Raw genomic sequence first — 55,479 nt, 5'->3', positions numbered from 1 at the left:
TTTCTTCAGCAGCAGGAGTTACATCACCAAGATCACTCAAAGAGTTGAGAGTTTCTTCAGCCATTGATTACTGGCTCCTCTTGTTCTTGATGTTTCTGGAAGCAATGTCCAGAACTTCAGGCTGCTGAGCTTCGTGGTTGTGGTCAGGACCAACAACAACACGGAGGTTGCGCAACTGCTGACGGCCGAGAGGTCCTTTAGGAACCATACGTTCGATAGCTTTTTGAACAACGCGCTCAGGGAAACGACCATCAAGGATCTGACCAGCTGTACGTTCTTTGATACCGCCCGGGTGGCCGGTATGCCAGTAGTACTTCTTGTCAGCGAGTTTGTTACCGGTAAGGGCAATTTTCTCAGCATTGATAATAATGACATTATCACCACAATCCATGTGTGGAGTGTAAGTCACTTTGTTTTTACCGCGTAAGATATTTGCGACTTCTACAGCCAAGCGACCGAGAACAACGCCTTCAGCGTCAATCACGAACCACTTTTTTTCAATATCTGCGGGTTTAGCAGAATAAGTTTTCATATAACAGAGCCACTGCATACTGTTGTAATAGGGAGCAAGACACACACTGTGCTCTTGCGTGGTTGGGTTCTATTACAGTGATTATGAGCTGTCAAACGGTTTTATTTTTTAGCTTTGCAAATAAATCAATAAAAACAATCACTTAAAAAATAGGTAATATATTACCCCAATTATTTTGAATTATTTTCGAATATCTGTGAACTTTTATAGCAATTAGGTTGATTGAGATAATAAATACGCTAAAGGTATTTTTGTATAAAATATGTAAACATGGAGTATTTATGTATCCTACATCAGATGTCGTGGTAATCGGTGGCGGAATTATAGGAAGCGCGGCAGCCTTCTTTATTGCAAACGATCCCGACTTTGACGGTAAAGTAACAGTAATTGAAAAAGATAACAGTTATCAAAGCTCTTCAACAACTCTATCTGCTGCATCAATAAGACAGCAATTCTCGACACCAGAGAATATTAAAATCTCCCAATACGGTATTGAATTTCTTCGAAACCTTCGAGAAAACCTTGCTTTAAGTGATGGAAGTCAATCTGACGTTGATCTTGACATCGGGTTACAAGAAAAAGGCTATCTATTACTGGCAAGTACAGCTGGTGAGGGTATTCTTAGAAACAATAATAAGGTCCAGAAAGAACTAGGAGCTGAAATCAGCTTGCTTTCTCCAACGCAGCTCGGTGATCGCTTTCCATGGATGAATTGCGATGATCTTTCCTTGGGATCTCTTGAAAATAAAGGGGAAGGATGGTTTGACGCCTATAATTTAATCCGGTAAACCCCCGGCTATGCCGGGGGACTCTCAATGGTTTGACCGTTCCCACGGTCTTACATTTCTTTGTTTATTGACCAAAATAACAAAGGAATTAGCCGATGAGAGATTACAAAAGCCTTGCACATACGAGATGGGATTGTAAATACCACGTGGTTTTCATCCCTAAACGCAGGCAAAAAGTTATCTATGGCAACCTACGTCAGTATCTTGGTGAAATTTTCCATGAACTGGCCGGGCATCGCGAAAGTAAGATTGAGGAGGGCCATTTGATGCCGGATCACATTCACATGTGTATCAGCATACCGCCCAAACATGCTGTTTCAAAAGTCGTTGGTGTTCAGCGACAATAACCTTGGCCGGTTGCGACAACCACCTTGGCCGGTGGATCTGATCATTAAAAAGGGCGTGCCCGTTTGATAATCAGATCCACCGGCCAAGGCTTAATTTGGTGTTAGTTACAAGCTGCTGTGAGTTGATAAATTAGGAACCTCTAGATGTAATTGGAGGAACCTGTTTGCCGTATAAATTTATCACAGATGAACAACTGAGACTTTACATGACAGATAGAAAAACTCATGGTCAACGAACCGCCGCTGCCCGCGCAGGGTTTAGCGAACGCACGGCCCGCCGATTTGACGTTGATGCGACTTTACCGTCACAACGCAATATAAAGCGAGGGCGAACAGTTTCTGATCCGCTTGAAGATATCTGGGATAAGGACATCCTTCCCATTTTGGATAAAGACAACTCGGTCAAACCCATTACTTTGTTGCGCCACATACAGAGCCTCTATCCGCTCCGTTTTCCCGATGACCGTGTCAAGCGCACGTTAGAGCGCCGAGTTCGGGGATGGCGGGCTCTGAATGGCCCTGAAAAGGATATCATTTTCAGGCAAACACCTGAGCCGGGTTACATGGGCCAATCAGATTTCACGGATGCAGCCGACTTAAGTATTACCATTGCAGGAGATCCTTTGGTGCATCGGCTCTATCATTTTGTTCTGGTATATAGCCGATGGGAACATGTTGGGGTCGTACTTGGCGGTGAGAGTTTTACAGCCCTTGCGGAGAACTTACAAAATGCGCTTTGGTCCTTGGGGGGCGCTCCTGAAAACCACCGGACCGACAGCCTGTCTGCGGCCTTTCGGAATTTGAGCGTTGAGGAAAAGGAGGACATTACCAAACGTTATTCTGCTTTTGTTGAGCACTACGGTATGGAGGCCAGTCGAAATAACAGAGGGGAATCACACGAGAACGGTGCCATTGAATCTCACCACGGTCACCTTAAGACTGCGATAAAGCAGGCCCTGATTTTGCGTGGCAGTAATGACTTTGACACTTTGGATGAGTATCGGCGATTTTTGGACGAGCTGATTGCTAGACGGAACAAACATCGTGACCAAGATATCCAAACAGAGTTGAAATCTCTCAAGGCGTTACCTCCTCGGCGAACAACAGATTACACTGAAGTCGTGTCGAGAGTTACCAAAACAAGTGGTTTTTTAGTTAAGCAGGTTTTTTATAGCGCCCCTTCTCGCCTAATTGGTCAACGCTTGCGTGTCCATATTTACGATAACCGGATAGAAGCCTATCTAGGCAGCACTCATGTCGTCAGCCATTCTCGTGAGCGGGGGCACGGCAAAGGCCCCCGCATTCATGTTATCAATTATCATCACGTCATTCATGCTCTCAAACGTAAACCTCAGGCACTCGCCAATTCTATTTATCGTGACAGTATTTTTCCAAGAACCGAGTACTCCCTGGCCTGGACATTGTTTCAGAAAAAGTTGTCCCGCAGAGATGCGTGTCGTCAGATGGTTGGGATACTTTTCCTTGCGCACGAAGAGGCTTGTGAGGCCGAAGTCGCGCACCTGATTTCGAGAGAAATCAATGCAGGAAGGCTACCTTGCGCAAAAAAACTTAAGCTGAATATCACAAAAAAGAACACGGATTTACCTCCTGATATTCCCGTGGTTCAACCTTCATTATCAGTCTTTGATACTCTGTTGGAGGATCGGGCATGACAAACATTGAAGTGGATCAGCACAAGCTGCCTCTTATGCTAACTGACTTACGATTACCCAGCTTTCACAAACACTGGCAAGATATCGCAATCCAATCCGACAAGGAGGGCTGGTCAGCAGCCAGGTTCCTTGCCGTTTTGGCCGAATATGAATTGGCCGAAAGGGACACGCGACGCATTCAACGCCATCTCAACGCATCAAACCTGCTGGGCGGAAAAACTCTGGCCACTTTTAACTTCAAGCGGCTGCCTAACGTGAAAAAGGCGCAGGTCGAAGCCTTGTCTGCCGGTGACTGGATTGACGCAAGAGCAAATCTGATTGCCATTGGAAATTCAGGGGGAGGAAAAACTCATCTCCTATGCGCCGTAGGTTATGCTCTTATAGAGGCTGGATACCGTGTGCTCTATACGCAAACCAGTGATCTGGTGCAAAAACTCCAGGCTGCCAGACGTGAACTTATGCTCGAAAACGCCCTCGCAAAACTCGATAAATTTGATCTCATCATTCTCGATGATATTACCTATGCACAAAGGGATATATCTGAAACATCCGTGCTCTTTGAATTGATCGCCAGACGATATGAGTACCGAAGTATTGCAATTGCTGCCAATCAACCTTTTAGCGGATGGGACAATATTTTTCAAGATAAGGCCATGACCGTTGCAGCAATCGATCGTCTTGTTCACCACTCAACCATTCTTGAGATGAATATCGACAGCTACAGACAATGGGAAGCCGCCCAAAATCTCAAAAAAATGTTGCGGAAAACCACAAACAAAAAGGTGAAAAATATGCCTGAAGCATCGTAAATAAACGTCAGATCACAGCCGCATCAAAAGCGGCCAAGGTGGTTGACGCAACCGGACAAAGTGGTTGACGCTCTACACGTTGGATACCTAAAAGGAAAAAGCGCGATTGCCATAGCTCGAAAATTCAAAAATAAAGCACGGAATTTCAAGGGTGAAAATTTTTGGGCCCGTGGATATTTCGTCTCAACTGTAGGGCTCGATGAACAGATGGTGAGGGAGTATATCAGAACGCAAGAAGAGCGTGATAAGTACTTTGACCAAATGGATATATTCAATCCATAACCGCTTTAGCGGTTCCCAATTTGCCCCTTTAAGGGGCTCACCCGCTTAAGCCCCCGGCTTTGCCGGGGGTCATTTAACTTACTGCAATTATTCAGGTCGAAAAACAAAGAATTGGGGGTCGATTATCTATATGACGAGGTTATGGGCCTTAAATATAAAGGCAATAAAATCCACTCCGCTCTTTTAAAGAATAACGATCTGATCCATGGCGAGGCCTTTATCAATGCTGCAGGGCCAAAGGCATCCCGCATAGCCTCAATGGCAGGGATCCAACTTCCCGTGGAAAGTAGAAAACGATGTGTCTTTGTTTTTCATTGTCGAGATGAAATACAAGGTTGTCCATTGGTTGTTGATAGCAGTGGAGTGTATTTTCGCCCCGAAGGTGAAAATTTCATATGCGGGGTTTCACCTGGCGAAGAAAATGATCCCCAGTGTTTTGACTATGAAGTTGATTACAATTTGTTTAATGAAACAATTTGGCCAATCCTTGCCCACAGAGTTCCTGCTTTCGAAAGTATTAAACAGGTAAATGCCTGGGCCGGACATTACGCATACAACCTATTGGATCAGAACGTTATCTTGGGGAGTCACCCCCAAATAGATAATTTATACTTCGCCAACGGGTTCAGTGGACATGGTTTACAGCAGGCACCAGCGGTTGGTCGAGCATTGTCAGAACAAATCGTTCATGGCAGGTACCGGAGTCTTGATTTATCTATCTTCGATTTTGATCGAATTTTAAAAAATGCGCCTATAAAAGAACTGAATGTGATCTAATTATTAAAATTAGTTAACCAACGCAAGGGTTTGAAAAATATGATGTATATTGATTCAACCCCTTGTATTGGCTTTAATGGATAAGCGTGTTCACATTCTTACCACTTTTTTGCCCCACCACCGCTCTAGTTTTTCTGCTTAAGATAGGTGCATGGGAAAATTTAATCATACATATCGCTTGGATACACAGGCAAACAAAACCAATTGTTCTTTCAGTGAACGGAACGATGATATCGATGTTGATCGTTTGGTCTGGGATGTAGAGTATCGAGAGTTGGTCAAAAGAATTCTTCAGCCAAAGGGTGTAATGCATATTCCTCTGGGAATATGATCAATCACTCCCCTCACCCAGATGAATAAAGCAATTCAATAGCCTCGTTCACTTTACCAAGCGCGATATTTAAAGTTAGTGATAATGATATAAACATTATCTACAAGTCCTTTGTTCTTGCTAACGAAGGTGCTAAAATCTTCCTGTTATGTCTCAAAAACTAAAACCAAACGCCAAGCAACTCTCATGGCTTAAACGCGGGCTTGATCAAGCAGGTGGAAAGTTGCCGCTTTTTGACGAGTTTGGCCAACACTATGATTCCAAGCTTATAAAAGCTTGTATCGATCATGGCTGGGCTGAGCTTTGGTTTAACAATGTTTTGAAACCAGATTGGCAAGTCTGTAAGCTCACTGAAAAAGGCAAGCAAGAATGTAGTAGCCAACCTCTTCTTGATTTTGATCTTTAAAACCAGATCCGGTTTAGGTTAACAACTATTTCTTTTTCATGACATTCTCGCGACCATGACATGAAACTTTATACAATCGTTGACTGTCCGGTCAAAGACGCATAGCCTTCAATGTATTGTGCAGTGCACAAATAAGATAAATCGATACGATCCTAAAACGAAAAGTCGAATATAACGGCCCGTTTAAGGTGTTTTGAATGCTATAATACTGAGACTGAAGCGTCGGGGGAAACACTGTGCTATATACGTTTTTTGATATGCAAAGCGCTGCATTGGGGCCAATGCGTGCCATGACAGAGCTTACAAAAACATATTTTAATAACCCGCTCTTCCCTATGTCTCAGACTCATATCGGTAAAATGATGGCGGCAAGTGCCGATGTCATCGAAGGTGTTATTCGCCATCGTGGTAAACCCGAATGGGGTTTTCAGGCTATCCAGAAAGATGATGGTATACATCCCATTGATCTGGCCAGGATTGACCATAAGCCATTTGCAGATTTAATCCGTTTTAAATGTGACCTCGCCAAAAATCCTAAAAAAGTACTTCTCGTGGCCCCAATGTCAGGTCACTTTGCGACACTTTTAAGGGGAACCGTGCAAACACTGGTTCAAGATCATGAGGTCTATATTACTGACTGGAAAGATGCGAGTAAGGTACCAGAATCTGATGGTTCTTTTGGTCTAGAAGATTATATTCAATATCTTATCGATTATATGCACCTCTTAGGTCCGGATCTTCATGTCATTGCTGTGTGCCAACCGGCGCCTCTTGTTCTGGCTGCCGTATCTATTTTAGCCGCAAATGACGATCCAGACCAGCCCAGTACAATGACCTTAATGGGTGGACCTGTAGATCCGGGAGCTGCCGAAACAGAAGTGACAAAACTTGCAGATAGTAAGTCGTTATCCTGGTTTAAGAATAATCTAACAGCTTCTGTTCCACTCCATCACGAAGGATCTGGGCGACGTGTTTATCCAGGATTTTTACAGCTTGCGGCCTTCATTTCGATGAATTCAGCCCGTCATGTCGATGCTCATATGCAGCACTATAATAATCTAATCGTAGGAGATGGGGATTCTACCGAAAGCCATAATAAATTTTACGATGAATATTTGTCAGTCATGGATGTTACGGCCGAATTTTATCTTGATACCATTGAGCATGTTTTCCAATCGCGAAGCTTGCCAAACGGAACAATGGATTGGAAGGGTCAAAAAGTAGATCCATCCAAGATAAAGAAAACGGCTCTTTTAACTGTTGAGGGCGAGCTCGATGACATATCAGCGCCAGGTCAAACAGAAGCTGCACACCACATGTGTTCCTCACTTGTTAAAAGCAAACACAAAAATCATGTTGAAAAAAATGTCGGGCATTATGGCATTTTTAATGGCCGTAAATGGCGCGAAAGCGTATCCAAGGTGATTAATGGATTTATTGAAAAACATCACCGCAAGCCACAGAATTAATTACCCTTTTAGGGAGTTCATTATCTTTTTATAAAGAAAATCGAATTAGGTTAGTTAGGAAATATTAACCTAATTTATTTGGTGCTCGCACATGCCAAACCTACGACTATCTTTTCTACCCCCCCTACTTCTAAGCTCTATAATACTCCTGAGTGGTTGCGCAGGTAGCAGCATTTACGAAGAAACCAAAGGGTGGGGCGTTGGTTTATGGGAAGGAGTTAAAGAAGGGACAAAACAGGCATCAGACGCAACAAAAGAAGCTATGGATTCCGTTACAAGCCCTTCTGAAGATACAAAATCTAATTCTCCTGAAATAGAAACCTCAGCTTTAGAACCCGTAAAAGCGCCTAACGGAAGTACAAGTACTCCTGCTCCTTTAAAGGCTTCAGAAAAGATGGCCCAGCCTCCAGAAATCACATCCGGGGGGAGCTATGCCCTTCATTTGTCATCGAATAAAAGTAAGAAAAGTGCAGAGCAAGAATGGGCTGAACTCAAAAATGCTTTTCCAAGAGAAATGAAAGGTCTAAAGCTCCAATTGAAAGCTGTGGATATCTCTGGGAAGGGTACTTTTTATCGAGTTCTTGGTTCTGCTTATGAAACGAAAACTTTAGCTGCTAAGGCTTGTGAGAAATTTAAACAGAAAAAACAGTACTGTGTGGCTGTGAAGTTATAACATAGTCAGCATCAGGTGAGTTATATTCCCACCTAATGCTCGTTTCATATAAAACTATGATCTTCCTAGTATTGATCTGAGTTCATCTACTTTTGCCCTTGCCCCTTTAACAACAAATCCGATGTCGCCACCATCAAGAACCAAGTCATAACCAGATTCATAAAGAGTAGTCGCTTGGCGTTGTGGTGTGGGGATGGCCCCGAGTAATTTTCCTGCCTTTTTAACTGCGAGTTCGATCTTTTGGATTGCTTCTAACACTACGGGATGATCTGTTTGTCCTGGGAATCCAAGATCCGCGGACAAATCAGAAAGTCCAATGAAAATCATGTCCACCCCGTCGGTAGATGCTATTTCAGCTGCATTTTCAACGCCTTCAGCATCCTCAATCTGGCAGATGATCATGACTTCATCGTTGAATGTTTCAAGGTATTCCATTGCCCGGACCCCATAATCAGCGCCGCGTACTATGGTAGAGGCAACGCCTCTTTTCCCTTTGGGAGCATAAAGACAAGCCTTTACGACATCTCTGGCTTCACAAGCTGAGGATATAGATGGCACCATTACACCATCAGCTCCAGCATCTAAAACGCGTTTAATTTCAGAATAAGAATTGTGGGACACACGAACAAATACTTTGGGCCCATAAGCTCTTGCAGCTTGCATTTGGACTATCGCGTCAAGAACTGATCCAGGACCATGTTCCAAATCAACCATCAAACAGTCATTACCAGCCTGGGCGATAATTTCAGTGGCCAATGGATTGAACATATCGATCCAGCATCCAAAGGCTGGATGATGTTTTCCAAGTTTTTGACATAATTGTTTTGTGGTCATGATTTATGGTTCCAATGGTTTTTGATTTGAATTTAGGAATTAGAAATACAACTAAACAGATGCTAACCGAAGAAAAGCATCGATAAAACCAGAACATGTAAATAGATGTTATTATAGGAAGTTAGCAAGCCAGCCGAGGATGTGCGCGAAGCACATCCTCCCAAAACTCTAAATGAATAGGTTTTGGATCGCGACTTACAAATTGCACGATAAGCGGCTCGCTTTGGGAAGTGCATCCAATCGCGCCGTGAGGCAGCGTAAAGATCCCTTTTCCCAAAGCTTATTGATCTGAATTTCTCAGATCGGGCAGTTCTTGTGTAGCAACTTAGTCAAAATAGCTCAAGCATTACCCATAAAATTACGAAATATCTTAAGTAATTTATTCGGAGTTCAGTTGACAGTAAGTAGGTTAGTCTAGCCCTTCAGCAAGATCTGTTAGCTCTTGCATGTCAGTTATTTCTAACTCACCGTTTGTAGGAATGGAGATTATACCGCTTTTTTTCAAATTAGTGAGTGTGCGGCTAACTGTTTCTGTGGTGAGCCCAAGATAATCACCTATATCAGAGCGTCCCATCGGGAGAGATATGTTTGTTGCCTGGCCATTTTTGGATTGGACTCTCTTCGAAAGAGAAAGCAAGAAGCTACAAACCTTTTCTTTAGCCGTTTTACGACCTAACAAAAGCATTTGGTCTTGGGCTAGCACGAGTTCGTTTGAAACCATATTTAATAAGCGATTTTCAAGGTGGGGTAGTTTTTTCAATAATTCTTCGAGTTTCGCCCGGGAGAAACGACACAATCTTGTGTCTTCCAGGGATTCAGCTGAATAGGCATAACAATCGTTCATCGCTATACCCAGGAAATCACCGGGAAACAGGAAGCCGGTCATCTGACGTCGACCATCTGGCAAAAGTTTGTAAAGTTTTACGGAGCCACCGGTAACATTAAACAGAAAATTTGCTGGGTCTTGTTCATTAATAATTGTAACCCCCTTGCCCACTTCAATACTTGAAGAGATAGAAGAGAGCTGCTGCAGATCGTCACACGACAGGGCATGGCAGAGGCTCATCTCGGCGATGTTACATTTTTCACAAGGGGAATGTCCGGATACATGAGAATCAATTTTAGGTGCAACTTGAGAACGACTTCTCATTTATTGTTCTTCCTGACTACATCTTTTTTATGTTTAATTAGAGTGATACTACCTCACTCGATAATGAGAAACAGATAACTCGTAAAATCTGTGCGTCAAATTGACCTACATCAAAGACCAATTCTTTGAAATGCACTTCAATCAAAATATAACCCCATATGCGAGTAATCTAAAGTGCAATTTGCAATTAATTCCCTTGATCAAAATAACTGCCTTCAACTTTTACCGTTAATTCAAACGTTGAAACAGGACATTACGACCGATGAGTGGCAAAGCTATGTAGATAGTTTTACCGGTCGGAATAGCCGTGAATGTGGAATTATCACGGTTAAAAATACGGCTGGTTATTATTTGGGAGTTCTCTGTTATAAAATAGTCGAAGATGTTTCACATCAAATGGTTATGGATGTTACAAACTATGTAACTGCAGACTTTCTTGGTCGGAATGACATATCAGACACTCTATTAGAGTGGCTTGAAGGACAAGCTATTTCCAGAACATGTCATGCCATACACCTAACTATGGATATTCAGCATACAATTATCCCTGAAAGTGGTTACACTAAATCCATTCCTAACCAACTTGCAGATAAGGGATACGTTTGTGACGCGATCCGATTATGTAAGCGTTTAAGTAATTAACCGTATAAATCAACTAGTTTCGCCTTCATAAGGGTGCGTCAACCCGTACTATTGACTTAGATCAATGCTCTTATGTACTTGAGGGGTAGGTTACAAGGGCTGTTGGGTTTTCTATCCAGCAGTTTTACCACGTTTTTTTTAAAAAAGGCGACTTCAGGAATGACTCGGGAAACTACTGCTAAAGGGAGGTTGTCCATCGACGGATGGGTAATCGCAGCGGCACTGGTAATTGGTACTTTCTATGCCACATTAACAGCCGCACGAACAGAAGACCCAGTAATGAGCATCCATGCGTATCTATTCGCTGGCGCATTTTTACTTGGTTTGTTTGTTCTTATTAAATCTTATTATGACAACTCAGAACGTATTGCCAGTCAGGCATCAGGCACACCAATAGAGTACGATCTAAAGGTTATTAAAGCTGGTGTCATTGCTTCAGTATTTTGGGGTATCGCAGGGTTTTTAGCTGGGGATACACTTGCTTTTCAATTGGCATACCCAGATTTGAACTTTGACACATCTTTCATAAATTTTGGTCGGCTACGTCCCCTACACACTTCGGCTGTGATCTTTGCCTTTGGCGGTAACGTTCTTATCGCAACATCCTTTTATGTTGTTCAACGAACATGTAAGGCACGTCTTCCTGGTGTCTTTTCATCATGGTTTGTCTTTTGGGGATATCAACTTTTTATTGTTGTTGCCGCAACAGGATACCTTATGGGGGCGACTCAAGGAAAAGAGTATGCTGAACCAGAATGGTATGCTGATTTATGGCTAACAATAGTTTGGGTAGTATATCTGTTTGTTTTCCTTGGTACTCTCTGGAAAAGACGTGAACCACACATTTATGTCGCGAACTGGTTCTACCTCGCCTTTATCGTAACCATAGCCATGTTACACATCATTAATAACCTGACGGTGCCTGTTTCCTGGACCAGCTCCAAGAGTTATATTGTATTCGCTGGTGTACAAGATGCTCTGGTTCAGTGGTGGTATGGGCACAATGCTGTTGGCTTCTTCCTGACGGCTGGGTTCCTAGGGATTATGTACTACTTTGTACCGAAACGCGCGGGCCGCCCAGTCTATTCCTATCGCCTTTCCATAGTACACTTCTGGTCACTTATTTTTATGTATATATGGGCCGGACCGCATCACCTACACTACACAGCCTTACCTGAATGGGCGCAAAATCTGGGCATGACATTCTCTATTATGCTTTGGATGCCTTCCTGGGGTGGCATGATCAACGGCTTGATGACGCTTTCGGGCGCTTGGGATAAACTTCGTACGGATCCTGTCATTCGAATGCTTGTCGTTTCCATTGCCTTCTATGGTATGAGTACTTTTGAGGGGCCTGTTATGGCGATCAAGGCTGTTAACTCGCTTTCTCACTATACAGACTGGACCGTAGGTCACGTTCACTCTGGTGCATTGGGCTGGGTAGCTTTTGTTAGTTTTGGTGCTCTATATTGTATGGTGCCATGGCTTTGGAACCGAACTCAACTCTATTCCCTAAAGCTGGTTAATTACCACTTCTGGATCTCCACTATTGGTATTCTCCTTTACATCACCTCCATGTGGGTCTCTGGAATTTTGCAAGGCTTGATGTGGCGTGCCTATGACGAGTATGGCTTCCTAGAGTATTCATTCGTCGAAACCGTTGAAGCAATGAATCCTTTCTATTGGATCCGTGCAATCGGTGGGGCTTGTTTCGTGATCGGTTCTCTGATCATGGCCTACAACCTCTGGCGTACGGCTCGCGGAGATGTAAGAGATGAACAACGTTCTCTTGCTCCTGAAGCTGTTCCTAGCCCTCTAGCAGCAGAATAAGGAGGCATTGATCATGATGAAACACGACATTTTCGAAAAAAATTCGATCGTAATGCTTATTGGTATTCTTATCGTCGTATCAATTGGCGGTTTGATTGAAATTGCGCCTCTGTTTTTTCTGGAAAGTACAATTGAGAAGGTGAAGGGCATGCGTCCCTATTCTCCTCTCGAACTTGCCGGGCGAAATATCTACATCCGTGAAGGTTGTTATAACTGTCACTCACAGATGATTAGATCTTTACGTGACGAGGTTGAGCGTTATGGCCCCTACTCACTTGCTGCTGAATCGATGTATGACCACCCACATCAATGGGGATCTAAACGTACCGGTCCAGATATCGCACGTGTTGGTGGGAAATATTCTGATGAATGGCATAAAGAACACCTGGTAAATCCACGTGGGATTGTTCCTGAATCTGTAATGCCAGGCTACCCGTTCTTACTTGATACGCCGCTTCGTTTCAATGACATCAAAGAGCATTTGGAAGCAAACCGTATGGTTGGTGTACCTTATAGTGATGAGATGATTGAACTGGCGGAAGAAGATCTTAGAGCACAAGTTGATCCCGATGGTGATACTGATGGGCTGTTGGCACGTTATCCAAAAGCTCAGGTCCGAAACTTTGATGACAACGCCAAGGTTATCACTGAAATGGATGCTTTGATCGCCTACCTGCAAATGCTTGGCACCCTCGTGGATTTCTCAGCCTACAAGGCTGAAGGTCCGGAACTGCGATAGGAAAAAAGTTATGGAATACAACGACATTTCTACTTTTTCGCAAACCTGGGGGCTCGTGTATCTGGTTGTGATGTTTCTGGCTGGAGTGGTTTATGCTCTCTGGCCAAGAAACAAGAACAAATTTGATCACGCCGCCCATATTCCATTAGAGGATGACTAGTCATGGCAGGAAATCGCAGAACAGATGAGATCTCCGGTGTCGATACCACAGGTCATGAGTGGGATGGCATCGAAGAACTAGACAACCCCATGCCACGGTGGTGGCTATGGGTCTTATACGCCACAATTTTATGGTCTATTGCTTATTGGGTGGTTATGCCCGCCTGGCCTCTTATGACCAGCTACACTAAGGGTGTACTTGGTTATTCTCAACGTGGTGAGGTCTTAAGTGACATTGCAGAGGTAAAGGCAAGTCGAGCCGGACAAGAAGCAAAAATTTTGTCCTCTAGCCTTGAGGAGATTACGAAAGACCCAGCGCTTAATCATTTCGCTCTTGCTGCCGGTAAAGCGGCGTTTGGGGATAACTGCTCTGGTTGTCATGGTAGTGGTGCTCAAGGGGCAAAGGGGTACCCTAACCTCAATGATGATCACTGGCTTTGGGGCGGGTCTTTGGAAGAGATCTTATTCACCATTAATTATGGTATTCGCTCGACCCATGATGAAACCCGCTTTAACGACATGACAGCTTTTCTCGCTGACGAAATTCTTGAAAAACAAGATATTTCCGATGTTGCGGAATATGTACTTTCTTTATCTGGAACCTCCACCGATAGCGAGGCAGCCAACAGGGGAGAACCTATTTTCGTAGACAACTGCGTTGCTTGTCATGCTGAGGGCGGCGTCGGTAATCGTGAAATGGGCGCGCCAAACCTTTCTGATAAGCTTTGGCTTTTTGGTGGGGATCGGAAAACGGTTATCCAGTCCATTTCCTATGGTCGAAAAGGTGTAATGCCAACTTGGGAAGCAAGGCTTGACCCGGTAACTGTGAAATCCTTGAGTATTTACGTCCACTCACTTGGTGGCGGTGAATAAGCCATAAATTCTGGCTCGTTATCACGGGGAACTAGGGTTCCCCGTGATATCAACTTTCGATTTAAAATCGAAGTATAAAAATACCTATTAAAAACGTCAGAAAAGAACGACTGTATAAGATGAGCACCAAGCTGGAGCAGATCGTCAAGGAAGCCACCGTACAGGTGGAGGCCGTGAATAAAAAAGAGAACAGATCTCTTTATAAAAAACGTGAACCTATTTTTCCAAAACGAGCAGAAGGTAATTTCCGTCGACTTAAATGGTTGATCATGATCCTTACGCTTTCCATCTATTACCTCGTGCCATTTATAAGGTGGGATCGTGGCCCGGGCGCACCAGATCAAGCGGTGCTTATTGATTTCCCCGGTAACAGGTTCTATTTTTTCTTTATCGAGCTCTGGCCTCAAGAGATCTATTATATAACGGGCATCCTGATTATAGCTGGCCTCGTATTATTCTTTTTTACCAGCCTGTTTGGTCGGGTTTGGTGTGGATATTCTTGTCCTCAGACGGTTTGGACAGATCTCTTTATCGCTGTCGAGCGCTGGGTCGAAGGTGACCGTAACGCCCGTATAAAACTTCATCGTCATAGATGGGGCTTTGAAAAGATCTGGAAGATTACCTTAAAGCACACCCTTTGGCTCATTATTGGGATGGCTACAGGCGGGGCTTGGGTCTTTTATTTTGCCGACGCCCCTACTCTGTTTTTAGAACTCATAACGTTACAGGCTGATATCGTTGCGTATAGTTTTGTCGGGCTCCTAACTTTTACCACCTATACCCTTGGGGGGCTCTCACGAGAACAGGTCTGCATCTACATGTGCCCTTGGCCCCGTATTCAAGGGGCAATGATGGATGAGGATTCTCTTCAAGTTACCTATCGTTCTGATAGAGGTGAGCCCCGGGGGCGTGCTAAAAAGGACGCGGCAGAAAAGGCGTTTGGTGATTGCATCGATTGCAAGCAATGTGTTGTTGTCTGTCCTATGGGCATCGATATTAGAGACGGATCTCAGCTTGAGTGCATAAATTGTGCACTTTGTATAGATGCTTGTGATGGTATCATGGACAAGATGGGGACCCCACGCGGTCTGATCGGCTATGACACAGATGCAAATATGGTTCGAAGGCAACAAGGGACGTCACAGAAATTCAGCCTGCTTCGAATGAGAACAGTTCTTTATGCCGTCCTTATCTTCGCTGTTTGTGCTTTCATGGTTTACCTCCTGGCGAACCGTTCACCTCTTGATCTCAACGTGCTTAGGGATCGAAACCCTCTGTTTGTGAAACTTTCAGATGGATCAATCCGAAATGGTTATACCGTCAAGATATTGAATAAAGAGCGTGAACCTCGCCAGTTTCTTGTCACTGTTACTGGTTTAGAGTTCAATGAAATAAAGATAAATGATATTGAAAACATTGGTTTTAATCCGGTTGTTGACGTCAGGTCTGATAATTTACGTAGTGTTCATCTCTTCCTTACGGTTGATTCTGAACTGCTTTCTACGTCTTCTGAGCCCATCACAATCACAGTGACAGACAAAACCACAGGATACAGCGTTTCAAATGACACTGTCTTTATAGGTCCGAACAAATGACAGCCCAATTGATTACGACAGAAAGAATGCCCTCTATGAATGCACCTAAACCAGGCGAGAAAAAGAAACAATTTACAGGAAGACACTTCTTGACCTGGATCCTTGCTTTTTTTGGCGTCATCATAGGGATGAATATCGTATTTATCTACTTTGCCACCAATACCTGGACAGGTCTTTTCAAGGAAAATGCCTATGTCGATGGGCTGAATTACAACCAAACCATTGAAGCAGCAGAAGCTCAGAAAGCGCTTAACTGGAACTCCACTCTGGAACTAACAGCCCTAGGTAATCAAAAAGCCATTACCTTCCAGTTGTCTGATGAAAATGATGTGGCATTAAGTGCATTTGTGGTTAACGCAAAAGTCAGTCGACCTACCCTACAGGATTATGACCAGACGATATTATTGGCAGAAAGCACAAGGGGTATTTACGAAGCCACGGTGGACCTTCCATTCAAAGGGCAGTGGCATATTAGTATTTCTGCGACGGCACCCGATGGCACTCCTTTTCAGTTAGAACAGCGTTTCATTTTGAAGTAATTGAACATGTCCAAATGTTGCTCAAATAGTAAGATCGAAAATATCTCGGATTGTCCTCAGCCTGATCAACAGGCGACGATAAGCCATGAGCCTGCCGCAAGTATTGATCCGACTTCCTATGTCAGACAAACGTCTGATGGATTATCTCAATTAAACCTGATCGTTGATACAATACATTGTCCATCCTGCATTCGTCTCATTGAGGGCAATCTCAACAAAATGCCAGGCATGGAGCGCGCGCGGGTAAATCTCTCGACCAAAAGACTGTTTGTTCAATGGGATGAAAAGCAGACATCCGCCAATACGATCGTTCGAAAGCTCGACGATTTGGATTTTCCGCCGACACCGTTTAATCCAGATTTAATGAGCACGGCGTCAGAAAAAGAAGATAAAGCCCTACTCAGAGCTGTTGGGGTTGCAGGATTTGCAGCTGCTAACGTTATGATTCTTTCCATTGCAGTTTGGTCTGGTGTTGGGGAAATGGGGACAGCAACACGTGATCTTATGCATTGGGTGTCAGCATTAATTGCGTTGCCAACGGTTGCTTATTCAGGTCAGCCCTTTTTCCGTTCAGCTATTGCAGCTTTAAAAACCCGAAGCCTGAACATGGACGTTCCGATATCCCTTGCCGTTCTTCTGGCGGTTGGGATGAGTGTGGGAGAAACATTACAAAGCGCCAGTCATGCATATTTTGATGCCTCAGTCATGTTGCTGTTTTTCCTTTTGATTGGGCGATACCTTGATCGGAGAATGCGCAGTAAGGCTCAGTCAGCTGCACAAAATCTGTTATCCTTAAGGGCAATCGCAGCAACAGTTATCAAAGAAGACGGAACTCGGATTTCTTTACCTGTAGAAGCTATCGAACCAGGCATGAAGGTTGCGATTGCCGTCGGCGAAAAAATCCCCGTTGATGGTACTGTGTCATCAGGTCAAACTGAGATTGATACTTCTTTGATCACTGGTGAGACGCTACCTCATAAGGCTAACAAAGGTGATGCTGTATTTGCTGGGACTTTAAACATTGCAGCCCCCTTTGAAGTCTTGGTTTCTGCACGTGATGATCAGACCTTACTATCTGAGATCGTCAATTTGATGGAAACGGCGGAACAGGGGCGTGCGAAGTATGTGCGACTTGCCGACAGAGCCGCCCAAATATACGCGCCTGTGGTACATATACTTTCTGCGCTGACATTTGTTGCCTGGTGGGCATTAGGTGATGGCGGTTGGCATCTGGCTATGATGAACGCAGTTGCTGTTCTTATTATCACTTGCCCCTGTGCGCTCGGGCTCGCCGTACCAACGGTACAGGTTGTTGCCAGTGGTTTGTTATTAAAACGGGGAATTTTGGTTAAAGCTGCCGATGGACTTGAAAGACTGGCGGATACAGATGTCGTTGTCTTTGATAAAACGGGAACATTAACAGAGGGCAAACCAGAACTAACCAATAATGATGGTATTCAGAAGTCAGATCTTGTTCTTGCGGCATCCCTCGCCCATTCAAGCAAACACCCCTTATCAAAAGCCCTCGTCCGTGCCGCGGGACCAAACACTATTGCACTCGAAAACGTAGAAGAAATACCTGGTCAAGGTATGGAATGCTATATTGATGAATTGCGGGTTCGTATCGGAAACCGAACTTGGTGTGGTATCGAAGATAAAACAGATGTCGATGATAGCGTTAGTGAACTGTGGCTGTCAGATACCAATGGAAAGCAAGTTAGATTTACCTTTGAGGATAAATTGAGAGATGACGCGTCCGAAGCTGTCGAACTTTCCAAGAAATACCTTAACTCGGTAGAATTGCTATCTGGAGACAGAAATTCTGCTGTTTCTAAAGTTGCCAAGATCTTGTCTTTGGATACATGGAGAGCAGATACAAATCCAAAAGGTAAGATTACCCGTTTGGAACAACTCTCCGCGTTTGGAAATAAGGTTCTCATGGTTGGAGATGGTCTAAACGATGCACCTGCGCTTGCAACAGCCTATGTATCAGCATCTCCGGCGACAGCATCAGATATAAGCCAGACGACGGCAGACTTTATCTTTCAGGGTAACCGTCTCAAACCAATGATTGAGGCAATCCTAATTGCTCGAAAAGCGAAATCACTTATATTTCAAAATTTTGGATTGGCTATTCTATATAATACTATTGCCGTTCCACTTGCGATGGCGGGCTATGTAACGCCTTTGATAGCCGCGATTGCGATGTCAATGTCTTCTATTATAGTTACCTTAAATGCTCTACGCCTTAGGCTTTCAGAGAAAGGTCGTTAATCATGGTTGCTCTATCTTTTTTAATACCCATAGCTTTGGTTTTGGGCCTCCTGGGGCTTGCTGCTTTTCTTTGGTCGCTACGATCGGGACAGTATGAAGACCTCGAGGGGGCAGCATATCGCGCTGTGTTTGATGAAGATCTCGAGGACGATGAATTATACGCGACACCACATTCTGTGGAGGATAAAAAAGAAGCTGGAAAAAAGCTTTAAAAGAGCTCTCATATGTACTGTTAAGTGAACAGGAATATGAAAGCCATAATCGTGATAACACTAGCTTGGAGAAGGCTTTTCCAAAGTGTTGTTAAATTTATTAATCACTATCCGGGATATATCGTACAAAATAATATCGATGGAAGCCTAAGATCCTCGTTATCGTTTGCTTGAGAAGAACTCTTTTTCCTTCATGAAAAGGAATATTTCCACTCTGATTAACGATGATTTCTGCCCCGCTATCTAGTCGAACAACTAGTCTTGAAGGTTTTGGCGCATCAGAATTATCACCTTGTAAGCTGATCACGGTACCCATGACATCTGGCCCGGCTTCTCTCTTGTCACCGACGTAGACAACCAATCCAAAGATGAGAATGCCTATAAATAATATAGGCCAGCGAAAATCTCGATACCGCTGAATCCATAATTCCCTGGCGATTATCTTATTTATCTGAGTTTTCTTGTCTCTTGCCATCAAAGATCAGTTCGTTTGATTTTCCTATTAGAGTAAAATTATAATCCAAAGGCCTTGGCGTAAATTACCTTTCCGTCCTTAGGAAAAATATCAGCTCGAAATTCTAACGCCATGAAGTACTCCCCTTTAAAAGGCGCTTCTAGACGAGATGTTGTTTTAGAGGAAAAACCGTGAGCGTGACGTTAACCGCACCTATTTTTGCATGATGTAAGGTGTTACGTTGTTTCTGTTGACGTTCCAGGGCAGCAGAGCTTCAAAGTCTTCGACGGTTTTTGCTTTAGGTAATTGGGTAAAAATGTGTCGAAGATATGAATATGGCTCGATCCCGTTAGCCTTGGCGGTCTCGACGATAGAGTAAAGATTTGCACTGGCCTTGGCACCATTTTGGGATTTTGAGAACAGCCAATTTTTCCTTCCTATTACAAACGGCTTAATTACGCGCTCCATTTCATTGTTATCAATTGGCAAGCGGCCATCATCAAGGTAGCGAATGAGCCGAGGCCACTGCTTATCAATGTAGTGCAAAGCCTTGCCAAGTAACGATGTCGGCGGCACCGACGATTTGACCTTGGTAATCCACTCTCTCAAGTCTTTAAGGATTGGTTTGGCCTTTTCCTTGCGTAATAGCCGACGTTCGTTATCGCTCATGTTTTTTGCGAGCTTTTCAATGCGGTACAAAGCTCTGATGGCCTCCATGGCATGATCGGCAAGGCCGGGTTTTCGCCTTTTGGACTTCTTCCGTGCCTTGATGACATCATTGAACTTACGCCGGGCGTGAGCCATGCATCCGACGCCGATGATTGTGCTGTCGGATGTCACATTCAGATAGACCTGATATCCATCACTAACAAGATACCCAGTGTAACCTTCCAACAATCGCCTTGCCACATCCTCCGCCCTGGAGGGATCGTAGTGGAACAGGATCACTGGCTGGTCCGGAGGGCCTCCTTTTTGCCCCCACATGTAGGATTTGCTTTGAGGTTTTTTCCCAGGTTCTTTCAAGACCTGAACGCCAGTCTCATCCATGGCAATGATATCGTAGTTTAGGAGATGGTCGGTAAACAGATTAATCAGGGGCTGAACAAGATCACCACATTTGATCACCCACCGCGAGAGTAATGTACGGTTAAACTCCACACCGGAGCGGTTCAGAACAGGTACCATACGATAGAGAGGCAGGCCATCCACATACTTTCCCGTTACCACATAAGCAAGAAGTCCAGCAGAAGCGATGCTTTTGGGGATGGGCTGTGGTGGCAAGGGCGCGATTGTTACGCCTTCTTCGCATGATTTACAGGCGTATTTGAAACGCACATGCTGAAGAACCTGCATTTTAGCCGGAATTATATCCAATTGTTCGGTGACTTCTTCCCCAATTCTGGCCATAAGACCACATCCGCAAGCGCAAATCTTTTCTTCTTCGGGGATATCGTGTTCAATCCGCACACGGGGCAAGTCTTTTGACAAAGAGCGGCGTCCACCCCTTTTACGGGTATGAGCTGGAACTTTGATCTCTTTATCATCGTCTTCTGCCCCTGTGTCGTCCTCAGCCGCTTCCTCTGCTTCATCAAACAAGAGACCTTGCTCTTGCGGGGATGTCTTCTCACTGGAAGCGGCAAACTGCTGATGACGCAATAATCTGTTTTGCTCTTCAAGAATATCAATACGCGCATGAAGACCACCTATTAAAATACGTGATTCTTCAAGGCTTTCAGGGAAAGAAATGGGCGCTTTTGACATAGCCGAAGTATACCAAATTTATACTCTTCAAAACAGTATAAAGTGCTGTAAATATTTAATATATCTCCGAATAATTTACAGGCTTATGCTCTTTCACATGACGGAGGTCAACACCATCCAGCAACCAGTTCAATTGGCGACCACTGAGCTCTATACGGGCTCCTTTGCTCAAGTGTCGTGGCCAATGAAACCGATCTTTTTCAAGGCTCTTTTGCCACAAACAAAATCCGTTTTTCTCCCAGTAAAGTAACTTGACCTTGTTGCTTAGACGATTAGAAAAAACAAAGAGGTAGCCAGAGAATGGATCAAGGCTGAGGATGTCGTCAACAAGCATCGACAAACCATTTATGCCGCGACGAAAATCAACGGGATTTGCGCAAAGATAAATGACGGGCAAAGCATCTGAAGGCCGCCGCATCACAGACCTTCAAGTGCATCTACAATAGATGTTAAATCCGATGTTCTCCCCGAAACAGGCCATTTGACTTCTAGCCCGTTACGAAGGCAAACCTGACAATACAATAAGCCTGGGCCATCAGCTGAACCATTTACAATCTTGTGTAAATTTTCATCTCGACTAGAAACAACAAAAAGACCCCGCTTAACAAGCTCCCCCTTTTGATGATAAAAATCCTTCAGGTCAAGATCGTGTGCCTCGGCATAAGCTTTCATGCCCACCCCGTTTAACTCACACGAACGCGCATGCTCAAGCCAATGGAATTCTGTTCGCGATAAATCGTTCTCAATTGCTGACATTAAACGCTCCATTCAAAAGAAAAATGAAGCATAACCATTATTCATTAGCTCAAACAGATGCGGTTAACGTCACGCTCACATAGAAGGTGTCCAATTATTCCAGTATCATCCTCGGCAACTAACCCAAACAGTACATCTTCATCACGGTAGAGTTCTGTAATCAGGTCGCTTTCATCCCATTGGCCAAACGCATCATGTACAAGCTGAAGTACTGCAGCTCTATCGGTTACTTCTTCATTTCTTATGATCACCAAACTCAACCTTACTTATGATATTTTTAGTAGAACAATTTAGATGGGCAATTCGGTAGAATATTTGACGCTTCGTAAGGCAAATCTTGAATTTACTGAATTTATTATAGGTAGATGAAGGAATTGCTCTGTCAACATATTATCGTATGCTTCTATATCTTTGGCGATTATTTTTAGTAGATAATCTCTATTTCCAGTAATTGTATAGCACTCCATAATTTCAGGATGTCGCTCTACGATATCTTCAAATTGCCTGACATGCTCTTCACTATGCTGCACAAGGGTGACTGTTGCAAAAACGGTCACTCCAAGGCCTGCTTCCTTTGGATCTAGAAGGCAGACTTCCTTGCGGATAAGTCCTCCATCTCGAAAACGTTTTATTCTTCGCCAACAAGGGGATTGCGAGAGCCCAACTTTCTCTGCAATTTCTGCAGTTGGTATTGTCGCGTCCTTTTGGAGCAAACTGAGTATCTTTACATCTAGTGCGTCGAGGTCAATCAATTCAATTATCCTGTAAATGTTAGTAATATTATGCGCAATAAGTATCAATGTGTGTGATTAAGAAATAATATACCTCAATTCGTCACATAAAATAAGCATACATAATTGTATATGTGGAATGGAGAGTAAATAAATGGGACATCAAGGTTCATTGTATGAATCAAAAATTCCTGATTCTGAGGGCATTTATCATTATAGTTCCGAAGAGGATGACGTTTGGGGGGATCTAATAACCCGCCAAAATAAAATACTTGAGGGGCGAGTTTGTGATGAGTTTGTCAAAGGGCGTGAAATCCTGGGTCTCTCATCATCACGTGTCCCGCAATTATCAGAGATAAGTGAGCGGCTGAAAGACGCAACTGGTTTTGGCGTTCAATCTGTTCCTGCTGTCATTCCACCTAAAGATTTCTTTTCTATACTCGCCAATAGACGTTTCCCTGCTGCCACTTTTATCCGACTTCGTAAAGATTTTGACTATATAAAAGAGCCAGATGTATTTCATGAAATCTATGGTCATTGTCCCATGCTTACGAACAAATCATTTGCTGATTATGTTCAAGAGTACGGGAAACTGGCTCTTTCTGTTGAGAAAAAATATATGTGGTCTCTACAGCGGTTATTTTGGTTCACTGTAGAATTTGGCCTTATCCAGACCTCTCAGGGCGAAAAGATATATGGGGCTGGACTTGCCTCTTCGTCCGGCGAAGCCGTTTATTGCACCGATAGCCTGGAGCCAACAAAACTAGCCTTTGATCCCCTAACAATTTTCAGAACCAACTATCGAATAGATAGCTATCAACCAATTTATTATGTGATTAATAGCTTTGAACAACTATTTGATACGATCACTTCTGATTTGTTACCAATCATTGATGAAGCAAAGGCCATGGGGAATATAAACCCGGCCCCAGCAGCGCCGTCGGGGAGTGATAAACACTAACTCAATGAATTGGGTTAGTGCGGGGGGCTAAACATTTGAATTAAACAGAGGGGACCGGATTAGTTTACCTGGAGGTGACAAATGAAACTGGCAACCCTAAAAAGTCACGGAAGAGATGGCCAAGAGGGGCGAGACGGCAAACTTGTGGTCGTAAATAGATCTCTCACCCATTATGTTGATGTTCCAACGATCGCCTTAACATTACAAGCTGCATTGGATAATTGGCAGTTATTAGCGCCTTCACTCGAAGGGGTATATAGCCGATTAAATGGTGGTGAGGAAAAAAACTGTAAAGTTTTTCAAGCTAATGAGTGTATGGCCCCTCTTCCTCGTGCATATCAGTGGGTTGATGGATCAGCCTATGTTCACTACTTGGAATTATTAGCAAAAGTAAGAACCGGTCAAGTGCCTGCAGATTTATGGACAGATCCACACATATATCAAGGTGGGTCTGATAAAATGATTGGGGCGCATTCTGGCATAGAAGTTATATCAGAAGAAGCCGGTGTCGATTTTGAAGCTGAGATTGCCGTGATTACCGATGATGTGCCTATGCATGTTTCATCAGAACAAGCCCCTCAACATATCCGTCTCATTTCTCTGGTTAATGATGTTACCCTCCGTCATCTAATTCCTGATGAATTTGCAAAGGGTTATGGATTTTTACAAAGTAAACCTGCAACAGCTTTTTCTCCCGTTGTTATCACACCAGATGAATTGGGCGATGCCTGGAGGGAGAACAAAGTCCATCTTCCTCTTATTTCCACACTTAACGGTAAGCTTTTTGGTCGGCCAAATTCTGGAATGGATATGACATTCGATTTTGCAGAGTTAATTGTACACACGGCCAAAACGCGACAATTAACAGCTGGAACGATTATTGGATCGGGTACTGTATCAAATCAGGACAGCTCTGTCGGGTCGTCCTGTATTGCAGAAAGGAGAATGCTTGAAATTTTTGCCCGAGGGGAGGCAACAACAGAGTTTATGAAGTTTGGCGATCATGTCCGAATTGAAATGCTGGACAGCACTGGGGAAAGTGTATTTGGTGCTATAGATCAATATGTTATCGAGCATGCGATAAGCGAAGAAGAAGTTCGTTACACTTCTGCATTTGAATAATTTAGAGATAATTTACCCCGTTACGACCTTAAAGCTGGAATTTGATACAAATTTAGGGTAATACTTTGTTAACTGTTATTGTAATAATGACAAGCTAATGCATCAGGGGCGAGCTTAATGCATCAGGGGGCCATAAAACAAACAACGAATTTAGAAGCGGCACTTAAACGTGAGCCGTGTGATCATCTGTCTTTGATCAATGATTCGAATAGTAAATGGTCCATACTTCGCAAGCAGGCCAATCGGATATATCACTATCGATTGACACAACATAATTTATCCCAGGAAGACAAAGAAGCCCTCATGCTTGCTCGAAATGAAATTATGTGCCTGGCGAATTCGCTTGAAGCCGTAACGACTATTCAAAAAGCGCTTATCGAAGAGTAATCTGTCCACAAACCTGCTCCAGATCACTCTCGGCACCCTCTAAAGTAAAATTAGCACCGGTTGAGTCGAAATCCCGTTGAATTATTCGAACATTCTTCTGTTCACAAAGGTATTCTGCATGAGGTATATCTTTGAAGGGTACTGATAAGTCTGTCTTACATAATTTAACGTAAGGCTTTAGGTGGGCTTCTTTTATGACGACTTTTACACTTTCACCGTATGCTCTAACCAGTCCTCCTGTACCCAATTTTGTGCCACCAAAGTACCTAATGGTAATTACAGCGCTGTTGATTAGTTGATTTCCTTGAAGGATACGTAAAGTGGGTGGCCCGGAAGTCCCTGATGGCTCTCCGTCATCAGTTGCCCCCTCTTCAACCTGGTCATATTCATTGTAACGGCGGAAAGCCCAAACGTTGTAGAGCGTCAACCACTTTGTCCGGTTGCGTCAACCACCTTGGCCGCTTTTGATGCGGCTGTGATCTGACGTTTATTTACGATGCTTCAGGCATATTTTTCACCTTTTTGTTTGTGGTTTTCCGCAACATTTTTTTGAGATTTTGGGCGGCTTCCCATTGTCTGTAGCTGTCGATATTCATCTCAAGAATGGTTGAGTGGTGAACAAGACGATCGATTGCTGCAACGGTCATGGCCTTATCTTGAAAAATATTGTCCCATCCGCTAAAAGGTTGATTGGCAGCAATTGCAATACTTCGGTACTCATATCGTCTGGCGATCAATTCAAAGAGCACGGATGTTTCAGATATATCCCTTTGTGCATAGGTAATATCATCGAGAATGATGAGATCAAATTTATCGAGTTTTGCGAGGGCGTTTTCGAGCATAAGTTCACGTCTGGCAGCCTGGAGTTTTTGCACCAGATCACTGGTTTGCGTATAGAGCACACGGTATCCAGCCTCTATAAGAGCATAACCTACGGCGCATAGGAGATGAGTTTTTCCTCCCCCTGAATTTCCAATGGCAATCAGATTTGCTCTTGCGTCAATCCAGTCACCGGCAGACAAGGCTTCGACCTGCGCCTTTTTCACGTTAGGCAGCCGCTTGAAGTTAAAAGTGGCCAGAGTTTTTCCGCCCAGCAGGTTTGATGCGTTGAGATGGCGTTGAATGCGTCGCGTGTCCCTTTCGGCCAATTCATATTCGGCCAAAACGGCAAGGAACCTGGCTGCTGACCAGCCCTCCTTGTCGGATTGGATTGCGATATCTTGCCAGTGTTTGTGAAAGCTGGGTAATCGTAAGTCAGTTAGCATAAGAGGCAGCTTGTGCTGATCCACTTCAATGTTTGTCATGCCCGATCCTCCAACAGAGTATCAAAGACTGATAATGAAGGTTGAACCACGGGAATATCAGGAGGTAAATCCGTGTTCTTTTTTGTGATATTCAGCTTAAGTTTTTTTGCGCAAGGTAGCCTTCCTGCATTGATTTCTCTCGAAATCAGGTGCGCGACTTCGGCCTCACAAGCCTCTTCGTGCGCAAGGAAAAGTATCCCAACCATCTGACGACACGCATCTCTGCGGGACAACTTTTTCTGAAACAATGTCCAGGCCAGGGAGTACTCGGTTCTTGGAAAAATACTGTCACGATAAATAGAATTGGCGAGTGCCTGAGGTTTACGTTTGAGAGCATGAATGACGTGATGATAATTGATAACATGAATGCGGGGGCCTTTGCCGTGCCCCCGCTCACGAGAATGGCTGACGACATGAGTGCTGCCTAGATAGGCTTCTATCCGGTTATCGTAAATATGGACACGCAAGCGTTGACCAGTTAAATGACCCCCGGCAAAGCCGGGGGCTTAAGCGGGTGAGCCCCTTAAAGGGGCAAATTGGGAACCGCTAAAGCGGTTATGGATTGAATATATCCATTTGGTCAAAGTACTTATCACGCTCTTCTTGCGTTCTGATATACTCCCTCACCATCTGTTCATCGAGCCCTACAGTTGAGACGAAATATCCACGGGCCCAAAAATTTTCACCCTTGAAATTCCGTGCTTTATTTTTGAATTTTCGAGCTATGGCAATCGCGCTTTTTCCTTTTAGGTATCCAACGACTTTTGAAACAGCATGTTTGGGCGGTATGCTGATACACATGTGAATGTGATCCGGCATCAAATGGCCCTCCTCAATCTTACTTTCGCGATGCCCGGCCAGTTCATGGAAAATTTCACCAAGATACTGACGTAGGTTGCCATAGATAACTTTTTGCCTGCGTTTAGGGATGAAAACCACGTGGTATTTACAATCCCATCTCGTATGTGCAAGGCTTTTGTAATCTCTCATCGGCTAATTCCTTTGTTATTTTGGTCAATAAACAAAGAAATGTAAGACCGTGGGAACGGTCAAACCATTGAGAGTCCCCCGGCATAGCCGGGGGTTTACCGGATTAAGTTAAATGACCCCCGGCAAAGCCGGGGGCTTAAGCGGGTGAGCCCCTTAAAGGGGCAAATTGGGAACCGCTAAAGCGGTTATGGATTGAATATATCCATTTGGTCAAAGTACTTATCACGCTCTTCTTGCGTTCTGATATACTCCCTCACCATCTGTTCATCGAGCCCTACAGTTGAGACGAAATATCCACGGGCCCAAAAATTTTCACCCTTGAAATTCCGTGCTTTATTTTTGAATTTTCGAGCTATGGCAATCGCGCTTTTTCCTTTTAGGTATCCAACGACTTTTGAAACAGCATGTTTGGGCGGTATGCTGATACACATGTGAATGTGATCCGGCATCAAATGGCCCTCCTCAATCTTACTTTCGCGATGCCCGGCCAGTTCATGGAAAATTTCACCAAGATACTGACGTAGGTTGCCATAGATAACTTTTTGCCTGCGTTTAGGGATGAAAACCACGTGGTATTTACAATCCCATCTCGTATGTGCAAGGCTTTTGTAATCTCTCATCGGCTAATTCCTTTGTTATTTTGGTCAATAAACAAAGAAATGTAAGACCGTGGGAACGGTCAAACCATTGAGAGTCCCCCGGCATAGCCGGGGGTTTACCGGATTAAATTAGGCGAGAAGGGGCGCTATAAAAAACCTGCTTAACTAAAAAACCACTTGTTTTGGTAACTCTCGACACGACTTCAGTGTAATCTGTTGTTCGCCGAGGAGGTAACGCCTTGAGAGATTTCAACTCTGTTTGGATATCTTGGTCACGATGTTTGTTCCGTCTAGCAATCAGCTCGTCCAAAAATCGCCGATACTCATCCAAAGTGTCAAAGTCATTACTGCCACGCAAAATCAGGGCCTGCTTTATCGCAGTCTTAAGGTGACCGTGGTGAGATTCAATGGCACCGTTCTCGTGTGATTCCCCTCTGTTATTTCGACTGGCCTCCATACCGTAGTGCTCAACAAAAGCAGAATAACGTTTGGTAATGTCCTCCTTTTCCTCAACGCTCAAATTCCGAAAGGCCGCAGACAGGCTGTCGGTCCGGTGGTTTTCAGGAGCGCCCCCCAAGGACCAAAGCGCATTTTGTAAGTTCTCCGCAAGGGCTGTAAAACTCTCACCGCCAAGTACGACCCCAACATGTTCCCATCGGCTATATACCAGAACAAAATGATAGAGCCGATGCACCAAAGGATCTCCTGCAATGGTAATACTTAAGTCGGCTGCATCCGTGAAATCTGATTGGCCCATGTAACCCGGCTCAGGTGTTTGCCTGAAAATGATATCCTTTTCAGGGCCATTCAGAGCCCGCCATCCCCGAACTCGGCGCTCTAACGTGCGCTTGACACGGTCATCGGGAAAACGGAGCGGATAGAGGCTCTGTATGTGGCGCAACAAAGTAATGGGTTTGACCGAGTTGTCTTTATCCAAAATGGGAAGGATGTCCTTATCCCAGATATCTTCAAGCGGATCAGAAACTGTTCGCCCTCGCTTTATATTGCGTTGTGACGGTAAAGTCGCATCAACGTCAAATCGGCGGGCCGTGCGTTCGCTAAACCCTGCGCGGGCAGCGGCGGTTCGTTGACCATGAGTTTTTCTATCTGTCATGTAAAGTCTCAGTTGTTCATCTGTGATAAATTTATACGGCAAACAGGTTCCTCCAATTACATCTAGAGGTTCCTAATTTATCAACTCACAGCAGCTTGTAACTAACACCAAATTAAGCCTTGGCCGGTGGATCTGATTATCAAACGGGCACGCCCTTTTTAATGATCAGATCCACCGGCCAAGGTGGTTGTCGCAACCGGCCAAGGTTATTGTCGCTGAACACAAACGTGATGATTTGCTTTTTTGTGTTCTTCTCGAAGGGTTTTGAGCCGAAGATCAAATATATCTACGGGAACTAGGTGAGATATAAATAATGATTTTTTAATCTCGATCTGCGTTATGGTCTCTTTTTCGACTATAAACATGGTATTATTCAGTTAAGACGGCAATCGGTCCTTCTGCCGATTTGTGAATGAACTGATTAACATAAGGATTTTCTGTGTTATCCAGGTTTTTTGTAAGGCCGCTCCATACGATCTGACCTTCGTTAAGCATGATCACATGATCAGATATTTTACGAACTGATTCCAAATCACTACTAATGATAATTGAAGTGACATTTTTGTTTTTTGACTGTGTTGTTATTAGCTTGCTGATGGAGTTACTCATGATGGGATCTAGTCCAGCAGTCGGCTCATCAAGAAATAAGAATTCCGGATTTCCGGCAAAGGCTCTGGCCAAACCAACACGCTTTTGCATGCCTCCAGATAACTCTGCGGGATAGAGATCTGCCACTTCAGCTCTCAACCCAACTTGATCAAGCATACTAATTGCTTCTTTTTTAATTTTTGCCTCATCTGCTTGTCTGTTTTTAAGGGCCTTGAAAGCAATGTTTCGCCAAACAGACATAGAATCAAACAGGGCCGATTGTTGGAACAACATGCCGAACCGATTTAAAAGTTCCTGATTATTACCTGAATATTCGGCGGTATCTGTTCCCCCGACCATCACTTGGCCAGAATCTGGCTGAACAATTCCAAGAATAGTTTTTAGTAAGAGTGTCTTACCGCTACCAGAGGGACCAATAATAACAAGAGTGCTTCCGGCATCTAAGGAAAAACTAATAGTATCAAGCGCGCGGAGCTTTTCAAAACTTTTACAAAGCGCTCGAATTTCAAGTATTGGATTGGCTATTTTTAATTCAGCACTCATGATTACACCTCGATGGTCTTTTGATCGCGCAAAGGTTATCACAGAATAAATTGAAAGCCAGTCTCTCTGCACATTTTCAATAGAGACCACTCCTAAAAAAAAGACCCCTGATCCCGTGAGATCAGAGGTTTTTCTTATTGGTCGGAGTAGCAGGATTCGAACCTGCGACCCCTTGGCCCCCAGCCAAGTGCGCTACCAGACTGCGCTATACTCCGTCAGTCGAGACGCCAATGTCGTCCACACGTCCTATATACCGTTGCACTTACCCCAAGGCAATGCCGGAAACTAAAAAATAATGGGAATTTAGTTCAATAGAGATCGAATTTTCTTCAATTCAATCAAAAGCTTCTTTTGATTGTCCACGGACTGTCCTTGGCTTACTTCCAAGGGGGGAGCTTCCGTTTTAGGTTCTTTTATTTCAGGAGCTACTTTCGATGGTTTCTGTGGTGTTTTCTTATCACTGGCCTTAAAAGCACCATCTTTAAACAGTTTTTGTACACCTTTGATCGTGTAGCCATCTTTATATAATAAATCCCGGATCTGACGTAAGGTTACGAGATCCTCCGGTCGATAATAGCGTCTGCGTCCAGCACGTTTCAAAGGTTTGACCTGGGGAAATTTAGTTTCCCAGAACCGCAGTACATGTTGCGGCACATCCAAGTCGCCAGAAACTTCACTAATAGTTCGGAACGCAGTTGCAGATTTAGTTGACGATTCTGCAGCAGACATTTTGCAGATTTAACTCCTGCTCATTCAAGATTAATCGGTTTTCTACCGATACGTTCCATACAGCCCTATGTTAAGACAGGGATGAATTGATTTTATTTTTTAAGACGTGAGAGGCGCGGAATACCAATACGCGTCGGGGTAAAATTGGAACTTCTTCCCCAGTTTTAGGATTGCGTCCGATACGTTCGCCTTTTTCTCTGACAGCAAAGCTGCCAAAGGATGAAACCTTTACCGTATCACCTTTGATCAAGGTATCGGAAATTTCATTTAAGACTGATTCGACCAGGTCCGCGGACTCATTTCTGGATAATCCGACTTCCTGATATACTGCTTCACTGAGATCAGCACGGGTTACTGTAGTGCTCATAATGAAGTTCCACTCCCCTTGTTATCTTGATCCGGATTATACGAAATTTACGCTAACCCATATGATACATAAGGCAATTTTGCTAGACTTAACAGGAAATTACAAGTTTTATCTCGAAAAGTTACAATAAGATCACAATCCTATTACCAACGTAATAGTGCTGAACCCCATGTAAACCCGCCACCCATGGCGGCCATCATAACAATGTCGCCACGCTTGATTCTGCCATCATAAACCGCCTCGGTTAACGCCAACGGGATGGATGCTGCGGAGGTATTGGCGTGCTTATCGACAGTAACGACCACGCGATCTTTAGGAAGTTTTAGTTTCTTGCCCATCGCTTCAATAATACGAATATTGGCTTGATGAGGAACCAGCCAGTCAATGTCTGAAGGCGATAGTCCTGAAGTTTGTAAAGCCGTATCGATAGCTTCGGGCATTCTTGATACTGCCTGGCGGAAAACTTCTTTTCCTTCCATGCGCAAAAAGCCTGCTGTCCCCGTAGATGAGGGGCCGCCATCTACATAAAGTGCGTCGTGATATCGTCCGTCAGAATATATGTGGGTATTTAAAATACCGCTATCTGTGATATCGCCTGTTCCCTCTTCCGCTTGAAGCACAATAGCACCAGCTCCATCACCAAAGAGCACACAAGTAGATCGATCTTCCCAATCCAGAATACGGGAAAAAGTCTCTGCGCCAATTAATAAAGCTGTCCGGGCCTGGCCAGTCTTTAATAAGCTGTCTACGACAGATAAGCCGTAGACAAATCCGCTGCACACAGCCTGTAGATCGAAAGCAGCGCCTTTTGTAACACCTAAGTTTCTTTGAACAACTGTTGCTGTTGCAGGAAAGGTTTCATCTGGAGTTGCCGTTGCGCAGACAATTAAATCAATTTCGGTAGCATCAATGCCTGCATGTTCAAGGGCCGCAAGAGCTGCTTTGGTTGCAAGATCTGACGTTAGCTCATTCTCGCCAGCAACATAGCGATGACGAATACCTGTCCGCTGTCGGATCCACTCATCAGAGGTGTCGACACGTTCAGCAAGCTGATCATTTGTTACAATACGTTCAGGAAGATAAGAGCCACAGCCCTTTATGTTTGCACGTATCATCATTCAAATGCAGCCTGTTCATTAATTGGTTCACGTGTAAGCGAATCGAAATCTTCGCGGATTCTACGAACAATATCTTGATCACGCATATCAACAGCAACGCCGATGGCATTCGCGAAGCCGATGGCATCTGTTCCGCCGTGACTTTTTACCGCAATTCCGTTCAAACCTAGGAAAATTGCGCCATTATAAAGTCGAGGATCAACACGCTTCTTTAGTTTATTTAGTGCCGAGCTTGCTAAAATATAACCAAGGCTTGCTAAAATACTGCTTTTAAATGTCTGTCGGAAAAACTCAGTAATGAGTTTTGCGGTACCTTCTGCCGTTTTAAGGGCGACATTTCCTGTAAAGCCATCGGTAACAATTACATCAACCGTACCTTTACCAATGTCATCGCCTTCTACAAAGCCGACAAACTCACCGGGTAAATTTGCTTGGCGTAACATGGAGCTGGCAACTTGGAGATACTCATGCCCTTTTACATCTTCGGAACCGACATTTAAAATACCGACTGAGGGTTCTTGAACACCGAGAACACAGCGTGCAAAGGCATTACCCATTACTGCGAAATCGACGAGATTGTCGGCATCACATGTAAGGTTCGCGCCAAGATCCATCATCAATGATTCCCCACGTAAAGTCGGGAAGAAAGATGCAATCGCAGGGCGGTCAACACCAGGAAGAGTTTTAAGGACGAATTTGGACATGGCCATGAGAGCACCTGTGTTTCCTGCGGAAACAACACCATCGGCTCTGCCATCATGTACGGCATTGATTGCAAGGCGCATTGAAGACTTGCGGCCAGAGCGGAGAGCTACTGCCGGCTTGTCGTCACTTAGGACCTTGTCATCGGTATGAATGAATTCAACGACATCTTTTAGTCGGGTCGTTTGATTGAGCAAAGGCATAACCTCTTGCTCCCGACCGAACATGAGAAACTTGACGTCAGGATAACGTTGCGAAGCAATTTCTGCTCCTTGTACAACGATGTCCGGTGCGTCATCACCTCCCATTGCATCCAAGGCTATGGTTATGCGAGTGCTCACTGATTTCCCGTCTTGTCGATTTTATCCATGAAAGAAAGGCCGACCAGAATGATCGGCCTATCAAAAAAGACTACTATGACAAGCCTTAGGCTTCAGCTTCGGCTACTTCACGACCGTCGTATGTACCGCATGATGCACAAACATGGTGTGGGCGTTTTAGCTCACCGCAGTTTGAACATTCTTGAGAAACGCTTGCAGGAAGCGAATCATGTGACCGACGCATACCGCGACGGGAATTACTAATCTTACTCTTTGGAACAGCCATTGCTCAACTCTCGCATTTAGCTTCAATAAAAAAACTCGCCGCTTATAAGCTAATAAATACCACGACGGCAAGCCCTAACATAGTAATGACACCTTACTTTTTAATTTGGAGGTCTTTTAGTACCGAAAATGGGTTGGTTTTACCCGCTTTCTGTACTTCCTCCTCATCTGGTGCCTCATCAACAGAATCGCCTTCCCAACTAGAGTCAGGCGACTTGGGATACGGGTTTAACATTACAGCAAGCTGTTGAACAACAGCCTCTCCGAAGTCAATCCCTTGCGGGTCCACCATTTCGGGTGGCTCCTCTGCATCCATATCTATCAGGATTTCATCACCAGCATCATCAACTGGATCAAAGCTATAAAGAATATCAAAGGTTTCATCAAGTGAAGATGACACTGGTTCAGCCGTAAATATACATGATTGTACGACTTTTGCCTTTAAACTCCCGCGTACGTCCAAAAGAGACCCCTTTCCTTTTGGGTCTAGTTCGAGTGTCGCAGTAAGGTTATGCAGTTCAATTAAGTCAAACCTTTGCGCAATAGCCTGGCACTCTTCAGGTTTAGCTTTTAGCTTAAGAACTTGAGTACGCGCCTGTATTTTATCAACAGGATAACGACGCGAAAATTCATTTTCGCTCTGCGTTTTCATTGCTGATCTCCTGATAATTATTTTAACTAAACACGAAACGTGTTTCTTTACTCGTATAAATGGGAAAATAGTTCGCTAACGAACTAGAATAATACCATAAATACACTGATTTCGCACAATATAGAGTGACCGAAATTAGGGTCAATAGAGTTTATTGCATTGCAGTTATAACTAATTTGTCCTGGGGCCACGGTTACAGGCTGAACTTAACTGTCCCAGACATAATTACGGAAATGTCCTGTTGAGCCAGAATCAGATCTTGCTTCAAGACGTACTCCTTCATTTTGCATAAAGTCGCATCCTCTACATCAACGGTTCCATAAAGGTTTCTGTCGAGGGCCGTTTCCAAAGAGGCAACTTCTTGGGTCCCTAATTGTTGGGTTAGAGCTTCTTCATAAGCTGATATGCGGCCGTAAAAGCCCTGAACCATAGCCTTTACCCTTTTTCCAACACCGACATCCCCAACACCCATTTCTCGCAAGCTCAGGTCCATATCGGTGAACATTAAGTCGAAGAGTTTTTGTGAAAATTCAGCCGTAATATTATTTTCGGCCCTTAGTCGCCGTAAAATAAGAAACATATGTAAAGTGATCATATCAAATCGGCCATCAAGACTATCAGGTACAGATAGCTCTTGATAAAAATATTTTTCCCTTGCCTGGGTAATAATGCAGACATATAGGTCATGCACGGCATCAGAGTCGCTTTTGCGGCTAAAGAGCTTGCGGAACAAGTATCAGTCCCCTTGTTTTCTTGAACTTGGAATTATGACTCGAAAAACTTATGTAGACGAGTATAGTGCCTGTGTAACGCGATTGGTTTAGCACGAACAGCTTTTATGCTAAAGAATAACGCGCGGAATTATTTTAACTTAAATCAGAGTTTGGTTATGGCTTTTAGATTATCTCTACGTACAAAGACCATTTTAGCTGCTGTGTTGCTCCCCTTCGCGATCAGCGCATGCGAAAGCAAAGTTAACGTTCGTGGAAATTTTCCTGATCCGGATGAGGTTAGTAAGTTAGAAACAGGCGTATCAAGTCGTCGAGACGTTGCTGAACTACTTGGTTCACCATCGACCCTTTCAACTTTTAAAGACCAAGTTTGGTATTACATTGGCGAGAGAGTCGAAAAGACAGCCTTTTATGATCCTGTTGTACTTGATCGCAGTGTTCTTGTTGTCTCCTTTTCAAAAGATGGACGCTTAGAGGAATCTCGGTCATATGCCCTAGAAGATGGAAGAGTTATCGATCCGGTAACCCGTGAAACTCCGACAGAAGGTCAAGATCTGACGGTCATTCAACAATTACTTGGTAACCTTGGTAAATTTACACCAGGTGGCTCTCAATAAAACTTTAAATCTGAGCTTCTTGAGGTTTGTTCAGCTGGCCGCGGTAGACCAGCTGAACAATCAGGAATATACAAACGGGTATAAAGGCCAAAGAATTCACTGCTGCCCATCCAAATTTATCAAAGACAAATCCTGAACCGAAGGCTGTTGTAGCGACAACACCAAAAACCAGCAATTCGTTAAACGCTTGAACCTTTGCTTTTTCTTCTGGTCGGTATGATTCTGTGAGCATGGCACTTCCTCCAACATAAAGGAAGTTCCATCCCAGCCCGAGAGTTACCAAGCCTGCCCAGAACTGCACAACTTCAATACCAGATAGATTTATCGTCGCAGCTATCGCGATAAGAACGACACCGATCAGCTGTATTTTGACCAAGCCAAAACGGTTGATGAGAGATCCGGTGAAAAATGAAGGCGCATACATTCCAAATACGTGCCACTGGATAACAAAAGCTGCAGACTCAAAGGGATGCGCACAAGCGATCATGGCAGCTGGTGTAATACTCATTATTAAATTCATGCAGGCATAACTTACAATCCCGCAAAGAACGGCAACAAAAAATACGGGTTGCTTGGCGATTACAAAAATCGATCGCCCACTCGACTTAATTTCATGCACAGCAAGCCGGGGGATTTTAATAAACTGGACGATAATCAGCGTACCAATACAAAGTGCCGTAATGGCATAAAAACTACCGACAAAGAGTATAGGCCCAAAAAACTCTAGATCTTTAGACCATTTAGCAAGTTCCGGTCCGGCAAAAGCAGATATTACGCCACCTGCCATAACAAGAGATATTGCCTTACTTTTAAAAACGTCAGTTGCGGTATCAGCAGCAGCAAAGCGATAGTATGCAACAGTTGACATAAAGGCGCCGAAAAGAAATGAGCTTAGACAAAAAAGTTCAAAATTATTGTCCAAGACTGCTTGAGCGGAGAAAAATCCTGACAAAGCCCCACATACTGATCCAAGACTAAAACCGGCGCGCCTACCGTAATGTTTCATAAAATATGAAATTGGGAGCGCGCATACCATCATCCCTAAAAATTGTAACGACAGAGGTAAAGTGCCAAAGGACTTATCTTCGGCAAGGGTTGTTCCAACAAGAGAGCTCATTGAAATAAGCATGGAGCCACAGCTCATACCTAGGGCCTGACAAATTGCCAGAAATATTACATTCGCTTTAGTTGGATCACGATCAGACATAAGTAGGGTATCTCACTATATTGAAATGAACCATACACAGGAGCATTATCAAAATCCAAGAGAGAAATGTAGAATTATAAAAAAGTTAATTTTAGCTATTCGAGGGCTTAACAATGCCTTCAACAATTAGCTCCACTCCCCGAATGACTCCCTTCCCCATTACCTTATCCGCAGAGCTTTGAAGTCGATCTGTAATTTTCTTATTTGTGTAGCCATCTTGAGTAAAGAAACGATAATTATAAAGTGCATGTAATTCGGCGATGAAATCGTTTTGTAGGCGAATTTGCCATCTCTCAGTATTAATTAAATCGTCCCCTTCAGCGACTTCGAGAGTAATTTTAACCGTGACATGGTGGGTTACAACTCCCTCTTTAATTGTGAGCGTGACGTTAACCGCATCTGTTTGAGCTAATGAATAATGGTTATGCTTCATTTTTCTTTTGAATGGAGCGTTTAATGTCAGCAATTGAGAACGATTTATCGCGAACAGAATTCCATTGGCTTGAGCATGCGCGTTCGTGTGAGTTAAACGGGGTGGGCATGAAAGCTTATGCCGAGGCACACGATCTTGACCTGAAGGATTTTTATCATCAAAAGGGGGAGCTTGTTAAGCGGGGTCTTTTTGTTGTTTCTAGTCGAGATGAAAATTTACACAAGATTGTAAATGGTTCAGCTGATGGCCCAGGCTTATTGTATTGTCAGGTTTGCCTTCGTAACGGGCTAGAAGTCAAATGGCCTGTTTCGGGGAGAACATCGGATTTAACATCTATTGTAGATGCACTTGAAGGTCTGTGATGCGGCGGCCTTCAGATGCTTTGCCCGTCATTTATCTTTGCGCAAATCCCGTTGATTTTCGTCGCGGCATAAATGGTTTGTCGATGCTTGTTGACGACATCCTCAGCCTTGATCCATTCTCTGGCTACCTCTTTGTTTTTTCTAATCGTCTAAGCAACAAGGTCAAGTTACTTTACTGGGAGAAAAACGGATTTTGTTTGTGGCAAAAGAGCCTTGAAAAAGATCGGTTTCATTGGCCACGACACTTGAGCAAAGGAGCCCGTATAGAGCTCAGTGGTCGCCAATTGAACTGGTTGCTGGATGGTGTTGACCTCCGTCATGTGAAAGAGCATAAGCCTGTAAATTATTCGGAGATATATTAAATATTTACAGCACTTTATACTGTTTTGAAGAGTATAAATTTGGTATACTTCGGCTATGTCAAAAGCGCCCATTTCTTTCCCTGAAAGCCTTGAAGAATCACGTATTTTAATAGGTGGTCTTCATGCGCGTATTGATATTCTTGAAGAGCAAAACAGATTATTGCGTCATCAGCAGTTTGCCGCTTCCAGTGAGAAGACATCCCCGCAAGAGCAAGGTCTCTTGTTTGATGAAGCAGAGGAAGCGGCTGAGGACGACACAGGGGCAGAAGACGATGATAAAGAGATCAAAGTTCCAGCTCATACCCGTAAAAGGGGTGGACGCCGCTCTTTGTCAAAAGACTTGCCCCGTGTGCGGATTGAACACGATATCCCCGAAGAAGAAAAGATTTGCGCTTGCGGATGTGGTCTTATGGCCAGAATTGGGGAAGAAGTCACCGAACAATTGGATATAATTCCGGCTAAAATGCAGGTTCTTCAGCATGTGCGTTTCAAATACGCCTGTAAATCATGCGAAGAAGGCGTAACAATCGCGCCCTTGCCACCACAGCCCATCCCCAAAAGCATCGCTTCTGCTGGACTTCTTGCTTATGTGGTAACGGGAAAGTATGTGGATGGCCTGCCTCTCTATCGTATGGTACCTGTTCTGAACCGCTCCGGTGTGGAGTTTAACCGTACATTACTCTCGCGGTGGGTGATCAAATGTGGTGATCTTGTTCAGCCCCTGATTAATCTGTTTACCGACCATCTCCTAAACTACGATATCATTGCCATGGATGAGACTGGCGTTCAGGTCTTGAAAGAACCTGGGAAAAAACCTCAAAGCAAATCCTACATGTGGGGGCAAAAAGGAGGCCCTCCGGACCAGCCAGTGATCCTGTTCCACTACGATCCCTCCAGGGCGGAGGATGTGGCAAGGCGATTGTTGGAAGGTTACACTGGGTATCTTGTTAGTGATGGATATCAGGTCTATCTGAATGTGACATCCGACAGCACAATCATCGGCGTCGGATGCATGGCTCACGCCCGGCGTAAGTTCAATGATGTCATCAAGGCACGGAAGAAGTCCAAAAGGCGAAAACCCGGCCTTGCCGATCATGCCATGGAGGCCATCAGAGCTTTGTACCGCATTGAAAAGCTCGCAAAAAACATGAGCGATAACGAACGTCGGCTATTACGCAAGGAAAAGGCCAAACCAATCCTTAAAGACTTGAGAGAGTGGATTACCAAGGTCAAATCGTCGGTGCCGCCGACATCGTTACTTGGCAAGGCTTTGCACTACATTGATAAGCAGTGGCCTCGGCTCATTCGCTACCTTGATGATGGCCGCTTGCCAATTGATAACAATGAAATGGAGCGCGTAATTAAGCCGTTTGTAATAGGAAGGAAAAATTGGCTGTTCTCAAAATCCCAAAATGGTGCCAAGGCCAGTGCAAATCTTTACTCTATCGTCGAGACCGCCAAGGCTAACGGGATCGAGCCATATTCATATCTTCGACACATTTTTACCCAATTACCTAAAGCAAAAACCGTCGAAGACTTTGAAGCTCTGCTGCCCTGGAACGTCAACAGAAACAACGTAACACCTTACATCATGCAAAAATAGGTGCGGTTAACGTCACGCTCACCTTTAATTAGAGGAATGACTGTCGCGGGGAATTCTAAAAAAGCAGAAGGAATTTCAGGAATAACTTCGGCAACTTCTTCGTCGCCATCGGCAGGTTTTAAAAAGAACCACCAGCCCGCAAACCCACCGCCTCCAACAAACAAAAGAATCAATATGGCAATGATGAGTTTTTTCATAAAGGCACCAGTAAATAACTTCTTGTGTAATGTACTAATAAAGTCGAATAAGGTTTATTTTCTGTAAAGTAGTGATTTATTCTATTTGTAATGATATCGGATTTTTAGCCACAATATCAAAGCTTAAAAATGCTTCCAACCTGTTTCGGTTATAGAGAACTCTTCTCCATTTTTTCTTATCAGTGAAACACCCCTTCCCTCAGTAATTTCACCAATGCGAGTTATTTTCAAGGAGAGAATATTTGATAGCTCTGTAATCTTGTCGCGGTGAATTCTGTCTGCCGTAAAAAGAAGCTCATAGTCATCCCCGCCTGTTACAGCAAGTTCGGTTTTCAAATCTGCATTGCCGATCATCAGATTTGTAAAGGCATTTGAAAGGGGGAGATTTTCCTCAAATAAAATCGCGGCAACGTCTGATGAATTTGTTATATGAGATAAGTCAGCCAACAATCCATCGGATACATCCATAGCTGTATTGGTGAGTTGCTGATTTAGTAGTTGAACCCCAAGGGCCATTCTGGGTTGAGGTAAACGATAGCGCTTAATTAATTCCTCCCGAAAAGAAGTATTTTTAACGTCTATCTCGCCGGTTAAAATTTTTAAACCTGCACCTGAATCTCCAAGATTACCGCTGACCCATACATCCTGACCAGGTTGAGCCGTTGATCGCTTAAAGCATTGATGTCGAGGAACTGTTCCAAAACAGGTAACTGTGATTGTCAGTGGTCCGGGAGTTTTAACGGTATCACCACCGATCAAATGAAGAGAGAAGCGTTTTTGGTCGCTTTCAAGGCCATTTGTGAATGACCGTACCCATTCACTGTCCAAGTCATCATTGTATGCCATGGAAAGGGTATAGGCGAAGGCTTCTGCCCCCATAGATGCTATATCTGATAAATTTACCCGTAAACACTTACGCGCAATGTCTGCGGCTGGGTCTGTGATAAGAAAGTGGACACCCGCGACAAGAGTGTCCATTGTAACCACAGTGGAATGATCAGGATGAACTGAAATTAATGCAGCATCATTCTTTAAAGAATAAGCTTCCTCATAACCCTTTGATAGTGGGGCAAAGTAACTCTCAATTAGATCAAATTCACTTTTATCCACGAGAAATATACCCAGCTATTAAATCGGATTACTTACTGAACTCATCCTTACGCAAACCGTGCGCTAATCGATCTAAGCAACCGTTTACCATTGCAGTCTCTTTGTCGCCCAGGAAGGCGTGAGCAACGTCAACGTATTCGGAAATAATAACTTTGGCAGGCGTATCTACCCGTTGCTGGATTTCATAGGCCCCTGCAACCATTACCAGGCGAAGGATCGGATCCAGGCGATGTAATGGCCAGGATTTATCCAAAACAGAAATCAGCATATCATCTAAAAGTTCACGCTCTTGATTGATGCCTTTATAAAGTTCAACCAAGAGTTTTTGATCAAGATCAGCGATGTTTAGGCCATCGATTTCTTCATCCAGGCGATCACTTAGGAATTCATTGAGAGCTGTTTTAGAACTCGCTTTGTTAAATTCAATCTGGAATAGGATTTGAATTAAGGTAAGGCGAGCCTTGCTCTTTTTTAGGCTGTCACTCGTAGGTTTCGAATTTTCATCAGTCACTGTATAACTGTCCTTATGCAACGCCGTATTGGCGTTTTAATGCAATCATATCAAGGCAAGCACGGGTAACTGCGCCACCTTTGTTTTTCTCTGACTTGCGTGCTCGTGCCCAGGCTTGAGCATCGTTCTCAACAGTCAAAACGCCGTAACCGATTGCCAAGTTTGCATCTACAGCCAGATCCTGAAGCTTACGCGCACTCTCAACGCACACATAATCATAATGGCTGGTCTCGCCGCGAATAACACAACCCAGTGCGACATAGCCATCAAATTTACGGCCATCTTTACGGATAGAGGCAAATTTGATTGCTGCAGGCAGTTCAAATGCGCCAGCCACTTGGACAACTTCATATGTACAGCTGTCTTTTTCAAGTTCTGCAATTGCTGCACTTTTCATTTCGTCAGCAATTTCATTATAAAAACGTGCTTCGACGATTAGAACGTGTGGTTTATCAGTCATTCGCAGTTACCTTATTAAAAGTTGATGCTGTCTCGTAAATCATCATTAATGTATTCGTAGATTGCTTTACTCTACGATTGGACGCTGTTCAACAACAGATAGCCCGTATCCGTCAAGGCCTATGATATGTTTCTCTGAATTTGTGAGCAGAATCATCTGTTGAACACCCAGGTCCAGTAAAATTTGAGCACCAACGCCATAATCTCTGAGGTCGTGGTTGATTTCAACTGGCTCACCGATTTTAGTTCTGATGGTATCAGATAGACTTCGCGGTGATGGTTCTCTAATTAAAACCACGACCCCCTCACCGTTTTGATCAATCATTTTCATAGAGTTATGGAGATCGCCGGCTTTACCGCTATGGGTGTCACCCAGGACGTCATCTAGAACGTTCAAAGCATGCATACGAACCAGAACAGGTTTTTTCGGGGAGATATCGCCCTTCCAAAGAGCTACATGCTCTGCATATGTCGTATTATTGACGAATACTGCCATGTTAAACTCACCGGCAACGCCTGAGTTAAGTTTACTTTCCAGGGTTCGCTCTATCAGATGATCATGTTTCCTTCGATACGCAATGAGATCAGCGATTGTGGAAATTTTTAAATCATGTGTTTTTGCAAAATCGATAAGATCATCGCGGCGGGCCATTGTGCCGTCATCGTTCATGATCTCACAAATAACACCAGAAGGATTTAATCCTGCAAGTCTTGAGATATCAACAGCGGCCTCTGTGTGTCCCGTACGAACGAGTACACCGCCATCTCGTGCAACCAATGGGAATACGTGCCCAGGGGTAACAATATCGCCCTCCTCAGATGTGGGATCAATTGCAACTGAAATTGTACGCGCTCTGTCCGGGGCAGAAATACCTGTCGTTACACCTTCTTTAGCTTCGATTGACACTGTAAAAGCCGTCTCATGGCGTGTTTCATTTTTCTGAGCCATCAAGGGAAGGTTTAATTCCTCTACCCTTTCACGGCAAAGTGCGAGACAGATCAAGCCACGACCATATTTTGCCATGAAGTTAATTGCTTCAGGTGTTGCCATTTGGGCTGGAATGACAAGGTCACCTTCGTTTTCACGACTTTCATCGTCGACCAGGATAAACATATGACCATTACGAGCTGCTTCAATGATCTCTTCTGGCGAAGAAAGAATATCATTGAACGCCACTGGTTGTTCATTTCCACTTTCAGCCATTTTGTTGCCTTTCAAGCAGTTGGCCCACATAACGAGCCAGCAAATCAATTTCTAGGTTTACCTGGCATTCACCCGTTTTGTAGGTTCCGGGTTGCCACTGACCCAACGTTGTCATTTCAGCAGTGTGGGGAATAATGTTAACCCCAAATAAATTCCCATTAACCTCATTTACGGTTAAGGAGGCACCATCGAGGACAATTGATCCTTTAGGAGCGATATATTTTGAAAGTTCTTCAGGGGCTTCAAAAGTAAAGCGAAGCGAATCCCCTTCAGGAACGATACTGATTACAGATGCTACCCCATCAACATGACCAGAAACTAAATGGCCACCAAGTTCATCTCCTAAACGAAGTGCTCGCTCAAAATTTACAGGTGAATTTGGGCGCCAGTTTCCTAAAGTTGTTTTTGATAAAGTTTCTGCGGATACGTCAGCACTAAACCAGCCAGAGCCTTTTCTCACGACTGTCAGGCATGCGCCTGAACAGGCAATTGATGCGCCAATATCCACAGTTTCCATGTCATATGAACAATTGAAAACAAAGCGCTTATCGCCTTTATCTTCAATTTCACGAACAGTACCTAAATCGGTAATAATTCCTGTAAACATTCTATTGTGCCTTTAGGCTGTGCTGCGGGTTGTGTTAGAGATCCCGACGATAGGTTTCCATTATGTCATTGCCCAGTTTTGATACACTGGTCAATTGAAATCTTGGGGCTAAATCAAGTTGTTCAAGACCGAAGCCGACTGAGGCCGAAATGCCATCTCCACCAAATACTTTAGGTGCTCGAAACCAAACGACACGATCTATCAAATCTGCTTTTAAGAGAGAGCCTATAATATGGCTGCCTCCTTCGATCAAGAGCCGTGTAATACCTCGTTCGCCAAGTTCTCTCATGGCAGCTGCGGGACTAATATATCCATACTCGTCTTTATGTAAGGAAACAACATCAACACCTGCATCTTTGTATGCGTCAAGGCGTACGGGGTCGTTGTCACCAAAGGTCATAAGTATGGTCTGACACTCTTTGGCTCTTGCAACGAGATCATGCGTAAGAGGCAACCTTAAGCGGCCATCCATAACCACGCGAATGGGGGATTGTTGCTCTAATCCTTCAAGGCGTACATCCAGGCGAGGATTATCTAGAACGGCAGTACCGCTTCCGACAAGGATAGCATCGTTCCGAACTCGTAACATGTGCCCCGCACGGCGAGCGGCCTCTCCTGTGACCCATTTACTTTGCCCTGATTTAGTTGCTATCCGGCCATCAAGTGTGGTTGCTACTTTGAGTGTAATTAAAGGTCTGCCATGCCTTATGCGAGTGAAAAAACCTGCATTGAGTTCTTCGGCTTCGTGTCGACGTAAACCAACTTCTACTTCGATACCTGCAGTACGTAATAACTCTATCCCACGGCCCTGTACACGGGCATCAGTATCTTCCATTGCAACAACACAGCGTGTGATGCCAGCGGAAATAAGTGCTTCTGCACAAGGTGGGGTTTTACCATGGTGGGAGCACGGCTCGAGTGTGACGTACGCAGTGGCTCCACGTGCAAGATTACCAGCTTGGGAAAGAGCTTCTGTTTCTGCATGAGGGCGCCCTCCGGGTTGGGTGAACCCGCGTCCAACCACGGTTCCTTTATTAACAAGGACACACCCGACAGCAGGGTTGGGGGACGTCGCGCCTAGTCCACGCGCAGCCAATCCCAGGGCTGCATCCATGTGTTGTAGATCCACCTTGCGAATTTCGGTCGACATATCAATGTTTCTATTTATTTGTGGTCAGTATTTAAGAAGGTTCACGATCCAGAATATCGTGATCATCACCAAGTTTACCTACAAATTCTTCAAAATCTCTTACTTCTTTAAAGTCTCTGTAGACAGAGGCAAAGCGGACATATCCAATCTGATCGATAGTAGCGAGTGCGTCCATTACAAGTTCGCCGATAAGATCCGAAGCAATTTCGCTTTCTCCAGATGATTCCAGACGACGAACAATGCCACTAACAACACGCTCGACACGATCTCTATCAACATCTCTTTTTTGGAGGGCAATATTCATGGAACGGGCGATTTTTTCCCGGTCGAAAGGTTCCCGTTGAGCATTACCTTTGACAACGGTAAGTTCACGCAATTGAACGCGTTCAAATGTTGTGAAACGTGCGCCACAACTGGCGCATTGACGGCGGCGTCGAATAGCCGTGTGGTCTTCGGTTGGTCGCGAGTCTTTGACTTGCGTATCTTCACTACTACAGAACGGGCAGCGCATATTCCCTCACTGATTCACCCCGAAGGGTGGTCCGGGTTATGTTTATTTGGAAAGCATAACCCGGATCTTTACCTAGATTTCCAAATCTTTGTAAATCGGGAATTCGCCACAAAGTGCTTCGACTTCGCTACGAACTTCCGCTTCGATTTTGGAGTTATCTTCGCGGTTTGCTGCCAGTCCATCAAGGACTTTAGTGATTAGTTCGCCAATTTTCTTAAATTCAGCATCTTTAAACCCGCGTGTTGTACCTGCTGGAGTACCAAGACGGATACCGGAAGTAACCATTGGTTTTTCAGGATCAAACGGAATACCGTTTTTATTACAGGTAAGGCCTGCACGATCGAGGCTTTCTTCTGCAATGTTACCTGTAAGTCCTTTAGGACGCAGATCAACAAGCATTAGGTGCGTATCTGTGCCGCCAGTTGTAATGGCAAATCCATTGTCAACAAGCGTGGCAGCCAAAGTTTGAGCATTACTAACAACTTGCTTTGCGTAATCTTTGAAGCCTGGATCGAGAGCTTCTTTAAGGGCAACTGCCTTAGAAGCAATACAGTGCATCAGTGGGCCGCCCTGAAGTCCAGGGAATGCAGCAGAGTTGATCTTTTTACCAATATCGAGATCATTGGAAAGAACCATACCGCCGCGACCTGCGCGAAGAGTTTTATGAGTAGTCGTTGTTACGACATGCGCATGTGGAAGCGGGCTTGGGTGGATGCCAGCTGCTACAAGGCCAGCAAAGTGAGCCATGTCAACGTGGAGATAAGCACCTACTTCATCAGCAATTTCTCGGAATTTAACAAAGTCCAGAACGCGTGGGTAAGCAGAGCCACCAGCAATAATCAGCTTTGGTTGGTGTTCAACAGCAAGCGCACGAACTTCGTCATAGTTAATCTGGCTGGTTTCTTTATCAACACCGTAACAAACAGCGTTAAACCATTTACCTGAAAGGTTTGGACGTGAACCGTGAGTTAGGTGTCCACCTGAAGCCAAATCGAGGCCCATGATGGTGTCGCCGGGTTTGATTAGAGCAAGGGTCACACATTGGTTTGCCTGAGCGCCTGAATGAGGCTGTACATTAACGTAAGCACAATCAAACAATTTTTTCGCACGTTCAATAGCGAGGTCTTCAACCACATCAACGTGTTCACAACCACCATAATAACGACGGCCAGGATAGCCCTCAGCATATTTATTGGTCAATACTGTACCCAATGCCTGCATTGTAGACAGGGATACAATATTTTCAGATGCGATAAGTTCGATCTGATTTTGTTGACGATGCAGTTCTTCATTAATTGCAGCTGCAACTTCAGGATCTGTTTGTGCCAAAGGCGCATTAAAGAAGGTCGTTGTATCTAAGCTCATGACAACTTCACTCTCAGGTAAAGGTGATTATTATTTAAGTTTGTCGATGCGTCCTTGATGACGGCCACCAGCAAACTCAGTGTTTAGAAAGGTATTAAGAGAAGCTTTCGCTACCTCAATACCTGTTGTTCTGGCTCCTAGAACCAGAACATTGGCATCGTTATGCTCTCGAGCTAAACGGGCCAGGGTCTCGTCGTGACAAAGTGCGGCGCGGATACCAGCATGTCGATTTGCAGCAATTGATATTCCTATTCCAGAACCACATACCAGAATACCAATATCGGCTTCTTCGTTTTGAATTGCCTTAGCCAAAGCAGATCCAAAATCGGGGTAATCAACTCGATCCGGGCTGTTTGTACCAAGATCTAACACATTGTACCCCAATGCTTTGACATCTTCTTTAAGTAGATCTTTCAGTTCATAACCGGCATGATCTGCAGCTAAAGCAATAGTTTTTTTACTCATAATTCCGCGCTTAGTTATTATCTCACAAAAGTCAGTTGTTTAAATAACACAAGAGGCTTTCACAGGAAATGAGAATGCGTGGCATATAGCTCATTCCCCAATGGAATTGATGGCCTATTAAGTTAATTATTTTGTTTTATTAGCAACCAACTCTATCGAGTTTTTATTTCATGACTTGTTATAATGTGATTCTTTTGTCTTGTGCTAGACAATTTACGTACATTTCATAGAACATCTGCGGCATTATTGTACCAGGACAACTTATCAATATTTTCTAGTATCCAGCCTTATGTCTTAAGAGTTTGAGCTAGGGCACTGTATTTACATCCGATTTACGTTGAAGAAGTGTAATGCACACTATTGTAGTGTTATTAAATTATTGTAATAATTGAAAATTGTTTAAAACCTGATAAAAATTGTGGGCTATTTTGTCGCAAGCCTTTTGTCGATGTAAATAAAGGAAACGACTTATCTATACATCTGAATCTTATTCTAGTTCAGGAAAGTTATATTGATAGCTTCTTATAAAATTACGACAATAAAGCAGATATATTTTGTCTAAATCAATCAAGATACTGCTTGTACGGGAAAGTATTTCTTAGGGTGATCGTGTTGTCTAGATTTAAGAGTGATGCTCAACAACCGATATCCCCAAAAAAAGATAATAAGTGTAGAAAATTGCAGGCTTGATACTGAGAGATCAAAGTTATTGGCAAGGATTGATTGTGCAAAAGAGCTAACATTACCTACGAAGCAGGCTATCCAGACAATCAGTGTCCAAAGTAGTAACCGTTTATCTTGAGAGGCCAGCCATGGAAGATGATGAATGACAATTGCTGCAGGTAGTAATAGCAACATAAGGTCATAGTAGAACAAATGTGGGCTGATCAACAAACCCCAAATGAAAGTTATAGCTATAGCTAAATCCCAAGCTCTCTGATCACCAACCCACGAAATATTCTTCCATAATTGCCATAACAGAAGGATGGTCCCTCCACTGAGGATATAGGTACTAATATTTGTAAGTATCGGGTTCAGTTCATCAAATAGTAAAACTGAAAAGCCATAAAATGAATGAATGCCCCAAGTTGGATATTCAGGTTGTCTCAAAAAATTAAGTAAATTGGAACTGATTTCAAAATAGGCACGCATGGCTTCAGGGACTAAAATAAATCCTAATACTAAGCTGAGCAATAAGGAAGCGCCTCCACCAATCAAGGCTTGCCAACGCCATTTGAATAATAAAACAAGAGCTATAGCGATAGCGAGTTGAGGTTTAAACGCAAGTAATCCGATGTAAAAACCAGCCCTGTAATCTTGTCCCTTTCGTAGGGCTGTAAAACAAAGAGAATACAGTGTAGAGCGTCAACCACTTTGTCCGGTTGCGTCAACCACCTTGGCCGCTTTTGATGCGGCTGTGATCTGACGTTTATTTACGATGCTTCAGGCATATTTTTCACCTTTTTGTTTGTGGTTTTCCGCAACATTTTTTTGAGATTTTGGGCGGCTTCCCATTGTCTGTAGCTGTCGATATTCATCTCAAGAATGGTTGAGTGGTGAACAAGACGATCGATTGCTGCAACGGTCATGGCCTTATCTTGAAAAATATTGTCCCATCCGCTAAAAGGTTGATTGGCAGCAATTGCAATACTTCGGTACTCATATCGTCTGGCGATCAATTCAAAGAGCACGGATGTTTCAGATATATCCCTTTGTGCATAGGTAATATCATCGAGAATGATGAGATCAAATTTATCGAGTTTTGCGAGGGCGTTTTCGAGCATAAGTTCACGTCTGGCAGCCTGGAGTTTTTGCACCAGATCACTGGTTTGCGTATAGAGCACACGGTATCCAGCCTCTATAAGAGCATAACCTACGGCGCATAGGAGATGAGTTTTTCCTCCCCCTGAATTTCCAATGGCAATCAGATTTGCTCTTGCGTCAATCCAGTCACCGGCAGACAAGGCTTCGACCTGCGCCTTTTTCACGTTAGGCAGCCGCTTGAAGTTAAAAGTGGCCAGAGTTTTTCCGCCCAGCAGGTTTGATGCGTTGAGATGGCGTTGAATGCGTCGCGTGTCCCTTTCGGCCAATTCATATTCGGCCAAAACGGCAAGGAACCTGGCTGCTGACCAGCCCTCCTTGTCGGATTGGATTGCGATATCTTGCCAGTGTTTGTGAAAGCTGGGTAATCGTAAGTCAGTTAGCATAAGAGGCAGCTTGTGCTGATCCACTTCAATGTTTGTCATGCCCGATCCTCCAACAGAGTATCAAAGACTGATAATGAAGGTTGAACCACGGGAATATCAGGAGGTAAATCCGTGTTCTTTTTTGTGATATTCAGCTTAAGTTTTTTTGCGCAAGGTAGCCTTCCTGCATTGATTTCTCTCGAAATCAGGTGCGCGACTTCGGCCTCACAAGCCTCTTCGTGCGCAAGGAAAAGTATCCCAACCATCTGACGACACGCATCTCTGCGGGACAACTTTTTCTGAAACAATGTCCAGGCCAGGGAGTACTCGGTTCTTGGAAAAATACTGTCACGATAAATAGAATTGGCGAGTGCCTGAGGTTTACGTTTGAGAGCATGAATGACGTGATGATAATTGATAACATGAATGCGGGGGCCTTTGCCGTGCCCCCGCTCACGAGAATGGCTGACGACATGAGTGCTGCCTAGATAGGCTTCTATCCGGTTATCGTAAATATGGACACGCAAGCGTTGACCAATTAGGCGAGAAGGGGCGCTATAAAAAACCTGCTTAACTAAAAAACCACTTGTTTTGGTAACTCTCGACACGACTTCAGTGTAATCTGTTGTTCGCCGAGGAGGTAACGCCTTGAGAGATTTCAACTCTGTTTGGATATCTTGGTCACGATGTTTGTTCCGTCTAGCAATCAGCTCGTCCAAAAATCGCCGATACTCATCCAAAGTGTCAAAGTCATTACTGCCACGCAAAATCAGGGCCTGCTTTATCGCAGTCTTAAGGTGACCGTGGTGAGATTCAATGGCACCGTTCTCGTGTGATTCCCCTCTGTTATTTCGACTGGCCTCCATACCGTAGTGCTCAACAAAAGCAGAATAACGTTTGGTAATGTCCTCCTTTTCCTCAACGCTCAAATTCCGAAAGGCCGCAGACAGGCTGTCGGTCCGGTGGTTTTCAGGAGCGCCCCCCAAGGACCAAAGCGCATTTTGTAAGTTCTCCGCAAGGGCTGTAAAACTCTCACCGCCAAGTACGACCCCAACATGTTCCCATCGGCTATATACCAGAACAAAATGATAGAGCCGATGCACCAAAGGATCTCCTGCAATGGTAATACTGGCTCTTCTCCGCTTTGTTGAGTAGAAAAAGATGCCGACCGCCAAGTAACCTGTTGATATGTATGGTTTCTGATAACTTTACATAGAGCAGGTATATGACAATCAACATCTCGCAGCATATTTTAGGCCTCAAAGGGCAACGTGTAAATGAAATTAAACTGGATGACGGCGGTGTTAAGATTGTCATTCACTGCAGCCGAGACGCGCGTAGGAGGGCTATAGACCCTGCTACAGGCCAGAAGGGAAGCATCAACCAGCATGTCCGCCGACAAGTAAACGACATCCCCCTTTTTGGGTATCCTTGTGTGGTCGAGATTGAGCTGGCGCAGGTTTATATTAACAAGGGCGAACGCCGCATTGAGGGGTGTGATTTTGTTGATAAAGGGTGCCGTTTCACTCACCGATTTTGCCGACTGATCAGTGGATTATGTCGGCATATGTCTATTCAAGCGGTTTCCAGACATTTGGATATACGATGGGAAACGGTCAAGAATATCGACAGGGCATACCTTATTGAAACTCTCCCTACGCTTGATCCTGCAGAGCTAACTGGCTTGGAATATATTGGTGTAGATGAAGTTGCCCGGGCGAAAGGTCATGACTACATGACGGTGGTCTACGATATGGTTGGCGGTCATCTGATCTGGGTTGAAGCAGGCCGAACTGCCGAGGTTTTTTCAAGGTTTTTGAAACAACTGCAACCAGATACAGCCTGCAAAATAAAGGCCGTAGCGATGGATATGGGGCCTGCCTACCAAAAGGCTGTCAGAGAGTCCTTGCCGTTGGCCGACATAGTATTTGACCGTTTCCACGTCATGAAAAACTACAGCAAAGCTATCCATAATCAGCGTCGACTTGAGTTCAGAAAGGCCGATCCAAGTGGTAAAGAGTTGATGAAAGGGACACATTATCTGTTGCTCAAAAATGCGGATAAGTTGAGTGAAAAACAAAGTGACAAGCTGCAAAGGTTGCTGGAGAGCAATAGCAACCTGAATGCACTTTACGTCTTGAAAGAACAGCTTCAGCTGCTGTGGAGTGCCGCTTCATTTGAGGCGATGGCGGAGCAACTGGAACGTTGGTGCCTGATAGCAGATCAGTCACAGATGCTCTATCTAAAAAAGTTCGCGAAATCCCTACGGAAACATTGTGTGGGCATCTGCAACTACGCCAAACACAAGCTCACAAGCGCCAGGATAGAGGCTGGTAATGTCAGTATAGGAATGATCCGTAAGCGAGCCAGAGGCATCAAGTATACCGAATACTTCAAACTCAAAATTAGACAATCATCCATTCCAGATAATCAATCTATGCTCTATTTGAAATCCTAAATCTACTCAACAAAGCGGAGAAGTGCCGTAATACTTAAGTCGGCTGCATCCGTGAAATCTGATTGGCCCATGTAACCCGGCTCAGGTGTTTGCCTGAAAATGATATCCTTTTCAGGGCCATTCAGAGCCCGCCATCCCCGAACTCGGCGCTCTAACGTGCGCTTGACACGGTCATCGGGAAAACGGAGCGGATAGAGGCTCTGTATGTGGCGCAACAAAGTAATGGGTTTGACCGAGTTGTCTTTATCCAAAATGGGAAGGATGTCCTTATCCCAGATATCTTCAAGCGGATCAGAAACTGTTCGCCCTCGCTTTATATTGCGTTGTGACGGTAAAGTCGCATCAACGTCAAATCGGCGGGCCGTGCGTTCGCTAAACCCTGCGCGGGCAGCGGCGGTTCGTTGACCATGAGTTTTTCTATCTGTCATGTAAAGTCTCAGTTGTTCATCTGTGATAAATTTATACGGCAAACAGGTTCCTCCAATTACATCTAGAGGTTCCTAATTTATCAACTCACAGCAGCTTGTAACTAACACCAAATTAAGCCTTGGCCGGTGGATCTGATTATCAAACGGGCACGCCCTTTTTAATGATCAGATCCACCGGCCAAGGTGGTTGTCGCAACCGGCCAAGGTTATTGTCGCTGAACAATACAGCAATAAAATAATTGGCGTTGCTTGTCCGTACAGTATCCAGCCAAGGGTTGGGTAAAAAAGAAGGCAACAGCCAACAATCTTATAAGTCTGCAATGTTTGTAAGGCTGTAAGTTCCCTACGCACGATGACAACAGAGAAAACAAGTAAGCCAAAGTTAAAGATTTGCCAGAGAATAAAACCTGAGATGTAAGGCAGTTTTGCAAATGGTGCATAGATCAGTGCTGCAAAAGGCGGATTAATGAAAGGGCTATGTCCCTTATATCCCAGTCCGATTACATCTCTTTGGAACTCGACTTGTTTTGGGAAATAATATTCCGGGGCCAGGATATAGGCCTGTTCAATAATACCTTGGTTGTAAAAAGTACCACCCGTATAAAATGCTAAATAATCTGCGCCAATATTCCCGTCGAAAGCTGCTAATAACCCAGTACCGTTTATCAGGTTATAAAAAAATATGCCAATGTAAGTGAAGCCATAATAATGCCGTACAATAAAGCGCGGCTATTAAAACGGTCATCGAGGACGGGATGCCAAAACACAATTTACCTGCAAAAAACAAAACACGATAAGATTGAATAAGATTATTTTCTTAAATACCCGTTAAAATTATTGGTTTCATTAATTTTGTGATGTTTCCTTTTGAGAAAAGGAAGAAAAGCAGATGACGCTATAATTTATAATGCGGTTTTGGAACTCAACCTCGATTTAATAATTACGAGTATGGTTTGCAGGCAAGCCATTGTTATCCCCTATGGTAGGAGATAGGGAATACCGATTGGGAGGGTAATGGTGTTTTGGGAAAGAATTGGGGAGCCGTTAAATTTGGTGGCTCATATGTTTTTAAATGAAATTTCTTGTCGTCGCGAAATTTGTAAATATAGAGAGCTACTTTAATATTTTGCGCTCTAAAGACAAAAAATGCCTATGGCATTTCGGGTAGTAAGCAACATCCGCCTCCAAAATAAATTTGGAGGCGGTATCGTGTTATCGTTAGTCGATAACGGTCAGGTCTTCAGCGGAAGATTTTCCGTTTTTACCAGCCTGAAGTTCAAAAGAAACTTTCTGGCCTTCGTTTAGAGTGCTTAGACCAGCACGCTCAACTGCTGAAATGTGAACAAACGCATCATCACCGCCATTGTCAGGCTCGATGAAACCAAAACCCTTTGTTGGGTTGAACCACTTAACTGTACCGTTAGGCATAATATTTCCCTCTCACAGGAGTAAAGATTTCGTATTCTACAAGAGTGTAAAATACTGTTATTGAGCTCACACTGTCAGGGGATAACTAACTTAATCGGGATACCGGTTATTCCAGTAACACAAAACAAATGCTACGCTTCTGACTGCAGATATAGTACACAATGAAAATAAGTCAACTAACATTTCAATCATTTTGCGAGTTTGTCCCGCTTTGATAAGGTTTTATCTTTATATATATAGCCGTCCAAAAAAATTTAATTGAATAAGTTACATCATTATTATTTCAAGATTTTTGGAGAATAACCTTTGGGGCCAAAGAGGTTTTCAAACGGAAAATTGTGTACATTATCAAAAGTTATCAATTGAGCCATTGGACCTGAAACATAGGGGAATGACCCAGTTGATAAATTTGGTTCTTCCCCTCTTATTAGCCGCAACAGGTTACTCACGGCAATATTGCCTATGGAAATCATATCGTCACTGGCTGAAACCAAAACGTCTCCTCTTTGGACTGCAGGGTAAAGTTCTGCATTTAAATAGGCAGCAATTAATTTTAGGTTCGGGTGTTTGTCTTTGTATTCGTTTTTGAGGCTTGCCGCCCGTTCTATCGCTGGGGCAATACCATAAAGATAATCAATGTTATCATTGTTATCGAGAACAAGGCGTACTAGACGTTCTTGCATAATCGATTTTGTATGACCGTGTAAAACAGGAATTATTTCAAGGCGATCACGTAATATTGGATCATTATTTAAGGAAGCTACAAATCCTTCAAGCATATCTTCTGACCAGCTTGCAGTTTCAGGCCCCATTACAAAAGCTATTTTGACACGTCCACTTGGCTGGTTTTTCCTGATGTGATCCTTTACCCACTGTCCCAATCGATAACTTACATCAAAATAGTACACCATTGCTTTGGCATGGACACCAGATGCAAAGACTTCGTTCGCATAACCTACAATCGGGGTGGTTTGAGCGACCTGATTAATGGCATCAGCCATTTTATAGCTGTCAATTGTGGAGAGAAGAATGCCATCATAACTGACAGCTTTTCGGGTCAATTGTCGGATCTGAAGGCCATGATTAATATAACTCTCGGCGGAAAAAATTGTTAGATCCAGGTTTAATCGCTTTGATGCTTCCCTCGCAGCATAGGAGAATGTCTTCCAAGTATCAGCTAATTGAGGAACAAGCAGTGCAATTTTGTATTTTTGTTTAGCAGGTTTTGGCCATACAAAATCTAGTTTGGAGGGACCTTCTAAATCCAGGCGTCCTGCAGTCCCCCCGATTTGATTTTCGTGAGCAAGGTAATAGCCTGTTATCTTTTGTGGTAATGTACTGTTATCAGCGGCAAAAGATACGGAGATGAATACTGGCAGGATACATGATAGTATCCATTTTAGAGCAGTTCGCCCTCGCCTTTTAATCCTATTTAAAATCAGCCCTGTATATTTTAGGATCAAACGATAATTCCCCGTTTACCTGACTTACCGCCCTTAGCTGAGTTGGGGTTATTTTTATCAGAGGGAGAGGCTTCAGATTTATTAAGCACATATCGCAATTTACTTAACACGGTTTGTTTAAGTTTTTCTTCGGTTTCACGAGGATCTCCTACGATTGAGACCTCAGTCATCGTTGGTTCGTGGA

General features: G+C 43.9%; 69 protein-coding genes, 1 tRNA gene and 2 pseudogenes (2 of these 72 running past the window's edge). 26 read left to right on the top strand and 46 right to left on the bottom strand.

What is annotated here, in order from left to right:
* On the bottom strand, positions 1-64 hold the 5' end (the start) of the coding sequence (gene rpsI, locus ACOGW3_RS17745) for a 30S ribosomal protein S9 (RefSeq protein WP_419904217.1). It extends 419 nt beyond the left edge of the window; the window shows 64 of its 483 coding nt (coding positions 1-64); it begins with the start codon at positions 62-64; its stop codon lies off the left edge, out of view.
* Positions 65-67: 3 nt separating this feature from the next.
* Complete coding sequence (rplM, locus tag ACOGW3_RS17740; protein WP_419904216.1) at positions 68-532, bottom strand: 50S ribosomal protein L13; 465 nt, start codon at positions 530-532, stop codon at positions 68-70.
* Positions 533-813: 281 nt separating this feature from the next.
* Between rplM and ACOGW3_RS17735 the strand changes: the two genes are divergently transcribed.
* The 9 genes and pseudogenes from ACOGW3_RS17735 to ACOGW3_RS17695 all read left to right on the top strand — a co-directional run bounded on the left by ACOGW3_RS17735 (position 814) and on the right by ACOGW3_RS17695 (position 8,087).
* Positions 814-1,320, top strand: coding sequence for an FAD-dependent oxidoreductase (locus tag ACOGW3_RS17735; protein ID WP_419904215.1), 507 nt, complete (start codon positions 814-816; stop codon positions 1,318-1,320).
* Between the two features lie 95 nt (positions 1,321-1,415).
* Positions 1,416-1,652, top strand: a pseudogene (gene tnpA, locus ACOGW3_RS17730) (IS200/IS605 family transposase); the annotation flags it as partial.
* A gap of 179 nt (positions 1,653-1,831) precedes the next feature.
* Positions 1,832-3,340: an IS21 family transposase gene (gene istA / locus ACOGW3_RS17725; protein WP_419901087.1), complete on the top strand. Its 1,509-nt coding sequence runs from the start codon at positions 1,832-1,834 to the stop codon at positions 3,338-3,340.
* Positions 3,337-4,149 (top strand): IS21-like element helper ATPase IstB, encoded by an 813-nt coding sequence (gene istB, locus ACOGW3_RS17720; protein WP_419901088.1) that lies wholly within the window; start codon positions 3,337-3,339, stop codon positions 4,147-4,149. Before istA (ACOGW3_RS17725) ends, istB (ACOGW3_RS17720) begins: the two co-directional genes overlap by 4 nt.
* 42 nt (positions 4,150-4,191) lie before the next feature.
* Positions 4,192-4,431, top strand: a pseudogene (locus tag ACOGW3_RS17715) (transposase); the annotation flags it as partial.
* Positions 4,432-4,449: 18 nt separating this feature from the next.
* Positions 4,450-5,208, top strand: coding sequence for an NAD(P)/FAD-dependent oxidoreductase (locus ACOGW3_RS17710; RefSeq protein WP_419905948.1), 759 nt, complete (start codon positions 4,450-4,452; stop codon positions 5,206-5,208).
* Between the two features lie 479 nt (positions 5,209-5,687).
* On the top strand, positions 5,688-5,945 hold the full coding sequence (locus ACOGW3_RS17705) for a hypothetical protein (protein ID WP_419904214.1): 258 nt from the start codon (positions 5,688-5,690) through the stop codon (positions 5,943-5,945).
* Positions 5,946-6,181: 236 nt separating this feature from the next.
* The gene (locus ACOGW3_RS17700) at positions 6,182-7,414 is read left to right on the top strand and encodes a polyhydroxyalkanoate depolymerase (RefSeq protein WP_419904213.1); all 1,233 of its coding nucleotides are present in this window, start codon (positions 6,182-6,184) and stop codon (positions 7,412-7,414) included.
* Between the two features lie 262 nt (positions 7,415-7,676).
* Positions 7,677-8,087, top strand: coding sequence for an SPOR domain-containing protein (locus ACOGW3_RS17695; RefSeq protein ID WP_419904212.1), 411 nt, complete (start codon positions 7,677-7,679; stop codon positions 8,085-8,087).
* Positions 8,088-8,141: 54 nt separating this feature from the next.
* Here the strand turns inward: ACOGW3_RS17695 and ACOGW3_RS17690 are convergent, their stop codons facing one another.
* Positions 8,142-8,921 carry an HpcH/HpaI aldolase family protein gene (locus ACOGW3_RS17690; protein WP_419904211.1) on the bottom strand — a complete coding sequence of 260 codons (780 nt, stop codon included), beginning with the start codon at positions 8,919-8,921 and terminating at the stop codon, positions 8,142-8,144.
* A gap of 409 nt (positions 8,922-9,330) precedes the next feature.
* Positions 9,331-10,071, bottom strand: coding sequence for a helix-turn-helix domain-containing protein (locus ACOGW3_RS17685; protein ID WP_419904210.1), 741 nt, complete (start codon positions 10,069-10,071; stop codon positions 9,331-9,333).
* A 174-nt stretch (positions 10,072-10,245) separates the two neighbouring features.
* Between ACOGW3_RS17685 and ACOGW3_RS17680 the strand changes: the two genes are divergently transcribed.
* From ACOGW3_RS17680 to ccoS, 9 genes are all read left to right on the top strand, one after another.
* The gene (locus ACOGW3_RS17680; RefSeq protein WP_419904209.1) at positions 10,246-10,713 is read left to right on the top strand and encodes a hypothetical protein; all 468 of its coding nucleotides are present in this window, start codon (positions 10,246-10,248) and stop codon (positions 10,711-10,713) included.
* A 159-nt stretch (positions 10,714-10,872) separates the two neighbouring features.
* A complete protein-coding gene (ccoN, locus tag ACOGW3_RS17675) occupies positions 10,873-12,543 on the top strand; it encodes a cytochrome-c oxidase, cbb3-type subunit I (protein ID WP_419904208.1) in 1,671 nt (556 codons plus the stop codon).
* Positions 12,544-12,556: 13 nt separating this feature from the next.
* Positions 12,557-13,282 carry a cytochrome-c oxidase, cbb3-type subunit II gene (gene ccoO, locus ACOGW3_RS17670; RefSeq protein WP_419904207.1) on the top strand — a complete coding sequence of 242 codons (726 nt, stop codon included), beginning with the start codon at positions 12,557-12,559 and terminating at the stop codon, positions 13,280-13,282.
* 10 nt (positions 13,283-13,292) lie between these two features.
* Positions 13,293-13,442, top strand: coding sequence for a cbb3-type cytochrome oxidase subunit 3 (locus ACOGW3_RS17665; protein WP_419904206.1), 150 nt, complete (start codon positions 13,293-13,295; stop codon positions 13,440-13,442).
* A gap of 2 nt (positions 13,443-13,444) precedes the next feature.
* Positions 13,445-14,314, top strand: coding sequence for a cytochrome-c oxidase, cbb3-type subunit III (gene ccoP / locus ACOGW3_RS17660; protein ID WP_419904205.1), 870 nt, complete (start codon positions 13,445-13,447; stop codon positions 14,312-14,314).
* 119 nt (positions 14,315-14,433) lie between these two features.
* Positions 14,434-15,909, top strand: a complete 1,476-nt coding sequence (ccoG, locus tag ACOGW3_RS17655) for a cytochrome c oxidase accessory protein CcoG (RefSeq protein ID WP_419904204.1) — start codon at positions 14,434-14,436, stop codon at positions 15,907-15,909.
* Entirely contained in the window at positions 15,906-16,448 is a 543-nt protein-coding gene (locus ACOGW3_RS17650) for a FixH family protein (RefSeq protein ID WP_419904203.1), read from the top strand. Before ccoG ends, ACOGW3_RS17650 begins: the two co-directional genes overlap by 4 nt.
* A 6-nt stretch (positions 16,449-16,454) precedes the next feature.
* On the top strand, positions 16,455-18,722 hold the full coding sequence (locus tag ACOGW3_RS17645) for a cation-translocating P-type ATPase (RefSeq protein WP_419904202.1): 2,268 nt from the start codon (positions 16,455-16,457) through the stop codon (positions 18,720-18,722).
* 2 nt (positions 18,723-18,724) lie between these two features.
* Positions 18,725-18,934, top strand: coding sequence for a cbb3-type cytochrome oxidase assembly protein CcoS (gene ccoS / locus ACOGW3_RS17640; RefSeq protein WP_419904201.1), 210 nt, complete (start codon positions 18,725-18,727; stop codon positions 18,932-18,934).
* A gap of 100 nt (positions 18,935-19,034) precedes the next feature.
* Here the strand turns inward: ccoS and ACOGW3_RS17635 are convergent, their stop codons facing one another.
* The 6 genes from ACOGW3_RS17635 to ACOGW3_RS17610 form a co-directional block, all read right to left on the bottom strand.
* Positions 19,035-19,409 (bottom strand): hypothetical protein, encoded by a 375-nt coding sequence (locus ACOGW3_RS17635; protein WP_419904200.1) that lies wholly within the window; start codon positions 19,407-19,409, stop codon positions 19,035-19,037.
* 192 nt (positions 19,410-19,601) lie between these two features.
* A complete protein-coding gene (gene tnpC / locus ACOGW3_RS17630; RefSeq protein WP_419901110.1) occupies positions 19,602-21,149 on the bottom strand; it encodes an IS66 family transposase in 1,548 nt (515 codons plus the stop codon).
* 55 nt (positions 21,150-21,204) lie between these two features.
* Positions 21,205-21,567 (bottom strand): IS66 family insertion sequence element accessory protein TnpB, encoded by a 363-nt coding sequence (gene tnpB, locus ACOGW3_RS17625; protein ID WP_419901111.1) that lies wholly within the window; start codon positions 21,565-21,567, stop codon positions 21,205-21,207.
* A complete protein-coding gene (locus ACOGW3_RS17620; RefSeq protein ID WP_419901112.1) occupies positions 21,567-21,905 on the bottom strand; it encodes a hypothetical protein in 339 nt (112 codons plus the stop codon). Before ACOGW3_RS17620 ends, tnpB (ACOGW3_RS17625) begins: the two co-directional genes overlap by 1 nt.
* Before the next feature lie 44 nt (positions 21,906-21,949).
* On the bottom strand, positions 21,950-22,159 hold the full coding sequence (locus ACOGW3_RS17615; RefSeq protein ID WP_419904199.1) for a GNAT family N-acetyltransferase: 210 nt from the start codon (positions 22,157-22,159) through the stop codon (positions 21,950-21,952).
* Positions 22,160-22,195: 36 nt separating this feature from the next.
* Positions 22,196-22,657, bottom strand: coding sequence for an Lrp/AsnC family transcriptional regulator (locus ACOGW3_RS17610; protein ID WP_419904198.1), 462 nt, complete (start codon positions 22,655-22,657; stop codon positions 22,196-22,198).
* A gap of 133 nt (positions 22,658-22,790) precedes the next feature.
* Here ACOGW3_RS17610 and phhA point away from each other — a divergent pair, with 133 nt between their 5' ends.
* From phhA to ACOGW3_RS17595, 3 genes are all read left to right on the top strand, one after another.
* Complete coding sequence (gene phhA / locus ACOGW3_RS17605; protein ID WP_419904197.1) at positions 22,791-23,597, top strand: phenylalanine 4-monooxygenase; 807 nt, start codon at positions 22,791-22,793, stop codon at positions 23,595-23,597.
* Between the two features lie 81 nt (positions 23,598-23,678).
* Positions 23,679-24,719: a fumarylacetoacetate hydrolase family protein gene (locus ACOGW3_RS17600; RefSeq protein WP_419904196.1), complete on the top strand. Its 1,041-nt coding sequence runs from the start codon at positions 23,679-23,681 to the stop codon at positions 24,717-24,719.
* 117 nt (positions 24,720-24,836) lie between these two features.
* On the top strand, positions 24,837-25,106 hold the full coding sequence (locus tag ACOGW3_RS17595; protein WP_419904195.1) for a hypothetical protein: 270 nt from the start codon (positions 24,837-24,839) through the stop codon (positions 25,104-25,106).
* Here the strand turns inward: ACOGW3_RS17595 and ACOGW3_RS17590 are convergent.
* The 15 genes from ACOGW3_RS17590 to ACOGW3_RS17520 form a co-directional block, all read right to left on the bottom strand.
* Positions 25,093-25,533, bottom strand: a complete 441-nt coding sequence (locus ACOGW3_RS17590) for a YigZ family protein (RefSeq protein ID WP_419904194.1) — start codon at positions 25,531-25,533, stop codon at positions 25,093-25,095. The two genes, ACOGW3_RS17595 and ACOGW3_RS17590, sit on opposite strands and share 14 nt — an antisense overlap.
* Positions 25,534-25,597: 64 nt before the next feature.
* A complete protein-coding gene (istB, locus tag ACOGW3_RS17585) occupies positions 25,598-26,410 on the bottom strand; it encodes an IS21-like element helper ATPase IstB (protein WP_419901088.1) in 813 nt (270 codons plus the stop codon).
* Positions 26,407-26,877: a hypothetical protein gene (locus ACOGW3_RS17580; RefSeq protein WP_419904193.1), complete on the bottom strand. Its 471-nt coding sequence runs from the start codon at positions 26,875-26,877 to the stop codon at positions 26,407-26,409. The genes istB (ACOGW3_RS17585) and ACOGW3_RS17580 overlap by 4 nt, the downstream gene beginning before the upstream one ends.
* Positions 26,878-26,965: 88 nt before the next feature.
* Complete coding sequence (tnpA, locus tag ACOGW3_RS17575; protein WP_419901154.1) at positions 26,966-27,400, bottom strand: IS200/IS605 family transposase; 435 nt, start codon at positions 27,398-27,400, stop codon at positions 26,966-26,968.
* A gap of 185 nt (positions 27,401-27,585) precedes the next feature.
* On the bottom strand, positions 27,586-28,020 hold the full coding sequence (gene tnpA, locus ACOGW3_RS17570) for an IS200/IS605 family transposase (RefSeq protein ID WP_419901154.1): 435 nt from the start codon (positions 28,018-28,020) through the stop codon (positions 27,586-27,588).
* 103 nt (positions 28,021-28,123) lie between these two features.
* Positions 28,124-29,155 carry an IS21 family transposase gene (gene istA / locus ACOGW3_RS17565; protein ID WP_419904192.1) on the bottom strand — a complete coding sequence of 344 codons (1,032 nt, stop codon included), beginning with the start codon at positions 29,153-29,155 and terminating at the stop codon, positions 28,124-28,126.
* Positions 29,156-29,482: 327 nt separating this feature from the next.
* Positions 29,483-30,265: an ABC transporter ATP-binding protein gene (locus tag ACOGW3_RS17560; RefSeq protein ID WP_419904191.1), complete on the bottom strand. Its 783-nt coding sequence runs from the start codon at positions 30,263-30,265 to the stop codon at positions 29,483-29,485.
* A 138-nt stretch (positions 30,266-30,403) separates the two neighbouring features.
* Positions 30,404-30,480: transfer RNA gene (locus tag ACOGW3_RS17555), tRNA-Pro, on the bottom strand.
* Positions 30,481-30,568: 88 nt separating this feature from the next.
* The gene (locus ACOGW3_RS17550) at positions 30,569-30,994 is read right to left on the bottom strand and encodes a MerR family transcriptional regulator (RefSeq protein ID WP_419904190.1); all 426 of its coding nucleotides are present in this window, start codon (positions 30,992-30,994) and stop codon (positions 30,569-30,571) included.
* A 70-nt stretch (positions 30,995-31,064) separates the two neighbouring features.
* Positions 31,065-31,361: an integration host factor subunit alpha gene (locus ACOGW3_RS17545; protein ID WP_419904189.1), complete on the bottom strand. Its 297-nt coding sequence runs from the start codon at positions 31,359-31,361 to the stop codon at positions 31,065-31,067.
* 143 nt (positions 31,362-31,504) lie between these two features.
* Positions 31,505-32,479 carry a beta-ketoacyl-ACP synthase III gene (locus ACOGW3_RS17540; protein ID WP_419904188.1) on the bottom strand — a complete coding sequence of 325 codons (975 nt, stop codon included), beginning with the start codon at positions 32,477-32,479 and terminating at the stop codon, positions 31,505-31,507.
* Positions 32,476-33,522 carry a phosphate acyltransferase PlsX gene (plsX, locus tag ACOGW3_RS17535; RefSeq protein WP_419904187.1) on the bottom strand — a complete coding sequence of 349 codons (1,047 nt, stop codon included), beginning with the start codon at positions 33,520-33,522 and terminating at the stop codon, positions 32,476-32,478. Before plsX ends, ACOGW3_RS17540 begins: the two co-directional genes overlap by 4 nt.
* 85 nt (positions 33,523-33,607) lie before the next feature.
* Positions 33,608-33,787, bottom strand: a complete 180-nt coding sequence (gene rpmF, locus ACOGW3_RS17530; RefSeq protein WP_419904186.1) for a 50S ribosomal protein L32 — start codon at positions 33,785-33,787, stop codon at positions 33,608-33,610.
* Positions 33,788-33,880: 93 nt separating this feature from the next.
* Positions 33,881-34,438, bottom strand: coding sequence for a DUF177 domain-containing protein (locus tag ACOGW3_RS17525; RefSeq protein WP_419904185.1), 558 nt, complete (start codon positions 34,436-34,438; stop codon positions 33,881-33,883).
* A 193-nt stretch (positions 34,439-34,631) separates the two neighbouring features.
* On the bottom strand, positions 34,632-35,171 hold the full coding sequence (locus ACOGW3_RS17520; RefSeq protein ID WP_419904184.1) for a ubiquinol-cytochrome C chaperone family protein: 540 nt from the start codon (positions 35,169-35,171) through the stop codon (positions 34,632-34,634).
* 156 nt (positions 35,172-35,327) lie between these two features.
* On the opposite strand from ACOGW3_RS17520, the gene ACOGW3_RS17515 reads away from it, so the two are divergent.
* Positions 35,328-35,786 carry an outer membrane protein assembly factor BamE gene (locus tag ACOGW3_RS17515; RefSeq protein WP_419904183.1) on the top strand — a complete coding sequence of 153 codons (459 nt, stop codon included), beginning with the start codon at positions 35,328-35,330 and terminating at the stop codon, positions 35,784-35,786.
* A gap of 4 nt (positions 35,787-35,790) precedes the next feature.
* On the opposite strand, the gene ACOGW3_RS17510 is transcribed toward ACOGW3_RS17515, so the two are convergent.
* On the bottom strand, positions 35,791-36,993 hold the full coding sequence (locus tag ACOGW3_RS17510) for an MFS transporter (protein WP_419904182.1): 1,203 nt from the start codon (positions 36,991-36,993) through the stop codon (positions 35,791-35,793).
* Positions 36,994-37,084: 91 nt separating this feature from the next.
* A complete protein-coding gene (locus ACOGW3_RS17505; RefSeq protein WP_419904181.1) occupies positions 37,085-37,426 on the bottom strand; it encodes a hypothetical protein in 342 nt (113 codons plus the stop codon).
* Positions 37,427-37,449: 23 nt separating this feature from the next.
* On the opposite strand from ACOGW3_RS17505, the gene ACOGW3_RS17500 reads away from it, so the two are divergent.
* The 3 genes from ACOGW3_RS17500 to tnpC (ACOGW3_RS17490) are packed head-to-tail and all read left to right on the top strand — an operon-like array spanning position 37,450 to position 39,753.
* Complete coding sequence (locus tag ACOGW3_RS17500) at positions 37,450-37,788, top strand: hypothetical protein (protein ID WP_419901112.1); 339 nt, start codon at positions 37,450-37,452, stop codon at positions 37,786-37,788.
* Positions 37,788-38,150: an IS66 family insertion sequence element accessory protein TnpB gene (tnpB, locus tag ACOGW3_RS17495; RefSeq protein WP_419901111.1), complete on the top strand. Its 363-nt coding sequence runs from the start codon at positions 37,788-37,790 to the stop codon at positions 38,148-38,150. Before ACOGW3_RS17500 ends, tnpB (ACOGW3_RS17495) begins: the two co-directional genes overlap by 1 nt.
* 55 nt (positions 38,151-38,205) lie before the next feature.
* A complete protein-coding gene (gene tnpC / locus ACOGW3_RS17490; RefSeq protein WP_419901110.1) occupies positions 38,206-39,753 on the top strand; it encodes an IS66 family transposase in 1,548 nt (515 codons plus the stop codon).
* Here the strand turns inward: tnpC (ACOGW3_RS17490) and ACOGW3_RS17485 are convergent.
* The 14 genes from ACOGW3_RS17485 to ACOGW3_RS17420 all read right to left on the bottom strand — a co-directional run bounded on the left by ACOGW3_RS17485 (position 39,735) and on the right by ACOGW3_RS17420 (position 50,757).
* The gene (locus ACOGW3_RS17485) at positions 39,735-39,950 is read right to left on the bottom strand and encodes a hypothetical protein (RefSeq protein WP_419904180.1); all 216 of its coding nucleotides are present in this window, start codon (positions 39,948-39,950) and stop codon (positions 39,735-39,737) included. The genes tnpC (ACOGW3_RS17490) and ACOGW3_RS17485 overlap by 19 nt on opposite strands.
* A gap of 123 nt (positions 39,951-40,073) precedes the next feature.
* A complete protein-coding gene (gene thiL / locus ACOGW3_RS17480; RefSeq protein ID WP_419904179.1) occupies positions 40,074-41,060 on the bottom strand; it encodes a thiamine-phosphate kinase in 987 nt (328 codons plus the stop codon).
* A 28-nt stretch (positions 41,061-41,088) separates the two neighbouring features.
* On the bottom strand, positions 41,089-41,571 hold the full coding sequence (nusB, locus tag ACOGW3_RS17475) for a transcription antitermination factor NusB (RefSeq protein WP_419904178.1): 483 nt from the start codon (positions 41,569-41,571) through the stop codon (positions 41,089-41,091).
* Between the two features lie 13 nt (positions 41,572-41,584).
* Positions 41,585-42,031: a 6,7-dimethyl-8-ribityllumazine synthase gene (gene ribH, locus ACOGW3_RS17470; protein WP_419904177.1), complete on the bottom strand. Its 447-nt coding sequence runs from the start codon at positions 42,029-42,031 to the stop codon at positions 41,585-41,587.
* A gap of 66 nt (positions 42,032-42,097) precedes the next feature.
* Complete coding sequence (gene ribB / locus ACOGW3_RS17465) at positions 42,098-43,234, bottom strand: 3,4-dihydroxy-2-butanone-4-phosphate synthase (protein ID WP_419904176.1); 1,137 nt, start codon at positions 43,232-43,234, stop codon at positions 42,098-42,100.
* The gene (locus tag ACOGW3_RS17460) at positions 43,227-43,841 is read right to left on the bottom strand and encodes a riboflavin synthase (RefSeq protein WP_419904175.1); all 615 of its coding nucleotides are present in this window, start codon (positions 43,839-43,841) and stop codon (positions 43,227-43,229) included. The genes ribB and ACOGW3_RS17460 overlap by 8 nt, the downstream gene beginning before the upstream one ends.
* 34 nt (positions 43,842-43,875) lie before the next feature.
* Positions 43,876-44,991 carry a bifunctional diaminohydroxyphosphoribosylaminopyrimidine deaminase/5-amino-6-(5-phosphoribosylamino)uracil reductase RibD gene (ribD, locus tag ACOGW3_RS17455; RefSeq protein WP_419904174.1) on the bottom strand — a complete coding sequence of 372 codons (1,116 nt, stop codon included), beginning with the start codon at positions 44,989-44,991 and terminating at the stop codon, positions 43,876-43,878.
* A 31-nt stretch (positions 44,992-45,022) separates the two neighbouring features.
* Positions 45,023-45,502, bottom strand: coding sequence for a transcriptional regulator NrdR (gene nrdR / locus ACOGW3_RS17450; protein WP_419904173.1), 480 nt, complete (start codon positions 45,500-45,502; stop codon positions 45,023-45,025).
* Between the two features lie 72 nt (positions 45,503-45,574).
* Positions 45,575-46,867 (bottom strand): serine hydroxymethyltransferase, encoded by a 1,293-nt coding sequence (gene glyA, locus ACOGW3_RS17445; RefSeq protein ID WP_419904172.1) that lies wholly within the window; start codon positions 46,865-46,867, stop codon positions 45,575-45,577.
* Positions 46,868-46,897: 30 nt separating this feature from the next.
* Positions 46,898-47,332, bottom strand: coding sequence for a ribose 5-phosphate isomerase B (gene rpiB, locus ACOGW3_RS17440; protein WP_419904171.1), 435 nt, complete (start codon positions 47,330-47,332; stop codon positions 46,898-46,900).
* A 567-nt stretch (positions 47,333-47,899) separates the two neighbouring features.
* On the bottom strand, positions 47,900-48,688 hold the full coding sequence (locus ACOGW3_RS17435; protein ID WP_419905947.1) for a glycosyltransferase family 87 protein: 789 nt from the start codon (positions 48,686-48,688) through the stop codon (positions 47,900-47,902).
* Positions 48,689-48,765: 77 nt separating this feature from the next.
* A complete protein-coding gene (gene istB, locus ACOGW3_RS17430) occupies positions 48,766-49,578 on the bottom strand; it encodes an IS21-like element helper ATPase IstB (protein ID WP_419901088.1) in 813 nt (270 codons plus the stop codon).
* Positions 49,575-50,621, bottom strand: a complete 1,047-nt coding sequence (locus ACOGW3_RS17425) for a Mu transposase domain-containing protein (RefSeq protein ID WP_419904170.1) — start codon at positions 50,619-50,621, stop codon at positions 49,575-49,577. The genes istB (ACOGW3_RS17430) and ACOGW3_RS17425 overlap by 4 nt, the downstream gene beginning before the upstream one ends.
* A complete protein-coding gene (locus ACOGW3_RS17420) occupies positions 50,587-50,757 on the bottom strand; it encodes a hypothetical protein (RefSeq protein WP_419904169.1) in 171 nt (56 codons plus the stop codon). The genes ACOGW3_RS17425 and ACOGW3_RS17420 overlap by 35 nt, the downstream gene beginning before the upstream one ends.
* Here ACOGW3_RS17420 and ACOGW3_RS17415 point away from each other — a divergent pair.
* A complete protein-coding gene (locus ACOGW3_RS17415; protein WP_419904080.1) occupies positions 50,744-51,976 on the top strand; it encodes an ISL3 family transposase in 1,233 nt (410 codons plus the stop codon). The two genes, ACOGW3_RS17420 and ACOGW3_RS17415, sit on opposite strands and share 14 nt — an antisense overlap.
* A gap of 2 nt (positions 51,977-51,978) precedes the next feature.
* On the opposite strand, the gene ACOGW3_RS17410 is transcribed toward ACOGW3_RS17415, so the two are convergent.
* The 5 genes from ACOGW3_RS17410 to ACOGW3_RS17390 all read right to left on the bottom strand — a co-directional run.
* On the bottom strand, positions 51,979-52,446 hold the full coding sequence (locus ACOGW3_RS17410; protein WP_419904168.1) for a hypothetical protein: 468 nt from the start codon (positions 52,444-52,446) through the stop codon (positions 51,979-51,981).
* A gap of 123 nt (positions 52,447-52,569) precedes the next feature.
* Positions 52,570-52,872, bottom strand: a complete 303-nt coding sequence (locus ACOGW3_RS17405; protein ID WP_419905946.1) for a glycosyltransferase family 87 protein — start codon at positions 52,870-52,872, stop codon at positions 52,570-52,572.
* Positions 52,873-53,622: 750 nt separating this feature from the next.
* Positions 53,623-53,832 (bottom strand): cold-shock protein, encoded by a 210-nt coding sequence (locus ACOGW3_RS17400; protein ID WP_419904167.1) that lies wholly within the window; start codon positions 53,830-53,832, stop codon positions 53,623-53,625.
* 278 nt (positions 53,833-54,110) lie between these two features.
* Entirely contained in the window at positions 54,111-55,295 is a 1,185-nt protein-coding gene (locus ACOGW3_RS17395; RefSeq protein ID WP_419904166.1) for a substrate-binding domain-containing protein, read from the bottom strand.
* Positions 55,292-55,479, bottom strand: partial view of a DUF6898 family protein gene (locus ACOGW3_RS17390; RefSeq protein WP_419904165.1) — the 3' portion only. The gene runs 70 nt beyond the window's last position; 188 of the gene's 258 nt are visible here — the last part of the coding sequence; its start codon lies off the right edge, out of view; the stop codon is at positions 55,292-55,294. Before ACOGW3_RS17390 ends, ACOGW3_RS17395 begins: the two co-directional genes overlap by 4 nt.

This window comes from Kiloniella sp., assembly GCF_965205715.1.
GTDB lineage: Bacteria > Pseudomonadota > Alphaproteobacteria > Kiloniellales > Kiloniellaceae > Kiloniella.
This window is presented reverse-complemented; position numbering and strand designations above follow the sequence as displayed.

Coding starts and splice junctions, on each gene's coding strand:
- rplM (WP_419904216.1), bottom strand. CDS start 532: ATGAAAACTTATTCTGCTAAACCCGCAGATATTGAAAAAAAGTGGTTC.
- ACOGW3_RS17735 (WP_419904215.1), top strand. CDS start 814: ATGTATCCTACATCAGATGTCGTGGTAATCGGTGGCGGAATTATAGGA.
- istB (WP_419901088.1), top strand. CDS start 3,337: ATGACAAACATTGAAGTGGATCAGCACAAGCTGCCTCTTATGCTAACT.
- ACOGW3_RS17705 (WP_419904214.1), top strand. CDS start 5,688: ATGTCTCAAAAACTAAAACCAAACGCCAAGCAACTCTCATGGCTTAAA.
- ACOGW3_RS17695 (WP_419904212.1), top strand. CDS start 7,677: ATGGATTCCGTTACAAGCCCTTCTGAAGATACAAAATCTAATTCTCCT.
- ACOGW3_RS17690 (WP_419904211.1), bottom strand. CDS start 8,921: ATGACCACAAAACAATTATGTCAAAAACTTGGAAAACATCATCCAGCC.
- ACOGW3_RS17685 (WP_419904210.1), bottom strand. CDS start 10,071: ATGAGAAGTCGTTCTCAAGTTGCACCTAAAATTGATTCTCATGTATCC.
- ccoN (WP_419904208.1), top strand. CDS start 10,873: ATGACTCGGGAAACTACTGCTAAAGGGAGGTTGTCCATCGACGGATGG.
- ccoO (WP_419904207.1), top strand. CDS start 12,557: ATGATGAAACACGACATTTTCGAAAAAAATTCGATCGTAATGCTTATT.
- ACOGW3_RS17665 (WP_419904206.1), top strand. CDS start 13,293: ATGGAATACAACGACATTTCTACTTTTTCGCAAACCTGGGGGCTCGTG.
- ccoP (WP_419904205.1), top strand. CDS start 13,445: ATGGCAGGAAATCGCAGAACAGATGAGATCTCCGGTGTCGATACCACA.
- ccoG (WP_419904204.1), top strand. CDS start 14,434: ATGAGCACCAAGCTGGAGCAGATCGTCAAGGAAGCCACCGTACAGGTG.
- ACOGW3_RS17650 (WP_419904203.1), top strand. CDS start 15,906: ATGACAGCCCAATTGATTACGACAGAAAGAATGCCCTCTATGAATGCA.
- ACOGW3_RS17645 (WP_419904202.1), top strand. CDS start 16,455: ATGTCCAAATGTTGCTCAAATAGTAAGATCGAAAATATCTCGGATTGT.
- ccoS (WP_419904201.1), top strand. CDS start 18,725: ATGGTTGCTCTATCTTTTTTAATACCCATAGCTTTGGTTTTGGGCCTC.
- ACOGW3_RS17635 (WP_419904200.1), bottom strand. CDS start 19,409: ATGGCAAGAGACAAGAAAACTCAGATAAATAAGATAATCGCCAGGGAA.
- tnpC (WP_419901110.1), bottom strand. CDS start 21,149: ATGTCAAAAGCGCCCATTTCTTTCCCTGAAAGCCTTGAAGAATCACGT.
- tnpB (WP_419901111.1), bottom strand. CDS start 21,567: ATGCGGCGGCCTTCAGATGCTTTGCCCGTCATTTATCTTTGCGCAAAT.
- ACOGW3_RS17620 (WP_419901112.1), bottom strand. CDS start 21,905: ATGTCAGCAATTGAGAACGATTTATCGCGAACAGAATTCCATTGGCTT.
- phhA (WP_419904197.1), top strand. CDS start 22,791: ATGGGACATCAAGGTTCATTGTATGAATCAAAAATTCCTGATTCTGAG.
- ACOGW3_RS17600 (WP_419904196.1), top strand. CDS start 23,679: ATGAAACTGGCAACCCTAAAAAGTCACGGAAGAGATGGCCAAGAGGGG.
- ACOGW3_RS17595 (WP_419904195.1), top strand. CDS start 24,837: ATGCATCAGGGGGCCATAAAACAAACAACGAATTTAGAAGCGGCACTT.
- istB (WP_419901088.1), bottom strand. CDS start 26,410: ATGACAAACATTGAAGTGGATCAGCACAAGCTGCCTCTTATGCTAACT.
- tnpA (WP_419901154.1), bottom strand. CDS start 27,400: ATGAGAGATTACAAAAGCCTTGCACATACGAGATGGGATTGTAAATAC.
- tnpA (WP_419901154.1), bottom strand. CDS start 28,020: ATGAGAGATTACAAAAGCCTTGCACATACGAGATGGGATTGTAAATAC.
- ACOGW3_RS17560 (WP_419904191.1), bottom strand. CDS start 30,265: ATGAGTGCTGAATTAAAAATAGCCAATCCAATACTTGAAATTCGAGCG.
- ACOGW3_RS17550 (WP_419904190.1), bottom strand. CDS start 30,994: ATGTCTGCTGCAGAATCGTCAACTAAATCTGCAACTGCGTTCCGAACT.
- ACOGW3_RS17545 (WP_419904189.1), bottom strand. CDS start 31,361: ATGAGCACTACAGTAACCCGTGCTGATCTCAGTGAAGCAGTATATCAG.
- ACOGW3_RS17540 (WP_419904188.1), bottom strand. CDS start 32,479: ATGATGATACGTGCAAACATAAAGGGCTGTGGCTCTTATCTTCCTGAA.
- rpmF (WP_419904186.1), bottom strand. CDS start 33,787: ATGGCTGTTCCAAAGAGTAAGATTAGTAATTCCCGTCGCGGTATGCGT.
- ACOGW3_RS17525 (WP_419904185.1), bottom strand. CDS start 34,438: ATGAAAACGCAGAGCGAAAATGAATTTTCGCGTCGTTATCCTGTTGAT.
- ACOGW3_RS17515 (WP_419904183.1), top strand. CDS start 35,328: ATGGCTTTTAGATTATCTCTACGTACAAAGACCATTTTAGCTGCTGTG.
- ACOGW3_RS17510 (WP_419904182.1), bottom strand. CDS start 36,993: ATGTCTGATCGTGATCCAACTAAAGCGAATGTAATATTTCTGGCAATT.
- ACOGW3_RS17505 (WP_419904181.1), bottom strand. CDS start 37,426: ATGAAGCATAACCATTATTCATTAGCTCAAACAGATGCGGTTAACGTC.
- ACOGW3_RS17500 (WP_419901112.1), top strand. CDS start 37,450: ATGTCAGCAATTGAGAACGATTTATCGCGAACAGAATTCCATTGGCTT.
- tnpB (WP_419901111.1), top strand. CDS start 37,788: ATGCGGCGGCCTTCAGATGCTTTGCCCGTCATTTATCTTTGCGCAAAT.
- tnpC (WP_419901110.1), top strand. CDS start 38,206: ATGTCAAAAGCGCCCATTTCTTTCCCTGAAAGCCTTGAAGAATCACGT.
- ACOGW3_RS17485 (WP_419904180.1), bottom strand. CDS start 39,950: ATGAAAAAACTCATCATTGCCATATTGATTCTTTTGTTTGTTGGAGGC.
- ribH (WP_419904177.1), bottom strand. CDS start 42,031: ATGACTGATAAACCACACGTTCTAATCGTCGAAGCACGTTTTTATAAT.
- ribB (WP_419904176.1), bottom strand. CDS start 43,234: ATGGCTGAAAGTGGAAATGAACAACCAGTGGCGTTCAATGATATTCTT.
- ACOGW3_RS17460 (WP_419904175.1), bottom strand. CDS start 43,841: ATGTTTACAGGAATTATTACCGATTTAGGTACTGTTCGTGAAATTGAA.
- ribD (WP_419904174.1), bottom strand. CDS start 44,991: ATGTCGACCGAAATTCGCAAGGTGGATCTACAACACATGGATGCAGCC.
- nrdR (WP_419904173.1), bottom strand. CDS start 45,502: ATGCGCTGCCCGTTCTGTAGTAGTGAAGATACGCAAGTCAAAGACTCG.
- glyA (WP_419904172.1), bottom strand. CDS start 46,867: ATGAGCTTAGATACAACGACCTTCTTTAATGCGCCTTTGGCACAAACA.
- rpiB (WP_419904171.1), bottom strand. CDS start 47,332: ATGAGTAAAAAAACTATTGCTTTAGCTGCAGATCATGCCGGTTATGAA.
- istB (WP_419901088.1), bottom strand. CDS start 49,578: ATGACAAACATTGAAGTGGATCAGCACAAGCTGCCTCTTATGCTAACT.
- ACOGW3_RS17415 (WP_419904080.1), top strand. CDS start 50,744: ATGACAATCAACATCTCGCAGCATATTTTAGGCCTCAAAGGGCAACGT.
- ACOGW3_RS17420 (WP_419904169.1), bottom strand. CDS start 50,757: ATGTTGATTGTCATATACCTGCTCTATGTAAAGTTATCAGAAACCATA.
- ACOGW3_RS17400 (WP_419904167.1), bottom strand. CDS start 53,832: ATGCCTAACGGTACAGTTAAGTGGTTCAACCCAACAAAGGGTTTTGGT.